Here is a 57671-nt window from a genome sequence, read left to right as displayed (position 1 = left end):
CCCAAGAAAAAAAGGTTATTATTACTTACACTGTCCTCAGTATGTCAGATGGAATGTTTTTTTCAGTGGGTAATCATTTGACATTAAAGTATCCGTTCACCGGTAAAGACAGCGGGTATAATAACGGAATGATTAAAACACGGGCAACTAAGGGCTTCGTTCTGTCACCCTACGGGATTACAAGCGAGAAGTTTAATACCATAAATTATGCCGGGGGTGTGACTTTAGAGAATGATAAGTATCTTGATATGGTTATCGGCGGGTATAATAGCGTTGATGATTTATGGGTCGACTTTATTGATAGTAATGCGTTTACATTAAGAGTGGAACAAAGAGAAGTTGTCCCTTCCGGGGGTATGCCAAAGATGAGTTTGGAACATTTCTATTATGTTTTCTGGGGCCAGCGTGAGAATAATCTTTATTGTGTTGAACCCTGGTATGGCGCGCCAAATTCGTTGAATACACGAAAGGGTGTAGTCATGCTTAACAAAAACGAATCCTGTACCTGGCAGATGGAACTTAAGATCATAGGTTAGTTCACGTGATCTAGCATTCAGGCATAATCTTTTATATTATAGTGACCATAACATTATTTCAAAGTTGGATGGGAATGGAGTGACTAAACGTGAAAAATAATATCGATGACATTCTACACAAAAAGCACTTACGGGAGAACTCTAATATGCGCGAATCGGAAATAAAAACAATCGTTAGTAAAGGGGAAGGCCTGCGCGTTGAATTCAAGGAATGTAAAACTAAACTCAGTAAAGAGGTATATGAAACAGTCAGCGCGTTTTTAAATCGTTTTGGCGGTGAGCTTTTGATGGGAGTAAAAGACAACGGAGATATTGTTGGTGTTGACGAAAACTGTGTAGAAAAGATAAAAAAGGAATTTATCACAGCTGTAAACAACCCGCAGAAAATCTCTCCCTCGTTTTATCTGTCAGCAGAAGAAGTAAAAGTCAAAAGCAAAACCGTTATTTATGTTTACGTTCCTGAAAGTTCGCAGGTACATAGATGCAATGGGAGAATATTCGATCGTAATGAAGACGGCGATTTTGATATTACGGATAACACGGATCTTGTTACCAATTTGTATATAAGAAAACAAGCAACTTATTCAGAAAATAGAATTTACCCGTTTATTAAAATCAAAGACTTAAAGGCAAGTTTAATCCAGCGGGTAAGAAAACTGGCAATAGCCCAGAAACCGGGGCATCTGTGGTCTGAACTGGACGATTTTGAGATGCTTAAGAGCGCACAGCTTTATTTAAAGGACTATCAAAGCGGGAAGAAAGGGTTTACTCTTGCGGCGGTACTGTTGTTTGGTAAAGACGAGGTTATATCGTCCATATTGCCGCATTTTAGGACGGATGCTATAGTACGGAAAGAAAACCTGGACCGTTATGACGACCGGGATGATATACGGACGAATCTTATTGAAAGTTATGATAGGCTCATGGCTTTTACAGAGAAACATCTCCCGGACAAATTTTATATTGAAAATAAACAACGGATAAATCTTAGGGATCATATTTTTAGAGAAGTCATAACGAATATTCTTATCCATAGAGAATATACTAACGCGTTCCCCGCGAAATTTGTAATTGAAAAAGATAAAGTCTATACTGAAAATAGTAATAAACCCCATGGCCATGGTTTGATAGACCCGTCGCACTTTTCGCCTTTTCCCAAAAACCCGGTTATCGCAAAAATATTCAAGGAAATCGGCCGTGCGGATGAACTCGGGTCGGGAATCAGAACCCTTTTCAAGTATTCTAAAGTATATTCAGGGATGCTGCCTCAGTTGATAGAAGAGGATATATTCAAAATAGTTGTGCCATTGACCGCGCAAGTTACCGTGCAAGCTACCGTGCAAGCTACCATGCAAGCTACCATGCAAGCTGATCGCATAAAACAAATACTATATTTTTGTAAAGAGTCACGAACAAGAGAAGAAATCCAAAATCATATTGGAATTCAAAATAGGGATTATTTTAGAAAAGAAATATTAAATCCATTAATAATAAAGAAGTTTATTTTTTTAACAATTCCAGACAAACCCAATAGCCCAAAGCAGAAGTATTATTCTGCAAGATGAATAAAATTATTTGAACCTTTTTCTGGTTTTGACGTTTATATAGGTGTAAGGAAAGCTGGTTAACACAGTGGTTGATACACAGAATATTGTGTCATTTGACGAGTTGGCCGAAAAACATGGTAACCAAATACTAAACTTGGCGTACAGACTGACGGGTCACTATGCCGATGCTGAAGATATCGCGCAGGAAGTGTTGGTGAAAGCATTCAAAAATTATGCGCAGTTCAAGCAGGGAACGAATTTGTCAGCGTGGTTGTATAAGATAACGATTAACGTTTATAGAGATTATCGAAGATATAATACGCGGCGTAAAACCGCGGCACATGTTTCGTTAGACGAAGTTAACTCAAATGGACAGGTTCAGGTTCCGCTGGCAAATGACACGGGTAATAGCGAACAAATACTGGAAAATGAACAGCAAAACAAAATGTTAATGCAAACGTTAAATAAATTGGAAACTAAACATAAAGTTGTCGTGGTACTCCGTGTTATGGAACACAAATCGTACGAGGAAATATCTGAAATTCTCGGGTGTCCGGTTGGGACGGTGAAATCGCGGATGTTCTACGCGTGTGAAACACTGCGCAAAATGATGAAGAAGAGTGGAAATATATGAAATCCTTAAATTGTCAAAAAATGAAACCGTTAATATTGTGGTATATAGACCAATCGCTTGACCCTGTGCAAGCACAAGCGGTAGAACACCACCTGCGGGTTTGTAACGATTGTAAGCTATACGCAGACGAGTTTAGGACGATGTATGGAAAATTAGGAAGCATACCATCAGTAACCGTATCCCCCGTTTTCCATGCAAAAGCATTACAGAAATTGAAAAGTTTGCCAACTCAAAAGGTTTATGGGTATACGTCAAGCCCGATATGGAATTACGCTCGTTGGGCAGGGGCTGCAGCCGTGATGTTATTAGCGATAGTATTGTTTGTGCAAAACCGGGATAATGTGTCGCCTACAAAACAAACGGATAAAACAATGCCTGCGAAATCTAGCCCCGTTAATATCAATGTTCCGATAAAAGCAAAACAAAAATTGGTACAAAAACAGGAATCTATGACTCAGGCAGTAGTAGTTCCAACCTCTATCCCCAAAACAGAAGTAAAAATACAGGCGGAATCCAAGGGAAACGAGATTGATAATAAAGAATCCGTCAAAGAAGTAGTTGAACAAAAAACTGTTGTCACAGAAACAACAGTAAATAACACAAAAGAGACTGAAGAAAAAGCTGTGCAGAAGCTCATTGATAAAGGAATCCCGCAGGATACCGCGCAGCGTACGGTGGACAACGCTATTGTTAAAGGTTATAGCGTGAACAAACTTAACGAAATAGTGGCAAACCCACAAAAAACGACGGTACGGTTATCGCAGAAAAAGGGTGAGATGAACCAAGGCGATGTGTTTAAGTTCGAAGAAGCTGCACCGAATCCGTTTACTCCAAACGGGGACAACGTGAATGACAAAATATTTTTTAAATACCAAAACCCGCATGGAGTGAAGGTTGAGATAAGGATTTACGATTTTACGGATACGCTGGTGAAAACTATTGTACCTACCGACGATACTAAACCGTCCTGGGATGGAACGAACGATAACGATACTTTATCCGAAGGCGGGATTTATGTTTATGTCCTGAAGGTCGAGGAGACTGTAATAAAAGGTACCATAATATTAGCTAAGTAATTTATTACAATATTATTTGAACTATTTTATTTTTTTTACGTTTATTATTATGGAAAGTGACAAAAAGTACTTTCCATGGGGGGCTCAGTGTGAAAATCATTAAAATAAGCATTATTAGTATATTAGTTTCATTCTTTATTTCACAAAAAGTATTTACTATAGATCTTGCCTGGAAACAATGGACACAACAATTTGGAACTTCAACTGGTGATTATGGTTATGCAATAACAGTTGATAGTTCAAATAATGTCTTTGTAACTGGAACTACGTATGGCGAATTAGATGGAAACACTAATTTAGGACAATCAGATGCATATGTTATTAAATATAGTTCGTCAGGAAATAGAATTTGGACTCGCCAAGCCGGTTCAGTTTTAAATGACATCGTAACTGACATCGTTTCGGATAATATGGGAAATATTTATATTACTGGCTATACATATGGTGGGTTTGATGGAAATACTTATTTAGGAGGAGATACTGATGCGTTTTTGGCTAAATATGATTCTTCCGGTACTAAACAATGGACAAAACAGATTGGAACATCCGCACTTGACTATAGCAATGGAATAGTTTGTGATACTAATGGGAATATATATATTACAGGTTTTACCGCTGGAACAATAGATGGAAATGTCAATCCAGGGGGAAATGATATTTTTTTCGCTAAATTCGATACTTTTGGCAATAAGCAATGGATAAAACAATTTGGTACACTCAAAAATGATGTTGCTTATGATATTGCTATTGACACTATGGATAATGTGTATATAACAGGTTTTACAAATAGCGAATTGGATGGGAATGCTAATATTGGTAATAATGATATTTTTCTAGTTAAATATGATTCTTTAGGTAATAAACAATGGACAAAACAATTCGGAACAAGTACTGTTGATGAGGGCAAGAAAATCGTTATTGATAAGTATAATAATATTTATATTTCAGGATTTACTTACGGCGGTTTTGGCGGTAATAGTATAGGAAATAATGATAACTACTTAGTTAAATGTGATTTGCAAGGTAACATTCAATGGATCAGGCAATTTGGTACAATAGAATATGAAGGTGAAGAAACTGGTATATCCTTAGATAATCAAGGGAACATATATGTTACAGGTTCTACTCCAGGCGGATTAGATGGCAATGTCTGTATTGGTCTGAGTGATATCTATTTAATCTGTTATGATTCATCAGGTACCAAACAATGGACAAAACAATTCGGAACATCAAACGACGATTTTGGATATAATATTGCGACTGATAAGTTAGGAACGACAATCTATGTTACCGGAGCAACATCTGGGGGATTAGATGGTAAGACTAATATTGGTAGTAGAGATGCTTTTTTGATTCAATATAAAATTGAATCTAATATTTCCCCATCAGTGTCGTGGTCAGGTGAATCAAATTATATTTCTGACGGATTAAATCCTGAAATAAGTGAAACTTCAACTCATTTTACATATCAAGTGCAATATACGGACGCTGACAATGATGCGCCAAAAGCAGGTTATCCCAAAGTTCACATATTAAGAGACAATATAGAAATTATTAATAGTCCGTTTACAATGAATTTTGTTACAGGGACATACACTACTGGCGCAATTTATACATTTAACACAATACTTACTACGGGCACCTATTATACTTATTATTTTGAAGCTTATGATGTGTGGGACGCTTCTGCTACCGGAAGTCCAACAACAGTACAACAAGGACCGTATGTATATGATGTTGATCATTACGAAATACTTGTTCCTTCAACCCCAGCAGTTACAGGCGCAGTTTTTACAATAACAATAAACGCAAAAAATATTGGTAATCAGACGTTACCGGGTGTAAATACTACAGTCGCACTCCAGCCCGTTATAGCGTCAAACGAATCACAATCCGGTAGCGGTGTGTTGGGCGTTACCCAAGCAACACTGGTCAACGGTACGGTAACGATTGCTAACCAAACATACACAAAAGCTGAGAATATCAAACTCAAAGTTACCGACGTAGACGGGAAGACGGGTGTTAGCAACCAGTTGACAGTCACCGCGAGTAATTATGGCGCGTACATGACGCTAAGCGCGAACCCGCAGTCGGTGATCACCGGGCAAACGGTAACGCTTACAATCGATGCGCGGGACTATTATGGTAACGCTGTAGTAAATATACCATTAATGTTTGAAGTTGTAAAAGGTACGGGCGTGTACGTGTCAACCTTGACATATACCGACACTACCGGTCGCGGAACAACAACATTTGTTCCGTCGTTATCCGGTACCGGAGAATGTGTCCTGCGGGTAACGAGCCCAGGGTTAACTTCGGTAGAAGTGAGGTTGTACGTGTCAGTTCTAATCGTAGCCAAGGATGGCGGAGTGGTGATTGCTTCGGACGATCCTAAGACGCAGTTATACATCCCCCCGTGGTTGTTGAAAACCGACTCTGAGGTAAAAATTACCCGCGATACAACCACCGTTGCCTCGGGAGAAGGGCAGGAAGTGGAAGTTAAGGCAAAAGAGCGTAGTACGGGGAACGACATCACTGACCTTGACGGTACGGTCAAGCTTACACTTGGCTACCAGATCGATTCTAACGGTAAGGTTACGAATACCAACGTCGCGGAAGCCGACGCTGTGTCGGCACTAGCTTTGTATTACCATGACGGCGTGCAATGGCAAAAACTTGACGGTAGTACTGTAGATACTGCGAATAAGACGGTGACAGCGAAAACGTCGCACCTAAGCCGGTACGCGTTACGCGGCAACGCAACAGCGCGGTCTACGAGTTTCCGGTTCACCGGTATCGGCCCGAACCCGTTTTCTCCCAACCCCGACGGTATCAATGACCGCATATACTTTTATTTCGAAAACCCGGCGAACGAGAAAGTGGATATCAAAATCTATGATCTGGATAACAGTTTAGTACGGAGTATAGAACCCGATTCCGAGACTGTTCCTTATTGGAACGGTAGGAACAACAACGGTTCTCTCGTTGAAGGCGGGATGTACTTCTATTCTTTGCGGGTAGGCAGCCAGGTGGCTAACGGCACGATAGTGTTGGGGAAATGAGGGGTGTAATGAAAAAATTAATATTAATCTTAGCCTTAATAATCCCGCAACAACTATTCGCAGCGTTTCAGTACACGGAAGTCGGCGCGCGTCCGGTCGGGATGAACGGCGCATTTAGCGCTGTCGCAGATGATGCTAACAGCGTGGTGTACAATGTTGCCGGTATGGGCAAAATTACCCGTGCGGAGGTGTCGGCTATCTACACGTCGTTGAACCCCGGGTTAAACGATAACCTCGGCGCCGGCGGTGTTGTGTATGTCCATCCGATACCTGTGATAGGGACAATAGGGGTGAGCGATATAGAGTTTAGTTCGAGTTTGTACGGCGAACGCGTGTTCAGCCTTTCTTATGGCCGGGAAGTGCCGTATATGCGAAACATGTATTTGGGGATGAGCTTGAAATACCTCAGTAAAAGCTATGTGACTAATGCGTATACACGGTTTGACCCAACGTTTACGGAAAAAACGGCTGCGGGCGGGGTGGGTATAGACTTTGGCGTGTTGTACACGTTACCCGAACTGTTAAACCTGTCGTTCGCGCTTACCGGGAAGAATGTTAACCAGCCGGATATAGCGCTGAAGAAACACGATATCGTTCCTGCGGAATACAGGGTTGGGGTAGGATGCAAAATCCAGGAGTTGACGTTGGACGTAGACGGAGTGGTAAAAACAAATTCGAATAACGATTACCGGGTACTCGTTGGCGCGGAATATTTGTTGCTAAACCGCACAGCTGGATTACGCGCAGGATTAGGGGCAGGGAATAACGAGTATTATAATATCGCCTTAGGTATCGGGTGGCGGCTCGTAATAATGAAGATGGTAGAAAGCAGTATTGACTACAGTTTCAACTACAACCCAGTCAGTTTAATTGGTGGAGGGAAACACCAGGTTTCGTTGGCGTTTAAGTTTTAAGACATAAACATTCACTATAATTTGTTATAATTATTCCGGTATTTCAATTATTTGTTGGGAGTAATAATGAAAAATATTGAGTTACTCATTTTTGACCTTGACGGTACATTAGCGGATACGAAACCGGATGTTACCGACGGAGTTAATTATGCTCTTAAATACTTCGGATGTCCGTCACGCACGCAGGATGAAGTTGCAGCTAGTATTGGGCCGGGCCAGGATGTTATGTTAAAAAAATCATTCGGAACGTTTACAAAATATGATCTTAATGTGGCTATAAAGAAGTTTAATGAATACTATTCTGTTCATTACGCGGATAAAACGTATCTATTCCCCGGGATGATGGATATGCTGAAGCATTACAATAATAAACGTAAAGCTGTTGTCACAAACAAGTTAAGGAAGTATTCTGAACCACTACTCGCGAAACTCGGTGCGCTTGACCAGTTCGACATTGTGGTAGGTATGGAAGACGTAGAAAAATGTAAGCCCGACCCATATCCGTTACTTCTGGTAGCAAAAAAGTATGGTATTGCTCCTGAAAAAAGTGTTATGGTAGGTGACAGCCCGTCGGATATACAGGCAGGTAAAGCTGCGGGGATGTTTACCGTGGGGTTAACCTTTGGGATGAATCCCGCTGAAATTGTTAAGTCCGCAAATCCTGACTATTTACTGGACGATATACTGCAGATGCTGAATATATTTGAGTAGTAGGGTTATTCAACATAAAAGTGATAAATATGTGAGCTTTAAAGTATTGAATCTAGGATTAACAAACTACCACAAAACCTATCTTCTACAAAAACGGTTGGTCACCGGAAAAGTTGAGGGCGATAAAACTGACTATCTCATACTTACCGAACATCCAAGGGTGATAACTCTTGGGCGATGGGGGAAAAAAGAAAATGTGGTAATCCCTGCGAACTGCGAAATTATTGAGATTGAACGCGGGGGTGATGTAACCATCCACTTCCCGGGACAGCTTGTGGGGTATCCCATAATAGATCTCCGTAATTACGGGAAGGATTTAACGGGATACCTGCGTAAACTGGAAGATATGCTTATTATGTCGCTAAGCAAACTCGGGGTTCGTAATGCGGTACGCGTAGAGAACCGTACCGGTGTGTGGGTCAATACCAAAAAAGTTGCTTCCATAGGTATTGCCGCACGGCGTTGGATTACCTATCACGGGTTTGCGTTAAACATTACGGGTAATCTCAAGGAGTTCAGGTATGTCAATCCCTGTGGGTTCAAAAGTAATTGTATGACGTCAGTATCTGAGATTTTGGGGTGTAAGGTTAGCCTTAAGGCTGCGGGTAGTGTTGTCGCGGATATGTTTAAAGAAGTATTTATTAACAACAATATTTTTGGTAATATTACATCAGGGAATTAAGTATGGTAAACAAAATTAAAGTATTAATCAGCGGTGTTAACCGCAAGATAACAAAAACTTTTTATCTTGAAAATAAGTTGGGGAATATTGACGGTATTATTTCTGAACTTAACAGTTACGCAAATCTTTTTGGGCAAAATATGCCCGTGGTGGTTGAGGGTAACCCCAAAACCGTGGATAGTCTTAACCACAGAATACGAACTTCGCCGTATGTTTCGCGTTTACTTTCCCGGCCGTTAATAAAACTGATCCCCGTGAGTAAAACTAAGTCAGGGGGAGTTAGTCTTAACCGCAGAAAAAAAGTTGGTGTTAAGCATACCTCCCGGGGGGGTAAAGTTTATTCTGTTGGGATTGACGTCGGGGGTACTTTTATTAAATGTTTGGTGCTAAGAAACAGTATACCTGTGAGTTCGTCGTTCACAAAAATTGTTACTCCCAAAAAACGCGGTGATATTGTTCTGAACCTCGCGAAACTTGTGGATACCGCAATGCTGGGATTGGACAAACAAAGATTGAGGGGTATAGGTATTGGGATCCCGGGCTTCGCGGAGAACGGGCGGATAGAAAAGTTGTCGAACCTTACCGCATGGAACGGGTTGGAGCTCGAGAGGAGTCTCTCGAAAATACTTGCACAGGATTATGGATATCCTCTAGTAAACGTATGGATCGATAATGATGCTAACCTCGCGGGGTTACGTAATGCAGTGAGATTGAAAAAGCCGGGTAGTATAACATTTACCGTAGGGACCGGTGTTGGTGGCGGGATTGTTAGTAACTACAAAATCTTTCATGGCATCACAGGCGCAGCAGGTGAGATGCATCTTAGAATTACCGGGTTTGAAGGAGTGAAGGATGCTTGTACATGCGGGATTAAAGACGGGTGTATTGAGTCAGTGTGTTCTAGCCGCGGGATTGTACTGTCTTTTACTGATGAATGGTTTGAATTTGTTCAGGCAAATTCTGGAAGTAAAAGTAAGTCCTCGGATGATGTGTTATCCAAAATTGCGGTACGTGTAAGGAATACCGGGGTTATTACAAATAAGGACTGTCGTGAGATTGACGTTGCAGCGCAAAAAGGGTGTGTTCCTGCAAAAAAGGTTATGTACGCAACTGCTAAGAATTTTGTTATTGCCATTGAGTATTTGTATAAACTTACCGGGATTAAGGATTATATATTCTCCGGCGGTGTTGTTCAGGGGTTGTTAGGTGAATATATGAGGAAAGAACTTTCTTTCCGTAAACTAACGCAGTGCGGTATTAAAACATTTATAGTTTCCGATGCGGATACTGCCGGTGCGGAAGGCGCGGCGTTATTTGCGTGGACCGTGAATTCGTAAGTACAAAGCTTATCACGTTGTTGTTGAATCATTAAACACTTTTTTTGTATACTCAAAAACGTGTTAATGCATCTGGTATGTACATCCATGTTAAGGAGGAGTAAACGGATGAAAAAGGCAGGGTTGGTGGAACGTGTCGCACAGCAGGCGAAGATACGTAAAGCAGCAGCACAACGCGCGATTGAAGCGCTGGTTGATGCCGTTAATGACGCGTTGAGAACCGATGGGAAAGTTATTATCGCAGGGCTCGGGGTGTTGAAGCTTAAAACTACTAAGGAGCGTAAAGCGCGGAATCCTAAGACCGGTGAACAAGTGATTGTTCCTCCCAGGAAAAAGGTGGTGTTTAAACCGAATTCCGCGTTAAAGGCGATGATAAAGTCGTTATAGATTCGTTTTGTTAAGGATGTAAAAGAAATGAAGAAATATAAACTTCGCGGGCTGGTTAGTATTGCAGGATGGATTATCTTGGTATTTGGCTTGATGGTAATCACCGATGGGGTGTATGATATGTTCTGGGGTGAGCCTGAAAGTAATATGTTTTCGTTTTATAAATGGCAGTTTGTTAGTTTACAGCAATGGGCTAACTACGCGAGGTTTGAGTTAATCTACGGTCTTTGTTGTGTATTAATAACCGCATATCTTTGGGGCCTATCAAAAAAAGTGCCGGAGTATGGTGTTACAAAAGAAGGAAGTTTGTAATGAAACATTATTCAGAAAATCTTAAACGTTTACCGCCGTATCTGTTTAACGCGATAAATTTGTTGAAACAACAGGCGTACAAAAAAAAGTTGGATGTCATTGATCTTGCGATGGGGAATCCTGACTTACCAACACCAAAAGCGGTTGTTGACCGTTTATGCGAAACTGTTAGGGAGCATCCTAATACGCATAGGTACCCCCAGGCGAAGGGTATGCCGAAGTTCAGGAAAGCTATTACTGATTTTTATCAACGGCGTTTTGGTGTTAAGCTTGATTATAACCACGAAGCACTTGCGCTTATCGGGTCGAAGGAAGGCGTTGCGCATTTATTGATGGCGCATCTTAATCCAGGGGATTATGTTTTACTGACCAACCCATGTTATCCTGTGTATTTTAACAGTACAATACTCGCGGGAGGGCTTATACACGACCTGCCGTTATTGCCGGAGAATAAGTTTTTGCCGGACCTCACGAAGATACCTAATGATATCCTTAAACGCGCAAAGGTTTTGGCACTGAATTATCCTAATAACCCGACTTCAGCTGTGATTGAAGACAAAAAGTTTTTGGAGGAAGTTGTTAAGTTTGCAAAAAAGTATGACCTCATTGTGTGTTATGACAACGCGTATTCGGAGATAACGTTTGATGATTATGTTGCTCCGTCATTCCTTGAGATCGACGGGGGGATGGATGTCGGGGTGGAATTTAATTCGTGTTCAAAAACTTATAATATGGCTGGTTGGCGTGTGGGGTATATGGTAGGCAATAAGGATATTATCGCACCGGTGGAAAAGTTTAAGTCATTTGTTGATTACGGCGTGTTTACTGCAATACAGCTTACCGCTGCGTTCGCAATGTCAATGCCTCAGGATTGTGTGAAGCAACAGGTGCAGGTGTACCGTAAACGCAGGGATATGTTGGTTGACGGGTTGAATAAGATTAAGTGGTTGGAGAACGAAAAGATAGAAAAACCTAAAGGAACAATGTATCTTTGGTTGCCGTTACCCGACGGGTTTAAGCATATGGGTTCATTGGAGTTTGCTGAATTATTGATTCAGGAAACCGGGATTGCGATAGCACCCGGGGTGGGGTTTGGTACGTACGGTGAAGGGTATCTTAGGTTGGCATTGGTGACGCGTGATAACAGGTTCCATGACGTGTTGTTGAGGTTAAAAAAGTTTTTTGCGCAGCAGCGTAGTAAAAAGGGTAAGTAAACAGAATTTATAGAAGGGGTTTAGGATAAATTATGTCGCAGCAACGGCTTGGGCGCGGATTAGCGTCGTTAATACCTGGTGCAGTAACGGCTTCTACCGCGGGGAGTAAGGAGTTGTCGGAAGCTGCAAATAGTATTCCTATTGAAAGTATAAAACCTAACCGGTTCCAGCCAAGGAAAAAGTTTGCAAAGGAAGCGTTGGAAGACCTTGTTTCATCAATAAAAGAGTCAGGGGTAATACAGCCGGTATTAGTGATCCCCGGGGATACACCCGGGGAGTATGAACTCGTAGCGGGTGAACGCCGTCTCCGTGCGGCAGTACTTGCCGGGTTGAAGTCTATCCCCGCTATCATACGTAACAAAATGTCGCAGGAGGAACAATCTATCCTGGCATTAATCGAAAACCTGCAGCGTGAAGACCTTAATCCTTTAGAGGAAGCGCAGGGGTATAAAAATGCAATGGATACGTTTGGTTTAACACAGGATGTATTAGCGAAAAAAGTTGGGAAAAGCAGGCCGTATGTCGCGAATATCGTGAGGTTGCTTGAATTACCTGAAGAAGTTAAGGTAATGGTTGCGGAGAATACGCTTTATCCCGGGCAGGCACGCGCATTACTCGCGTTAGAGGATATCACCGAGATTGTGGCGGTTGCAAAACGTGTTACCCAGGAAAAACTGACTACCCGTGAGGTTGAGGAGATTGTTAATCAAAAGAAAAAGGGGCAAAAGGGTGCAGGAAAGGCGCAAAAACGTTTACTTGAAGCAGAACTTGTTGCTGCGAGTGAAGAATTACAGCGTACACTGGGGACAAAAGTTAAAATTGTTGGTACAAGTAAAAAAGGTAGGATTGTGGTGCATTACTACAACCTCGACGATCTTGAACGGTTAATAAAAATATTTAGTGTAAAGGTTAAGCGTTAGGGGAAGAAGTGTATTATGAAAAACAATTTGTTTAAAGGTTTGAAATTATTTGGTTTAGCGGCCTGCATGGTTTTTGGTGTATCCGCCGTAGCATTTACGCAACAGGATTATCCGTTTATCACGGGTGAAACACAGAACCCTAATGAGTTCACGTTATTCGCTACTTCCGGGTGGGACGGTAACTGGTATGTCGGGTATAATAGTTGTTGGATATCAAAATTGCCGGTGTTACCGCAGAGAAAGTTTGCAAAAGCGTTTATCGGAGTAAAACTTGGGCGTATGAAAACACTGGGGGTTATAGGTACACCGACATGGGTGCGGAAATCTATCCCCGGCGAAATATGGGTGGCAGTTAGTTCAACACACGCATGGGACCGGTCAAACTCGTATTTATTGACTACCACCGAAGATATACCTTGGGAGGGTGATCCGCAGAATGCGTTGGAAGGTGTAGGTGAAGCGCAATGGTTCTGGGTGGAAGTGCCTATAGAAAAAATAAGTTTTCCTGAGCATAACTATATTGCGGTATGGTCACCGACTAAGGAGTTAGAGGATATTACAAAAGCGCCGGTGATTGCTGCGGGATGGGGCAGCCGCGTGGTTAATACGTGGTTGAATACCGGGATAAAAGGTGTCCCTCCGGCTGAGCCCGGGACTGCGCTTGAGAAACCTGTGACAGTGTTTGAACCCGCAATTGCTATAAAACTAATCCCTGAAAATGTGTATTCTCTGGAAGTGAGTATTGTTGGTACTGAACGCCATACAACATTACCTGCAGCGCAGGTCGTGACTCTGTCAGTACGGGGAAGTAATGTTGTTAGTGCATGGCTTGAGGTGTCAAATAATAACGGGAGTAGTTGGAATCGCTGTACTACGGTATGTTATAAACCGCCGTACATTTTTACGTTACCGGTAAACGATTTACCGATGGGTACACTGAAACTCCGGGGAGGCGCAAGGGATATATTTGAGAATTACGGGTACTCGCCGGTATTAGAACTTTCCGCAACTAAGGAGATATTTGTTACTCTGAAAGATCTTTCAGGGAATGAGTTAACCGAGATAAATGACCCTGAGAAAGATGTGTTGTTCATAGTTAGCGGCGGGAAAACCGAGAAAATGTTTTATCAGGTTAGTACTGATAAAAAGAAATGGGAAACTTTTGATGAAACAGTGGAGTTCAGCCAGCCATGGGTGTTTAAGTTTAAGCAGTTAAAAAAGGTTGCTGGACAAAAGAAGGAGTGTTACGTAAAATTCGGGGTTATAGATAAATGGGGTGATAAGGGTAGCAGTAAAGAGATTGTCTATAATCCGCAGAAACTATCTTCCGGGACTGAGAAAAAAGTGCCGGTTGCGGGTGAAGAAATTAAGTAGTCCTAAAAAGTTATTTCCAGTTTACTTGAGTTACAGACTTTTTCGTTACTTTTTTAGTACGGAATGTTGGTTCCATAAGTTCTTCAGGTTTAAACCATAACTTAATCTCGTGTTCGGCTTCGGGTTCATTTGCGGAACAGTGGATGACATTTTCGAATACGCCGGTAGTGGTTATCCGTCCGTATTGGCCCCGGATTGAGACAGGGTCTGCTTCTTCCGGGTTTGTTGCTCCGGCAAGTTTGCGTACTTTTGAGATTGCATCCTGTCCTCTATACACCAGCGCGAGTACCCGCCGGTATTCATCGTGATAAAGTTTTCCCTGTAGATAATCAATGACTGAGTCAAAGAATGGTTTGCCTTTTAGGTGTTTATAATGTTCTTCCGCGAGTTCGCGGGTTACTCCCACGACTTTAGCGCCAACAATCACGAGTTTTGTTTCAGATAAACGCGTTAATATATTGCCGGTAAGGGATTTTTTTAGGCCGTCTGGTTTGATTAGGACTAAGGTTAGTTGTTCTTTCATTAAATAAAGCCTTTCTATGACTTTGTAATTATTAAAAACTTATTATAACACAACACGTTATACGTAGTCAATGCTTGACATTATGTCCTTTTTGGTGATAGAATTGTTATACTATTGCCGATGAAACTTCGGTATTAGCTTTGTTATATTTTAAGGAGTACGCTTTTGTTGTTTAGTATTAGCGTCACAGTATTATTAGTAATAACCCTGGCAGCAGGAATAAGTATGTATTTGTTATATAACAAAGAAAAAAAGTTGAGACAGTACTACGAAAACCAGTTGAAGTCATCACTTGAAACATCAAAAGAAAATATTAATAATCATATACGCTCACTCGATAATCTTGTCAGTATGCTGGTTAATATGCATCAGTATAGCGTTAATCTTGGAAAACAGGATAATTCGACAGAGTTGTATCAAACCATAGTATTTAATGCGTGCCAGTTGATGAATACGGATTCCGGGTCGTTGATGTTATTGAAAGATCAGAAGGATTTATCAGATGAGGGTATGGATAAAGAGAATAAAGAGGATAAAAATAAGCCTGTATTGACCATTGTCGCTGCGATAGGGTTACCTCCGGAAGTTGTGAAGAGTACTGTATTAAACCTTGGAGAAGGTATTGCCGGCCAGGTTGCACAAACAGGGAGGCCTTTATTTGTAGATGATATTGAGAAAGATATACGTTTTCACCTCCGTCCGGTTGATAGTAAGTATCACTCAAAATCGTTTTTATCGGTACCGTTGAAGACAAAGGAACGGATACTCGGGGTGTTAAACGTTACTTCCAGATCGGTAGATAAAGAGTTTCAACAGCGGGAACAGCGGTTGATAACATTATTGGCAGACCAGGCGGCAATCACACTGGAAAATATTCAGCTTTATGTGAATATACAAAAGTTTTATTGGGACATGGTTCAAACCCTTGCCCGGGCTATCGATGCGAAGGATTCGTATACACGTGAACACGCAGACCGGTCTGTGAAGTATACTAAAGCTATAGCAGCTGAGATGAGCCTCCCGCGTGATATGACGAATGACCTTGAGTATGCTGCGTTGATGCATGATATCGGTAAGATCGGGATTGAGGAACATATACTTCATAAACCCGGCACGTTGTCTAATCAGGAACGTGATATTATTAAACAACACCCGCAGATCGGTAACCGTATACTGTCACCGGTACCGTTTCTTTCAAACGTAGCGGCGATGATACTGTATCATCATGAATGGTATAACGGGCAGGGATATCTCGAGGGATTATCAGGTGAAGAAATCCCGATTGGCGCGAGGATTATCGCGCTGATTGATTCATATGACGCAATGACTTCGGACCGTCCTTACAGAAAAGCGTTGGATAAAAAATTTGCTATTGAAGAGATACGCAGAGGAGCCGGAGTGCAGTTTGACCCGAATGTTGTAGAAGCGTTTATCCGTGTATTGGAAAGAGAAGATAATGGTAATGGTATTAACCACAACAATAGTGTGAAGACAAGTGTCAATACAAAAGCAGCGGTTGAGTAGTTGAGAAATTAACTAAACTGTTAGAGTTCTGGGAATTACAAAATTGAATAGTACTGCAAAATCAAATATATTATACGTTATCGCAACACCTATCGGTAATCTCGGGGATATGACTTACCGTGGGGTGGAAATTCTTAATTCAGTGGATATCATTGCGTGTGAAGATACGCGTATCACCGTGAGGTTGCTTGTACACTACAATATCACAGGGAAAAAGCTTGTGAGTTATTATCAGGAGAATAGTTTGCGCCGTGCTCCTGAGATTGTTGAGTACCTGAAATCCGGGAAGAGTGTGGCATTAGTTTCCGACGGAGGGACACCGGGGATATCCGATCCCGGGGGTGTACTCATCAAAATGGCAGTGGAGAATGGTATCAAAGTTGTCCCGCTACCCGGCGCATCAGCAGGGGTTACCTTGTTGAGTGTTACCGGGATTGAACTTGATGGTTATGTATTTCTCGGATTTTTGAGTAAGAAGCCCGGAAAATTAAGGAAAGAGTTGCGTACTGCCGCGGAGTTAGGTAAGGTTATTGTATTTTATGAATCACCGTACCGTATTATCCGCGCAATTGAGTCTATAGTAACCGTGCTTGGGCCGCAGGCTAAGGTAATCGTTGGGCGTGAGCTAACAAAAATGTTTGAAGAAATTATTAGGGGAACAGCGGAAGATGTAGTAAAGTATTTGCAATCACATATTATTAAAGGCGAATTTGTGGTGGTTGTTGAGTTAAACAAGAAAATGGAAGTGAGTACATAAAAAAAATGAAAGTTAGAGTCGGGATCGTGGGTGTATCGGGTTATACCGGCGAGGAATTATTAAGGGTATTATCTAAACATCCCGGGGTAGTGATTACGTATCTTGGAACACGGAATGAAAGTTTGAAAAGTAACTTACACGCAGTGTATCCGGATATTGATTTGCCTTCTGATGTTACCGTCGAAACATTTGATGCGGCCACCGCTGCAAAAAAGGTGGATGTAATATTTCTTGCATTACCTCATGCGGTAGCGTTTGAGGTAGTGCCCGGGCTTATTAAGAATAATGTAAAAGTTATTGATCTTAGTGCGGATTACCGGCTTGATGATCCTGTAATCTACGAAAAATGGTATGGGCATAAACATACGGCATTGGAATTATTGAAACAAAAAGTTTATGGTTTACCGGAACTATACCGCGAAAAAATCAGGGTGGCAAAACTTATTGCTAACCCGGGATGTTATCCCACAAGTGTTTTACTTGGCGCAGCGGCGGTACTAAAAAATAAGGTTGTTAGGACAGACGGTATTGTCGTAGATTCAAAAAGCGGGATCTCCGGCGGTGGGCGTAAGTTTGTTGCTGAATATAATGCTATGAATACAGCTGTTACCCGGGCGTATCAGGTTGGGGGTGTGCACCGGCATTTACCTGAGATTGAACAGGAACTTTGTCACTTATCAAACCTTGCTGCGGGGAAGGTTAAGGTAACGTTTACACCGCATATCGTTCCGCAATTACGCGGGATGGTGTCCGTGCTGTATTTTGACCTTGCAAAAGAGTTAACTACCGAGAATGTTTTGGGTGTACTCGCGGAATTTTATGAGAATGAACCATTTATCAAAATCGCTACACCTCCTATCGTACCTGATACCAAAGATGTGGTTAATACCAACAATTGCGCGATTACCGCGCGGGTGGATAACCATACAGGTAAACTCGTTGTTGTATCGGTTATAGATAACCTTGGTAAAGGTGCGTGTACTCAGGCAGTACAGAATATGAATATTATGTTTAACCTCGAAGAAACAACAGGATTATCGTCCTGTACAGTCAGGAAGTGAGCATGAAAAATAGTTTACCAAAAAACTTTTATGCTTCTGCAATGCATGCGGGGTTATACAAAAAGAAAAGTAAGCCGGATGTTGTCCTGTTTTATTCTTCTAAACCGTGTAGTACCGCTGCGGTGTTTACATCAAATCGTGTCAAAGCTGCACCTGTGGTTTTGAGTAATAAACATGTGATAGGTTCCGGGGATAGTATCCGTGCGGTTATCATGAACTCAGGTTGCGCAAATGCGTGTACTGGTTCTGAGGGTTACCGCAACGCTATGAATGAATGCGTTACCGTATCTAAGGTGTTGGGGATAAATCCATACCACGTGGTAGTGGCATCCACGGGTGTTATTGGTGTGCAATTACCCATAAAAAAGTTGGTGAACGGGATCGTTGAACTTGGTAAACGTGTGAAGTTAAGCTTCGGGAATAAAAAACTTATCCCGAGTGATACCACATACCTTGCCCGGGCGATTATGACCACTGATACTTTTCCTAAGATCGTTAGTAAAAAGTTTGTTATCGACGGGAAGGTGTGTACGTTATGGTCCTGCGCAAAGGGCGCGGGGATGATACATCCCGAACTTGTACCCTCAGGGAAGTTGCATGCAACATTTTTATGTACGATACTTACAGACACAGCGGTTGCACGTAAGGTTTTGGATACTGCCTTGCGGGAGGTAACTCAAAAAACGTTTAATTGTGTTACCGTAGACGGGGATACAAGTACTAATGATACAGTATTTTTACTGGCAAACGGTGCGGCGGGGAATAAATGTATTTCTTCTACCAAAACTGCGGGGTACAAAAAGTTGTATTCAGCGTTGATGGAGACTACCAGGGAGTTAGCTGAAATGCTTGCACGTGACGGGGAAGGAGCTACGAAGTTCGTGAAGATTATTGTGCAGAACGCGCCGAGTTATGCACTTGCACGTGAGGCCGGGCGCGTGGTTGCTACTTCGCCGTTAGTAAAGACCGCGGTGTACGGTGCGGATCCTAACTGGGGACGGATAATGGCGGCGCTTGGACGCGCAAAAGTCGAGGTAGTTCCCGAAAAAATTGATATATACTTCGACGGGATTTCGATTGTTCATAACGGCCGCGGGGTTGAGAAAAATGCAGGAAAACTGCATAAGGTTATGTTAAGGAAAGAGTTTGAGGTACGGATTAACCTTAAACTTGGAAAAGAATCCGCGACTGTCTACACCTGCGACTTTTCGTATGATTATGTCAAGATCAATGCGGATTATACTACCTAATAAACTTATGCATAAAAAAAATGGTGCGATTGTATACAAAACCATTAACGGCAGGTTATCACAAAAAGTTGTTGGCCATATAAACAGCGTTATAACAGCCGGCGGAATCATGGTTTTTCCTACAGATACAGTATACGGTATCGGGTGTTCGCCATTTTCGTATTCTTCAGTAAAACGTATTTACGCGATCAAAAAACGCAGTTTCCGGAAACAATTGATTTTATTGGGTGGTACCTTTTCGCAGGTACGGCCGTTCATCGAATTTTCTCATGAAGAACTGGGGATACAAAGGTTATTATCACGCTTCTGCCCAGGCCCTCTGACTCTTGTATTCAAAACTTCGGAGTTAGGCAAGATGATTACCGGGGGTAAGGATACGGTTGGGGTGAGGATCCCGGGGAAATGCGTATTTACGTCATTACTCGCGCAGATGGGTATACCGATGCTTACTACCAGCGCTAACCTGTCAAACCAGGTGAATACGGTTGATGGTAGTACAGCAAAAAAAATTTTTTGCAATAAAGTTGATATAATTATTGATAATGGTCGCATAAAAAAAGGTATTGCATCAACTGTTATTGATGTAACGGCATATCCCTATACGGTAATCCGTGAAGGGTGTATCCCGAAAGGTATGGTTTATGAAGTATCCAAAAATAGTTAAGCAGGTAATGTTTGTCTGTACCGGTAACGCTGCACGCAGTGTTATGGGTGAATATTTTATGCGTAAATTTTTGGATGACAATAAAGCTAACGGTATAAAAGTTATTTCCCGGGGGATTGCTGCGAATCCGGCATACAAAGTACCGGGCCATGTTATGGATATCCTGAAAAAAGAAGGGATTGATGCTGGGATGCATAGGTCAACTATGATTACTCCGGATTCAATAGAAGAGTCGGATGTCCTGCTTGTAATGGAAGACCAGCATAAACGCGTGATTGCCAAGTATTTCCCGGAAGCGAAAGGTAAGGTTTTTTTTCTTACCGAATACTCTGGCGTAGAGAATCCTAAATACTGGGAGATAGATGATCCAGTTGGAGGGGATTTTGATTATTACAGCCGTTGTGCTGAACAAATACGAGGTTGTGTCACAAAAATTGTGCAGCAACTGACAGCGGTTTAGTGTAACAAACCAGTTGAATTAATTATAGAATATATCATTATAGTTATTTAAGGAAAGGTTGAGTAATAAATTTTATGAAACGTCTTGAACGTACCGACCCTGCGGTATGGAAATGTATTGAGAAAGAAATGTTACGGCAGCAAACTAATCTTGAACTTATTGCATCTGAAAACTTTGTATCCAGTTCTGTGATGGAAGCACAGGGTTCTGTTCTGACAAATAAATACGCGGAAGGATATCCCGGGAAACGGCATTACGGCGGGTGCGAGAACTGCGATAATATTGAAACCCTTGCAATTGAACGTGTGAAAGCGTTATTCAAGGCGGAACACGCGAATGTACAGCCGCATTCCGGGACACAAGCTAATATGGCGGTATACTTTGCTGTTCTTAACCTTGGGGATACAATTATGGGTATGCATCTGAGCCATGGGGGGCATTTATCACACGGGCATCCCGCTAATTTTTCGGGTAAGTATTTTAAAGTAGTCCCTGTTTCAGTTAGCAGGACAACAGAGTTTATTGATTACGATGAAGCGCAGAAGCTTGCTTTAAAGTTTAAGCCAAAACTTATTGTTGCGGGTTCATCTGCGTACTCACGCGTGATTGACTGGAAAAAGTTTAGGCAGATAGCCGACGACGTTGGTGCGTACCTTATGGCAGATGTTGCGCATTATGCAGGCTTAATCGTTGCAGGGGTGTACCCTTCACCGGTACCGTACTCGGATTTTGTTACCTGTACAACGCACAAAACTTTACGCGGGCCACGGGGTGGAGTAATTTTGTGTAAGAAAAAGTATGCGAAGTTAATTGACCATACAATATTCCCGGGTACCCAGGGCGGGCCGTTAATGCATACGATCGCAGCGAAGGCTGTAGCGTTTGGTGAAGCAATGAAGCCTGAGTTTAGGGAGTACCAAAAACAGATACTTAATAACGCACGGGCATTAGCGACCGCGATGTCAAAACGCGGGTACCGTATAGTATCCGGCGGGACGGACTGCCATATGTTTCTCGTGGATTTAACTTCGAGAAACATACCTGGGTTGGAAGCTCAGCAGGTACTCGAACTTGCGGGGATTACGGTTAATAAAAACACAATACCGCATGACCAGCAGAAACCGTTGGTTACTTCAGGTATCCGTCTTGGCACCCCGGCAGTTACTACCCGCGGGATGAAGGAAAAAGAGATGGAACAAATAGCCGAATGGATCGATATAGGGTTAGCACATAGGAAAGATGCAAAGTACCTCGCGGAACTAAAAAAACAGGTTGCGCGGTTCTGCAGCAGGTTTCCGTTGTACAAAGGGTTACGTAGAACGAAATAATGTATAAGCTATACCTTCTTGCGTTGATAGTGTCCGGTGTTGCGACATACTTTCTGACGTTTGGTGTGAAGAAGTTAGCGGTAAAGTATGGAGTAATGGACATTCCCGACGCACGGAGGGTGCATACAGTGCCGATACCCAGATGGGGCGGGCTTGCGATGTTCGGCGGGTTTGTCATTAGTATGCTTACACTTCTTATCGTGAGTAAGCGGTTCCACCTGCTTCTCGCGTACCGGAATCCATTGAAGGATAACAACGGTGATGTTATCGGGATGTTATCGATTGGGCAGCAGTTTATCGGGATAATCGTTGCGTTGGTTATCATAATTATTCTCGGGATGATTGACGATAAAAAAAGTGTGCCGCCCGTACCTAAATTGTTGACACAGATCATTGCTGCGTATGTCGCTATGGATTTCGGGGTTAGGATCTTTGGGCTTGAACTTCCCTGGGGTATTGATTTTGTTGCGTTCCCGATTATTGTAACACAAATCCTTACAGTGTTCTGGTTGATCGGGTTTATGAATACAATCAATCTTATCGACGGGCTTGACGGCCTCGCAGCCGGGGTGGTGGCAATCGCAGCGTTTACGTTTCTTATCGTTGCAATTCTTCAGGGGCAGACACAGGATATTTTTCAGGCTAAACAGTTGAAACTCGCGGCAATCCTTGCCGCTGGCCTATGCGGTGCGTGTGTCGGGTTTTTGTTCCACAACTTTTATCCCGCAAAGATATTTATGGGTGATACCGGCGCGTTATTCCTGGGTTTTATGCTTGGGACAATCGCGGTTATCGGTACACTAAAAACCGCAGCGGTGATATCATTAATCATTCCGGTACTAGTAATAGCCTTACCGGTGTTAGACGTAGCAATGGCGATTATCCGCAGGTTGATGCGGAGGCAGTCTATTATGGCAGCGGATAAGGAACATTTTCATCACCGGTTGCTTAGTTTAGGGTGGTCACAACGCGAAGCTGTACTTTTTATTTATGTATTATCCATAGTCCTTAGTGAAACCGCGATTATTATAACGATATTCCGTGCGATGCCGCTGAAGTAAAAAAAATTGCTGCGGTTATATTTAAGAGGTTGATATGAAAAAAATATTCGTGATATTCGGTACACGGCCGGAAGCTGTTAAGCTCATACCGTTAGTGAAAGAGTTGAACAAGTACCGTGGACGGTATAAAACAGTTGTGTGTATCACAGGGCAGCATCGTGAAATGCTTGACCAGGTAATGAAATTGTTTAACCAACGTGCTGACTATGACCTTGATATCATGCAAATAAATCAAACGCTGTACGATATTACTACTCATGCGTTGACAAAGATCGGTGATGTGATTAAGAAAGTTAAGCCTGACATGGTAGTTGTTCAGGGGGATACTACCACAGCGTTTGCCGGAGCGTTATCCGGGTTCTACGAAAAAGTGCCTGTCGCGCATGTAGAGGCTGGTTTACGGACCGGGGATATATATAATCCTTTCCCGGAAGAAGTGAACCGGTTGATGATTGACCGTATCGCATCGTTATATCTTGTCCCCACAGGGAATGCTAAGGCCGCGCTTTTACGTGAAGGCGTGGGGAAAGAAAAAATATTTGTTACCGGTAACACAGTGGTTGATGCATTGATGTGGGTAGCGAAAAAGAGTGAGACAAAACTTTTATTTCCTAAGGAGGATAAACTTATACTTCTTACCTCGCATAGGAGAGAAAACCTGGGTAAACCGCTTGAAAATATTTGCCGTGCAGTAAAGATGGTTGTGAAGAAGTATAAGGATGTTAAAGTTGTGTACCCTGTCCACCTTAATCCGGCAGTACAAAAAACTGTGTATTCCATCCTTGGCTCTAACTCGCGGGTGGTATTAACCAAACCTGTAGGTTATAGCGAGCTTGTGAACTTAATCAAAATGTCATACCTCATCCTCACCGATTCCGGGGGTATACAGGAGGAAGCGCCGGCGTTAGGGAAGCCTGTGCTTGTCCTGCGGAAGACAACTGAACGTCCTGAAGGTGTCACCGCGGGGACTGCAAAACTTGTGGGGACGGATACTGCAGATATTGTACGTGAAACCAGTAGGTTGATTGACGATAAAAAGGTATATAATCGTATGGCACAAGCGGTTAATCCTTATGGTGACGGCCATGCGTGTGAACGTACTGTCGCGGTATTCAACAACTTTTTTGGGTATACCTCAAAACGTCCAAGTGAATTTTGAGCATCCACTGATGCTCACTTCAGAAAGGTAGTAGGTTGAAATGAAAAACTTGTGGGCTCCATGGAGAATGACTTTTATTGAAACACATAAACACGTAAAAGGGTGTGTGTTCTGCAGATACCTGCGTGAACGTATGAACGATGTTAAGAACCATGTATTGTACCGCGGGAGAACGTGTTTTGTTGTTATGAACCTTTACCCCTATAACAACGGGCATCTTATGGTAATGCCTAAACGGCATATTGGAGATATAACAAAACTTACTAAAAGTGAATACGCAGAACTCATGGCTTTATCAATCAAAGCTGTGAAAGTGATTAAAAGAGTCTTAAAACCGGAAGGGTATAATATTGGGATGAACATTGGCGCTGTTTCAGGTGCAGGGATTGCGGATCATCTTCATATGCACATTGTCCCGCGATGGTATGCTGATACCAACTTTATGCCGGTAGTGGCTGGGATTAAAGTCATGCCGCAGGCGGTTGACGATACTTACGCGTTGCTTGTAAAAGAGTTTCGCAGGAAGTAAGGCCGTGACATTTTTCAGTATACCCAAATATTATCTTACCAGCGTATTTCTATTGACAACAGTTCATCTTTCATACTAATATTTGTCTTGTAAATCCCGAGGGAGGTTGTTTAAATTTAACAGCCTGAGAGTCCCGGAAGTAATAGGGAGACCTCGGTGGTAATTTAGATAAAAGGTTACCACGTAACCTGACCTGGATAATACCAGCGTAGGGATGTGATTAAAATATACACAGTTATATTATCTATCTCTACGTAAATACGTGTTTACGCAGGGATTTTTTTATTTTTAGAGGGAGGGAATAGTATTTATGGAACAATTTGTGTGGGAAACCTTGGTAAAAGTACGGGCAGAGAAACCGTTAGTTCATCATCTAACAAACTGGGTTACGATATACGACTGTGCTAATATAGTAAAAGTTTTTGGCGCATCGCCAGTGATGGCGCATGCGAAGGAAGAAGTATCAGAGATGGCGGGTATCGCTTCGGCGGTAGTGTTGAATATCGGAACATTAACCCCGGAATTTGTAGATGCGATGGTACTCACAGCAAAAACTGCGAACAGTAGGGCAATACCTGTTGTCCTTGACGCTGTGGGCGCTGGTGCAACTAAGTTCAGGGATAAAAAAATAGCGTATATCCTTAACCATGCGTATATTAATATTATCAAAGGTAACGCATCAGAAATCGCGCGGGTTGCCGGTGAAAATGTTAGGACTAAAGGAGTAGACTCAACAGATATTGGGGACGGGATAACAGGGATTGCGCAAAGATTAGCAAAACTACGTAACTGCACAGTAGTGGTTACCGGGGAAACAGATATTGTTACTGATAACATTAGCACAATGAAAGTACACAACGGACATCCTTTGATGGGTAGTATTGTTGGGACAGGATGTATGGCAGCATCAGTAATTGGCGCGTTTGCTGCAGTAGAACCAAACTATGTCCATGCATGCGTTGCAGGATTGTGTTGCTACGAAATCGCAGCGGAACTCGCATCAAAAACTGTTTCCGGGCCGGGAAGTTTTAAAGAACGGTTATTTGACACGGTATACAACCTTGCAAAACAAGATGTTGAACAATACCAGAAAATTGAGGGATAATATAGAAATAATGAAAATTAGTGCTTTAGTTTCATTATTGATAGTATTCCTGAGTTCCATACCGGCGACGGTTAGCGCTGCTGATGTTGTGATACACTCCGCGGTAACCGGTACAAAAACGCCGGTAATGTTCAGCCATCTTACGCGTAACGTTAGTGTGATTACCGCGAAAGAAATTATGGTATTACCCGTACAATCAGTTGCGGAATTGTTAGGTTACATAACCTCAGCGGATATACAGTCCCGGGGGCTTCCCGGTGTGCAGGCCGACCTATCATTCCGCGGGTCAAACTACGCGCAAACATTGGTCTTGCTTGATGGTGTACGGATGAACGACCCGCAGACTGCGCATCATAATATGGACCTTCCGATCGCGGTGAATGATATTGACCGTATTGAAATTTTGCATGGACAGGGAACTGTCACGCATGGCGCTGATGCGTTTGGCGGGGTGGTCAATATTATTACGAAAACCAAGGTAAACCATGAAAATGATAGGGAAACAGGTATTACCGCAAAAGTAGAATCCGCACAGTATAATACGTATTCTGTTCAGGCAAATGTTAATACAAAATTACAGAGTGTCAGCCAAACAGTATCGTTATCATCCTCAAAATCTGATGGTACGCGGTACGATACGGATTATAATAACTCAACATTTTATTCAAATACAGCGGTGGTAACGGGTAATAATGAGTCAACGTTATCACTGGGTGCTATGGATAAAGCGTTTGGGGCGTACGATTTTTATACGCCCGGGCTTAACTACCCGTCAAAAGAATGGACACAAACGTACTACGCCGGGTTGCGGAGTAAGCAACGGATTAATAACTCAGTGGCGCTAAACTCTGTTATATACTACCGCCGGCATAATGATAAGTTTATGCTTGACCTCCGTACACCAACGAAATATGTTAACGATCATGTAACACACGTTACCGGTGTGGAACTTGGTGCGGTGGTATCCCTGCCATCCGTTGGCAACGTATCGCTTACCCTAGATACAGTCAATGATATGATCACAAGTACGCGGCTGGGTGAACGCTCGAAACAACGGTATGCGTTTGCAACAGAACTTATTTCATCGTTATCCATAAATAGCGACCTTCACGCGGGGATGCGGTACGAAATGTCTGCCTGGGGCGGGATGTTCGCGCCAACAGTAGGGTATGGGTACTGGATAAATTCTGATATCAAACTCATAGGGTCGGTAGGGAGGTCGTACCGCGTAGCTTCATTTACTGAACTGTACTACACTGATCCGGTGAATTTTGGAAACCCAAACCTTGTTCCTGAAGAAAGTGTTAATACTGAACTCACCGCGAAGTATTGGACTGGGAAAACAGCAAGTGCGGTATCAACAATTTTTTATCGTTCTCAAACCAATATAATAGACTGGGTTGGAGATACGGATAAAGGCCCTTGGCGTGCGACTAATATCGGGGAATCGTATGTTTATGGTGTGGAAACTGAACTAAAAACCGTTTCTGCAAATAATGTGTTGTCATTATCCTATACTTACGCAAGAACAGTTACCATGCAAAGTTATTACTCAAAGTATGCACAAAATTATCCGGTACATAACATTGTGTTCAGTATAACGTCGAACATTATACCCCGTGTTTTTACTCCTACGATTGCTGTGCTGTATAAACAACGGGTGAATGATGCCGGGTATATTGTAGTTAACGCAAAACTTTCACGTGTAGTATTTAAAAACGCGTTATCGCTGTTTTTGTTGTGTACCAATATTACAGACGTACAGTACGAAGATGTTAAAGGTATACCCGCACCGGGCCGCCTGGTTTCCGGTGGGCTGGAATGGAGTTTTTAAGAATAAGATTGTTCCTTAAAACCAGAATGTATACATATAGTTACTAACAGTGTGCATAAGTGTGTATAGTGTATACACAAAAAATGCACTGTTTGTCTGTAAACAATGTTTATAAAACATAATAAATATATTGAAAAATAATGAAAATATGAGAATAATAGTCTCAAGAACCCTTTCTGGCAGTATTATTGCAAAACATTCTTGTTAAGAAGAATAAATTGTTATAAAGGAGAAACAAGGAAATGTTGAAGAAAATGATAGTCGTGGCAGTAGGGATTGCATTATTATCAAGCGTAGCATCCGCAGCGTTTTACTGGCCCTGTAATGGTAAAGTTACTAGTATAGTTGGTTATCGGTATGATCCGATTTCGCATGCACGGAAGTTTCATAATGGTACAGATATTGCGAATTCATATGGTACCCGTATTGGTTCAATGACCAGCGGGAAAGTGTCTTTTGCAGGGTGGGACCGTACTGGTGGGGGTAACTCCGTGTGTGTACAGCATGCATATGGATACAAAACATTTTACGCTCATATGAAATCAATCTCGGTACGCCGGTATCAGACAATTACAGCGAAGCAAAGAGTTGGGTATATGGGTTCTACAGGATATAGCACCGGGCCTCATACACACTTTATCATATGGAGATACTCAACTGTAAAAGCGCCAAGAGCGTATGCCGGACAGAGAGTTTATAGCGGAGCAAGGTTATATCTTAGGTAATAACAAGTAAAGTTAATATAAAAGTAAGACATCCTCGGGTATAAATCCGGGGATGTTTTATTTTGTATAATATCACTTTCGAATAAAAAAGAAAGGGATTGGGAAATATGAAAATTGAACTTGATAAATGGTACAGAATCCTTGCTCCGCGGCCGGTGGTTATTCTCACAACAGTTAATAAAGACGGGGTCGTAAATGCCGCACCGTTTTCGTTTGTTATGCCGGTATCGTCAAGCCCTGCAATGATAGCTGTTGCAATGGCAGAAAAAAGGCATACGTTTGATAATTTAATCAAAACCGGTGAGTTTGTGGTTAATATTCCGGGAAAGACTGTTATTAACGGTTTATGGATTACGGGGAAACCATTCTCCGCGGGGGTTAATGAGTTAGTTGAAGCTAAACTCGAGAGTGTGCCGTCAAATAGTGTTAAACCTCCACGGATAAAAGATTGTTTTGGCTGGCTTGAATGTAAGTTTGTAGAACAATTCCCTGCGGGGGATCATATTGTTGTGCTAGGTGAAATCGTATCCGCAGAAGTTGTTGAGGGAGTATATAACAATGATGAGCTGAACCTCGAAAAAACTAATCCCTTGGGGCATATTGGGGGTAAGGTTTTTACTATACCCGGTAAAAAGTTGGTAGTTAAAGAATGAAGGTTGGGATTCTCGGGCCCGGTGCGATGGGAACGTTGTACACAGCGTTTCTTTCACGAAGGGGATGTACCGGAGAAATATACTTGTTCGATTATAAACCTGAACGCGCAAAAATTCTTGTACGTAATGGATTGGTTATAACCGGGCGGAGCAAGATCCGTGTGTTACCGTCTAACCTTAACGTCATAATTCCTGAACATAAAAATATTATGGGTAAGCTTGATCTTCTGATCGTGCTCGTGAAAACGTATGATACTGTTTCTGCAGTAAGAAATCTACAAAGATTTGTTGATAATTCAACTGTTGTTCTTACATTACAGAACGGCCTAGGGAATTATGAGCTTTTAAAGAAATGTTTTGGGAGTAATGCATTGATTCTGGCGGGAGTAACTACAATAGGTGCAACGTTGTTGTCGCCTGGTAAGGTCCGTCATGCGGGTGAGGGTGTTACGGTTATCGGGTACAATAACAAACACGAACACAAAGCAGGTGTGATGGTTGCCAGATTATTCCGTAAAGCAGGGTTAAAAGTTGATTTAACTGATAATATACAGTCGGTGCAATGGGGTAAGCTCGTGATTAATGCCGGAATTAATCCGGTAGCTGCTATAATGAACCTTTCCAATGGACGGGTGATGGAAAATGATACCGCCTGGGTATTGGCTACATCAACTGCTCAGGAAGCTGCAATGGTAGCGAATAAGTTGGGTATCCGCCTGCCGTATCCTGACATAACCCGCCAACTTATTAAAGTTTGCCGGATGACTTACGAAAACCGTAACTCTATGCTGGTTGATTACCATGATCATAGAGGTAAGGGTGGGAGTAAGCATAAACCAAGAACGGAAATTGATATGATAAACGGTATGGTTGTTAAGTACGGAAAAAAAGCGGGGATACAAACGCCGGTAAACGGATTATGGGTGGATATCTTTAAACGGTTTATTTCCGGAATGATAGTTTACGGTCTTGTTTTATACACGCCCTGTGTTAACGGGAAAAGTATAAAGAACAATGCATTAAGCGGGGTAAGCCTCGTTGGAGAAGGTGATCCTGAGAATAGTATGCTGTACAATCCCGCACGCGCAGTTGATGCCGGGAAAATTAATCTTAAACTCGGGAATTTTGGGTATGAGAATAAAGAGTCTTCAAGTCAAACTCAAATTACAGGGGATGATATCGACCAAAAAACTGTTAGTACAATACTGAATACCAGGACAAACCTTGGCCTTGGTATTTATGGTACTTGCCTTCCGTGGATAGGGTATGGTATTTGGGTGGATGAACTTAATGTTCAATCATATGAAACAAGTTATGATAAACGTTATGAAGTTAGTGTTGATACTGCAAATGTTCTGGTTAATAATTCAGCGAAAAAGTATGAACAGCGGACAATGACTGATATTGTTTTGGGGATGGGATGGAAAAACTTATCCGCTGGTGTGCGGATAAGCGTAGCTGTACCGTCGGATATACAAGAAAATTATGTTAATTCCGGGAGCAGTGAGTTTAATAGTGTTATGCAGAGCAGCAGTAATGTTGTGCAGGTGTATGATACGCAGATTATGGATTATGACATCATCACGGGGATGTTATGGAGAATTGGAAGTCAGAAGCCCAGCGATGATCATAGTGATGCTGAGGTTGATCTCCTCCTGGGTTATGGTGCGTATGAGAGCATTCGCGAACAAAAGAGTGAACAAGTGTGGGGTAAGGATAATGTTGATATTCATAACCGCGATGTTTTCCCGTTAAACTTATACACTTATACTTATTCGTCAGTAGAGGTTAAACTAAGAATGTATGCTGGTGAAAGGTTTACATATGCATTCACTGGGGCTTATGCGGGTTCAAGGCAGGAACAAAAGAGTGTATATTCCATCAAGGGTGCACATAAGATTATTGAAAATATAGCGGATACCGGGATGCTGGGGTTCGGCATGGCGTATATTCCGGCGGGGACATTAAAATTGTATTTTGACCTTATTGGAAAAGTGATTAATAGCAGAGGTAAGGGTTGGACAGAAAACGATGTCCAGTATTATACTGCAGGGAGTGAAACTTATACCGGTGAGATACGTTTGGGAAGTGAAGTTAATATCCGTAAGAATCTTGTGTTATGGCTGGGGCTGTCTTCCTTAGGGAATACGGATTATCGTAATACAGCTACTAATACTTACCGTAATTTATATATTTCGACGGTACGTACTGATTTCAGTGTTGGTACTGTAATAACCGCAGGGATCGGATGGGAGATTACCAATAATGTTGGGCTTGCGTATAGTTTAAACAACGGTACTGCTCATAAGTTTGCGGTAACGTATAAGTTTTAACACTCGTTGAGTTGAATTATACTCCTATAATTGTGTAAAATACTTGTTTGTGTATAGTGACTGAAAAACATGGATAATGTTGAGGGGTAAGATAGATGTCAAAAAATGTTGTGCCGTCAGATATTAAGATAGCGCAGAGTATTAAATTAAAACCTATTACTGAAATTGCAGCGGGGTTGGGAATCAAACGTGAAGAAATTGAACTTTACGGTGATGATAAAGCAAAGGTTAAACTTGATATCCTTAACCGGTGTAAGTCAAACCCGCAGGGGAAGTATATCGACGTGACGGCGATCACACCGACACCGTTGGGGGAAGGGAAAACTGTTACTACCATAGGATTATCCCTTGGGTTAGCGAAGATCGGGAAAAAAGTGTGTACCTGTATCCGTCAACCTTCTTTAGGGCCGGTGTTTGGGATTAAAGGCGGCGCTGCGGGCGGTGGGTATTCACAGGTATTGCCGATGGAAGATTTTAATCTTCATCTAACCGGCGATGTTCATGCTGTAAGTTTAGCGCATAATTTATGCGCTGCGTTTCTTGATAATTCGTTGTATAAAGGTAATAAACTTGATATTGATATGTACAACATCCTCTGGCGCAGGGTGGTGGATGTAAGTGATCGCGCGTTAAGGAATATTACAATCGGGCTTGGGGGTAAGATGGATGGTACTCCCAGAGAAACCGGGTTTGATATCTCTGTTGCCAGTGAAATTATGGCAATCCTCGCGTTGACCACCGGGTTGAAGGATTTAAGGGATCGTCTTGGGCGGATGGTTGTGGCGTTTACAAAAAGCGGGAAGCCGGTTACCGCTGAAGATTTAAAAGTTGCAGGGTCAATGGCGGTACTTATGAAAGACGCAATTAAACCTACCTTGTTGCAGACAACAGAACATACTCCGTGTTTTGTGCATGCGGGGCCGTTTGCTAATATTGCGCATGGTAACAATTCAATCCTTGCGGATCAAATTGCATTGAAACTGTCAGACTATGTTGTTACGGAGTCAGGATTTGGTGCGGATCTTGGTATGGAAAAGTTTATGGATATTAAATGCCGGTATTCAGGGTTGACCCCGAGCTGTGTAGTACTTGTCTGCACGGTACGCGCGTTAAAGATGCATTCCGGGAAATTTAGTGTTGTTGCAGGTAAGCCGTTGCCCGCAGAACTTGTGAAAGAAAATATTGATGCTATCAGAGAAGGGATCGCGAATCTTGAGAAACAAATCCAGAACGTGCGGTTGTTCGGTGTACCCGTGGTAGTTGCGGTTAACCGTTTCTATACGGATACGGATAAAGAGGTTGAGTATATCCGTAAACGCGCAATTGATGCCGGGGCGGAAGATGCTGTGATGTCGGAAGTATGGGAAAAAGGCGGGGATGGCGGGTGTGCATTAGCAGAAGCTGTTGTAAAAGCAGCGGAGAAAAAAAGTAAGTTTGAATTCCTCTACCCGCTCGATATGCCGATAAAGGATAAGATTAATACTATTGCTACAAAAGTTTATGGCGCGAAAGGTGTGGATTATCTCCCCGCAGCGCAGGAAAAGATTAAGTTTTACACATCGCTGGGTTGGGATAAACTTCCTATCTGCATGGCAAAGACGCATCTGTCTCTCTCGCATGATCCTAATCTCAAAGGTTGCCCAAAAGGGTATATGCTGCCGGTACGGGATATCCGCGCATCAATCGGTGCGGGATTCCTATACCCGTTATGTGGCGAGATGCGTACGATGCCGGGATTACCGTCAGAACCTGCAGGGAATAAGGTTGATATCGATAGTGACGGTAAAGTAGTAGGGTTATTTTAACTGAATATTTAATATTTTACTGAAAGGAGTAGTTGGTTTAAGGAATATGGCTACAATACTGATTGCAGATGATGACAGGAATTTAGCGGAGTTATTGAAAACAGCATTAGAGGTGGATGGGCATAAGGTGTACGTCGCGAATGACGGGACGACTGGATTGGATAAGATTGAAAAGTACCACCCTGACCTATGTATTCTTGATGTTATGATGCCCGGGATGGAGGGTTATGATGTTGCGTATCTATCCAAAATTGACCGTGCGTATAAACCTAAGGTAATAATTATCTCCGCGAAGTCTAAGGATTTTGATAAACAAATGGGCCGTGCAATGGGTGCGGATGCGTATCTGTCAAAACCGTTTGAGATGGATGTTTTGAAGTTAAAAGTACGCGAGCTTTTAGCTCCAAAAAAAGTTAAATAATAAAAAAAGGGTAACTGTGTTTATGTTAAAAAAAATTGTTTTCTCAATAATTTTGATAGTCTCCGCATGTGGTTACGGTATAACGGGAGACAATCCTAAAGACTGGGCATTAGGGGTTGTTATCGGTGAACCCACGGGGATCAGCCTGAAGTACTGGCATAGCGAGAACGTTGGGTTCGCATTATCTACTGCATGGACGGTAAGCGAACCAATGACAAAGTTGTATCTGCATTTTGATTATCTTAAACATAACTACAAAATATTTGATGTTAAAGAGTTTACCGGTAAATTGCCGTTATACTACGGTGTAGGGTTTATCGCAAATACGGAATCTACCGCGGTAAGACAAACGTCAAAGTTCGGGTTACGCATACCTATCGGCGTAGAGTATATATTTAAAGAAATTCCGTTTGATTTTTTTGCGGAAATCTGCCCGGGATTTATTTTATCACCAAGTACTGAAATTACTTTGGGGACAGGGTTGGGGATACGGTTCTTCTTTTAAATGTCGGAAGATAAACAGTTTCAACGTAAGTACCAACGGTGTGACTTAAGTTCACCGTTGATTGTTAAACGTACCCGCGATAAGACTGATATTGCGTATGGCGTGATCAATAATCTTAGTGCCGGCGGGTTGAGTATACAAACAGACCGGTTTCTCGTAGTTAAGAATGAATACTTTTTTGAGTTTAGCTTACCAAACAACAAACATTTCAGTATTCTCGGGAAAGTTATGTGGCAACAGAAAGATCTTGTTTTTGGAACAATATTCCATGGGATTAAGTTTGAAAATATAGGGTTTGTTAACCGGTGGAGAATAAATGCGTTTGTAAAAAAACATAATATTATTGAAGAGAAAGGGGTGAACGCATTGAATTACGTCAATAGCGAAGTTAAACAATTCCTTTTGGACTTAGCGGCAAAGAAATCTGCACCCGGAGGGGGTAGTGCTGCGGCGCTTGTCGGTGCGACTGGAATTGCATTGCTGAGTATGTCCGCTAACTTTACACTCGGGAAAAAGGGGTATGAGGATGTACAAAAAGAAATCGCTGAGTTAAACTCAAAACTTGTGAAATTACGTGCTGAACTTGAACGCATGATTGATTTTGATGTTATGGTTTACGGGAAAGTAAGGGAGGCTTATGCATTACCTAAGACAAATGCTGATGAAACAAAGAAACGTGAACATGAAATACAAAAGGCGTTGAGTGAGTCTATGAAAGTACCGAAGATAGTGCATGATTGTTGTTTTAAAGGGATACAGATTGCAGCGAGGTTGGTGTTGATAAGTAACAAAAACTTAATTACTGATGTTGGATGCGGTGTGTTATTCCTTAATTCCGCAATGGTGGCTGCAAGGTACAATGTTGAGGTTAATCTAAAAGGGTTGGTGGATAATAAGGTTGTGAGTGAGATGTTCATAGAGCTTGAAGAAACTGCAAAGGATGCTGAACAGTTGTCTAGACAAACAACTGCGCAGGTGGAGAGAGTGCTTGCGTGAACCCCGCTAAAATTGTGTTCTTTCATATGAACCAGATAGGCGATTTTTTGTTTTCACTACCCGCAATGAAAACTGTAAAAGACAGGTTTCCTGGCATAAAGATTATAAGTGTCCTCCGTCCTGAACTCCAGGTACTTGCGGGGTGTACTGATATTATTGATGACGTGTTCATACGTTCCCGCGGGATTGAAGGTAAGGTTGGGTTGGTGAATAAACTATTATCCTCCCGCACAGAGTGTGTTGTAACATTCTCAGAATCGCCGGAGTGTGTAATATTATCAGCATTAACGGGAACGCGCATACGTGCAGGTTTTGCTTCAGCATCTTTGGCATGGGTGTTGAACCACAAAATTACGCGGGTTGGTCCGCCAAGTACAGAGAATAATTTGAGGTTAGTTGAGAGTTTACTGGGTTGTGCAGCGCAAAAACGGGATTATACTGGAATGATAAAACATCAAGGGTCTGCAAAACCGTGGCTTACGGATTTTATAAGTAAACTAGTGAATAAACACGTAGTTATCCTTGCGCCTGAGGTGTCACTCCGGAGAAAACATAAGAAGTGGCTGGTGGAACGCTGGGCTTCCACTGCGAAGAAGTTAGTGGAAGAATATAACTGTGCTGTGGTGGTGGTTGGTACAAAAAATGCGGTAATTGAAACCCAACTAATAGTATCATCTTCTGGTGTGAAAGATAATGTATATAATCTCGCAGGTAAAACATCGCTTATTGACCTTGTATATTTACTTTCCAACGCCGGGGTGTATATAGGCCCTGATTCCGGGGTAATGCATATGTCCGCTGCGATGGGCTTAAAATGTATTGCATTATTCGGCGATACATTGCCTGAACATATAGGGCCCCAGGGGGTAGGGCATATCATAATAAAAAAAAGTGGGATGAACGAGATTGAAGTTAACGACGTAGTTACCGCGTTTTGTTCAATTTTCCGAGTTTAAGATATTTCTTGTAAGTATAATACGACGCTAAAGAACAGATCAGCAAGCCATAATACCCGTCAAGAAAGCCAAGTTTGAGGATGTAATTTTTTAGGAATAATATCTTTGCGTGCAGCAGTGCTTTTATGAACCCGCCGGTTTTTTTACCCGTATTTTCTTCTGCCCATAATAATGCGTACACATCCTGGCGTTTAATATAATCATTTATTGATGCGTATGTGTAGTGTAATAAATTAGAACGCAGTTTAGCAGTTTTACCGTTAACTTTTACATGTTCATGCACAAGTTGGGTAGTGTCCAGGCTGCCTTTTGTTTTATCAAATAAACGAAGAACATATCCTGGATACCATCCGCTGTGATAAATCGGATGCCCTGAAAAATAGGATAATCTTGGGATTTCGTATCCCGCGATATCTTCGGATTCGGGGGGTAGGTTCAGGATCTCATTACGTAGTTCCGGGGTGATAACTTCGTCAGCGTCAATCCAGAGGATCCATTGGTTAATACATTGGGATATACCCCAATTTTTTTGTTGCGCATATCCTTCCCATTCGTGGAGAAAGGTTCGTGCACCGTTTTCTTTAGCAAATATTAAGGTATCATCAGTGGAGTATGAGTCTACAACTACCACTTCATCAGCCCAGGCTGCGCTTTTCACACAGGCGGCGATACTGTCCTGTTCATTTTTGGTTATTATAAGTACCGAAATTTTGTGCATCTATAATCCTTATGTATTATTGTAAAATATATGTCTAAGTTAAGTCTATAATAAACCTTAAAAGGGAGTGATACCGGATTTGTATGGCAACAAAAGCGTTTGATACGTTAGAATTTATTTTTGTGTGTGTCCTCGGCGCAACAATACCGTTGTCTGTAAGCGCGCCGTTGATCGCAATGGCGTTTCTTCTGATCCTTATGATTTTGCGTGCAATATTTTTGAGAGACGTTGATTTTGAGGTGCTGCCATTTTTATGGCCGTTACTCGCGTTTATAGGGGTATCGGTGATCTCATACTTTTTTTCTCAGAATGAAAGTTCATGGCAGACAATTATTCCAAGGGAATTTCTGGTGTACCTTTTGTTGTTTGCAGCGTTGAAGACGTATAAACAAGCACGGTGGGTGGTAGTGTTGACGATAACATCTGCTGTTGTCGCAAGTATTGTCGGGGTATTTCAGTACTTTGGAGCATTTGGGTTCTCAAATGTCAGCGCGGATGGCAGGATACAGGGATTGGTGGATACTAATACTTTGGCAGGTATACTGGCAATGTTACTGCCTATGGTAATATCTTTTGCGATATCAGCACATAGCACACGGGATAGGGTTATAGTAATAATCGCAGCGTGTTTTATGTCCACAGCGTTAGTGTTTACCTACACACGTGGCGCGTGGTTTGGTGCAGTTGCTGGTATATTGTTGGTTGTAGCGTTGAGTAACTGGAAATTTATACCTGCAATACTGGCGGTAGTATTTTTGGTACTTGCGGTTCAACCGAAAGTGTATAACCGTTTTGTTTCAGGGTTCGGGATACTAGGGAACGAGGAACGCGTTGAACTTTATAAAAACTCGGTTGATCTTTTACGGCAGTATCCAGTTTTCGGAATTGGGCCAGGTGCGTTCCGGAAAGTGTTTTATGAAAAGTATTTCTCGCCAAATAAGCATAGGCATGCGCATAATATTTTTCTTAATATTGCAGTGGAACGCGGTGTTGTGGCAGCTGGGATTTTTGTGTGGTTGTTAGTCTCAATAGCACTGTATTTGTTTAGGACGTATGAATTCGCTGCGGGTGAAGAAAAAACTGTACTGCTGGGAATCCTAAGCGGGTTGGCTGATTTTGTGGTTCACGGGATGGTGGATAATACGTTCGCGGATGAAACCGGGTATATCCTATTTCTTTTGCTGGCCGTAGCGGTATTGATTAATAAAAAAATGGTAGAACGCGAGGAAAATAGTTAGGTGTATATTGATGATAACTAACCGTATTACGGTATTGTATTATCACCATGTTGGTTTACCTCCCTGGGGTGTGAAGTTTAAAGGTGGATTTGTTCATCCTTGGATGTTCGCACGGCAGATGGAGTGGTTGAAGAAAAAGTATTTTCGCGTGGTACCATTAACCGACCTCGTGAGTTATTTGCGGGGGGATGTTGTGTTACCTGAACGCACTGCGGTGCTTACCTTCGACGATGGGTACCATGATTTTTATTTATACGCGTATCCTGTATTAAAAAAGTATAACTATCCCGCTGCTGTTTTTATCTCACCAGGCCTTATTGGAGGATATAACGAGTGGGATCACGAAAAAATTCATGCTAAACTTCCCTTAATGACTATGGAACAGGTTAATGATACGATAGCGTCCGGGTTAATTGATTATGGAGCGCATACGTTGACACATCCTTTTCTTTCAAAACTTGATGATGAGAAAGTAATCGCGGAAGTCGTGGGGTCAAAAAAGTTGTTGGAAACAAAAACCGGGCGGCCGGTATTATCGTTTTGTTATCCTTACGGTGACTATGACAGGCGTGTATGCGAAATTGTGAAAAAAGAGTTTTCAGTTGCTTTCACCACCCACCGCGGGTTTGTGTATAAAGATTCCAGCCCATGGGAACTTAAACGCGTAGAGGTTAAGAGGAATACATGGATGCTGCCGTTCCGTATTAAGCTATTGACTGACCATGAAGAAAAGAAGGGTGAAAATAGGTGAGGATACTTTATATTTATTCTTCTTACACCAGCGGGGGAGGTGAACGCGCAACACTTGACCTTGCGGAGAATGTGCAGAAACGGGGGGGGTATGTCGTAACCGGTTTCCCGAAGAAAAGTTTTTTGTATGAATCCGCAAAACAGCGCGGGTTACCTGTCGAACATCTTAAGTTATACGGATCGCTTGACTTCCGTGCAGTGTACTGGCTCATGAAAATTATTAGAAAACATAAGGTTGATATTTTACATGTACAGCAGGGGAAAGCGTTTTGGCCGGCGGTATTCGTAAAAATAATGTTGGGGAATAAACTAAAACTCATTTTTCACCGCAGGACAATGTTGCCTGTAAATAAGGATTTCCGCGGGGTGTACAGTCCTGCGGATAGAGTTATTGTGATATCTAATGCTGTGAAAGATGTGGTGGTTGGGACTGATAAAGTAAACCCCGCAAAAGTTGTGGTTATCTACGATGGGATTAAGGTTCAGAAGTTTGTGGATAACATTAACCGTGATACCCGCAGAAAAGAGTTGGGGTATGGCCATACCGATTTTGTGGTGACTACCGTCAGTGCGTTGAACCCGCCCCGGGGTAAAGGACAGGATGTGCTTCTGCGTGTAACAGCGAAGTTAAGAAGAAAATATCCGGTATTACGTATACTTATCGTAGGGGATGGCGCATACCGCGCGAAGTTGGAATCTTATGCCACAAAGTTGGGAGTGGCGGACATAACAAAGTTTACCGGGAGAAGAGAAGATATCGCGGACATTTTTGCGGCAAGTGATTTATCATGCATGCTTTCATGGGATACGGAAGCACTGGGCCTCGCTGCAATTGAAGCGCAGGCGGCTGGGAGGCCGGTTATCGTTACAAATACCGGTGGGTTAGTGGAGACTGTTCTCCCGGGGAAAACCGGGTGGGTGATTGATAAAGATGATGATGCCGGGCTGGAACGGTTATTATCTAATATCCTGGACGATCGCGGGAAAGTTGCTGGGATGGAGCATGACTGTAAAACATGGGTAACCGAAAAATTTGATGCTGAGGACAGTATCACCCGTGTATGTGAAGTATATAAGCAATTATTAGCAAGTATTAAGTAACAAGGATAATCATTTGTGTTGATCAGCGGTGCAACGTTTGTACGTAATGCCATAAAGTATAAGTATCCGATTGTTGAGTCCATAAAATCTGTACTCCCGATCTGTGACGAGTTCATTGTGAACATCGGCGATTCTGAAGACGGGACTTTGGAATTAATAAAATCTATCCGTGATCCGAAAATACGGATTATACATTCAGTATGGGATGAAGCGTTGAGAGAAAAAGGGTTGATACTTTCGCAACAAGGTAATATCGCATTGAAGGACTGCCAGGGGAAGTGGATATTTTATATCCAGGCAGATGAAGCTGTGCATGAAGACGACTTACCAAAGATTAAGGCTAAAATTGATGATGTTAAGGATAATACAAGGATTGAGTCGTTGGTGTTCAAGTATTACCATTTTTACGGGAGTTATTATACTTACCAAACAGGGCGTAACTGGTACCAACGCGAAGTACGGGTTATACGTAACAGTATCGGTGCGGAACTATACGGTGATGCCCAGGGATTCCGTGTGAACAATAGAAAACCCCGGGCGGTATCGGTTGATGCATACGTTTATCATTACGGCTGGGCACGGATGCCGGAGGATATGGTTGCAAAAACCAGGGAGTTTGATAAACTCTACCATGATGACGAGTGGGTGTCTAAGATGCATAAGGATAAGCACATAGAACAATACTTCCATGATTTTGATAACCTCAGGTATTTTGAGAAAACACATCCGGCAGTAATGAATAATACAGTGAATAAGGATAATCTTGAGTTTATAACAAAGCTTTGGAAACAGCATATGAAAACACGGGGGTTTAACGGTATACTTCGCGGGTTGGCACGCAAAGTGCCTGTGGGGGAACACAAAAATTTTGTTTTAGTTAAAAAATGACTGAAGGACGGTAACTAAGATGGTCAAATTTGAGAAAGTTTGTATTGATAACGGTGCGTATGAAGCTGCATCATTTGTGGATGTAAACAACGACGGCAAACTTGATATCGTATGCGGTGCGTACTGGTACGAAGCGCCTTCCTGGAAAAAACATAAAATCTGTGATGTCCGTGCGGAAGGCGAGTATTTCGATGATTTTTCTGCGATTCCAATGGATGTTAACGGTGATGGGTGGATAGATATCATCACAGGCGGGTGGTGGGGTAAAACGTTACGCTGGCGTGAAAACCCAAAAGGTCAGCCTGTCGAATGGAAAGAATACGAGATCGATGCCTGCGGGTCAATTGAAACTACCCGCGCGTATGATATTGACGGTGATGGGATTCCCGAAATATTCCCGAATACACCAGGGAATCCTGTGGTGTACTACAAACTTGTTACTGACACTAACGGGAAAGGTACGGGGAAGTTTAAGAAGGTTGTTTTATTTGATGGTAAAAGCGGTCATGGGCAGGGGTTTGGTGATATCGACGGGGATGGTAAACCTGAAATTATTCTGCGGAACGGGTGGTTGAAACAGTCATCTATAACCGGAGGAATGTGGGAATTAAGGAAAGAGTTTGAGCTTGGGAATTCAAGTGTTGAAATTATTGTTCATGATATAAACGGTGATGGGCTTAATGATCTTATTGTTGGGCACGCGCATGGGTATGGTTTGAACTGGTGGGAACAAAAAGTTGTGGATGGTGTGCGTCAATGGGTAAAACATGAAATTGATCCCACTACCTCACAATATCATGACCTCAGGATGGCAGATATTGATAATGACGGTAAACTTGAACTTGTTACGGGACGGCGTTACCGCGCGCATTGCGGGAAAGATCCCGGAGATAATGATCCTGTCTGCGTGTGTTACTTCAAAATTAATGATGGTAAGTTTGAGAAAAACGTTGTTGACTATGGGCCGGTTCCCGGGCATAGCGGGGTAGGTATTTATTTTGATATCGCAGACATTAATGGTGATGGTTGGCTTGATATAATAGCACCGGGGAAAGAAGGGTTGTACTTGTTTATTAATAAAGGAATACAGGGGTAAATATTTTTATGGACAAAAAACTTAAGCTCGCGTTTATTGGGTGCGGTTACATGGGCCAGACTGCGCATATTGCGAACTACGTTAATTTACCGAACGTTGAGATTGTAGGGTTAAGCGATCTAAGGGTTGCCACTGCAGAAGAGGTTTCCAGGAAGTATAGTATTCCTAAAGTTTATCCAAGCCATAAAGAGATGCTGGAGTCAAGCGGGGCGGAAGCTATTGTCGCAATTATGGGGTTTGCATTACACCACGGGCTCGTTCCGGACGTACTCTCCGCAGGGAAGCATTGTTTAACAGAAAAACCTATTGCTATCACTAAGGAAAGCGGAGAAAAACTTGTAAACCTCGCTACTACAAAAAATGTTGTGTACCAGATAGCGTACATGAAACGCAGTGATCCCGGGAGTGTGTTCACAAAAAAGAAAATTGGTGATTGGAAAACATCGGGGGAGGCAGGAAAGTTTAATTATCTTCGTGTATCAATGCCTCCGGGTGACTGGACTATGGGCGCCAGGGTGTTGGTTAACCAAAAGGATAAACCCGTAGGGAAGAATGTTTTTAATCCTGAAACATATCCAAGCTGGATGGATGAAACCATGGGGAAACGCTATGTTGCGTTTGTGAATTATTATATCCACCAGGTTAATATGATCCGTTACCTCTTGGGTGAAGATTATACTGTAAAGTATGTTGATCCGAAAGGAATGGTTATGCTCGGGGAGAGTGTTTCCGGTATTACTATAGTCCTCGAGATGGCAACTTATAATACAGGTACCGGGGTATGGAACGAATTTTATTCCGCACAGTTTGATAACGGTAAGATTGATCTTTCACTACCCGCACCAATGGCAAAATTGCCTGCGGGTAATGTCAGGGTGTTTATCAATAACCCAACCGGTAATGGCGCTGTTACTCTACCTGTTGTTTCTCAAAAATGGAGTATGGCGGAACAAGCACGGTATTTTGTGGATTCTGTATTAAACGGTACTCCATGTATATCACCTGCTGTTGATGCTGTGAAAGATCTTGATGTCGCGGAACAAGTTGTGAAACTAATATATAAATAAAATAACATCTCCGCAGGTTTGCATTACGCGAATGCATCCTGCGGAGATGTTATTAAAACCTTACTTTACTTTTACTTCTTACCCTTTTTCTTCGCTGTCTTCTTCGCTTTCTTAACAACCTTCTTCACCTTTTTCACTTTTTTTGCCACAATCTTCACCTTCTTTCCCGAATGATTCACAAGCTTATATGCTTTTACTGCGATATGTTCTGCAGTGAGGCCGAATTCTTTCATCAGCATCCACGGATCCCCCGACTCGCCAAACCGGTCCATAATGCCGAGTTGGTCAATCACCAACGGTGATTTGTAATCCTTAACCTTAGCGGCAATCCCGGCAACGATGTTACCGAACCCTCCTACCTGATGTTCTTCTGCAGTAAGTATTACACCGATTTCAGAGACCGCTTTCTTTATCGCGTTAATATCAATAGGTTTTATGGTATGGATATTTACTATACGCGTTTCAATACCGTACTCTTTTTTCAGGATGTACGCCGCGCGCATTGCTTCCGACACCATTGGCCCGCAGGCAATGATAGCTATATGTTCATTCTCGTTCTTATAATTACTCGCGAGTTTGGTCTCAAACGCGTCAACAAAATTTGCGGTTTCGCCTCTAAACCGTATAACGTTTGCCATGCCGTGTTTAAATGGTGTGTCAGTTTTTGAGATCACAGGGGTAGCTTCCCGCGCGAACCGTATATACACCGGCCCGTCAACGTCAAGGAAACACGTTTTTGTTGATTTCTCGGTCTCCACAGAATCCGCAGGGACAGCGAGGGTCATATTAGGTAGTATTGAGAGTATGGATATTTCTTCCAATGCCTGGTGTGTCGCGCCATCTGCACCGACGGAGATACCGCCATGCGCACCGGCTATCTTAACATTAAATTTTGGGTAACATATTGACGTACGGATTTGGTCCCAGCAACGGCCTGAAGCGAAGACGCCGTAGGTGCCGGTCACCGGGATTTTGCCTTCCTTTGCTAATCCAACTGCTACCTGCATCATATTTTGTTCTGCAATACCCGCGCTAAACACGCGGTTCTTGCGGTCCGGATGGTTTTTCTCAAAGTCGGTGATCTTTATGGAATCAGAGATATCCGCGTGGATCGTGACTAACCGTTTATCATCACCCATTTTTTCAAGCGCACGGCCAAACCCGAATCTCGTAGGGTCCATTTCGGCTTTCATATTATCCGCGCTATTCCACCAATAGTTATTCTTAAACTTCGGCATCTTAGCGTCGGTATCCTTAACTTTCTTTGCCTGATAATCTTTTGCGATCTGGAGGTACCGCGCAACTTCGTCTTTTGACATTTGCCCGTGAGTGATATCATTCAATGCGGTGTTGAGCTCATCATCTTTCTTCGTAGCAACGCCGTGCCAGCCACAAACGTTCTGCATAAACGATACGCCCTGGCCTTTGCAGGTGTCCGCTATGATCGCGACAGGTTTATCTTTTACCGTCCGCGCTTTAGCGTATGCATCAACTATCTGCTGCATATCATGCCCGTCAATACGGATAACTTCCCAGCCAAAAGATTTATACTTTTCGTCTATTGGGTCAATATTCATAACTTCCGCAACTTTGCCGTCTATCTGCAATTTATTTTTATCGACTATAGCAACCAGGTTGTCAAGTTTGTGATGGCTTGCGAACATCGCGGCTTCCCACACACTGCCTTCCTGTTGTTCACCGTCACCCATCAGAACGTAACAACGGTAGTTTTTGCCGTCTATCTTCGCAGCTAATGCATTACCCGCAGCGATGCCTAATCCCTGGCCAAGTGAACCTGTAGAAACTTCAACGCCGTTCATCTTACGGCAGTCAGGATGGCCTTGGAACTTACTGCCAAGTTTCCGGAGTGTCATTATATCTTCTACCTTATAATACCCGCAGTATGCAAGTAAGCTGTACAACGCAGGGGCTTTATGTCCTGCGGACCAAAATACGCGGTCACGTCCTGGCCAGTTAGGGTCAGCAGGGTCATGTTTGAGTTCGGTAAGGTATAACGCTGTTGCAAGATCTATTGTTGATAACGTTCCGCCTGGATGGCCGGATCCTGCAGCGTGGATTGAAACCACATCGTACGCACGGACTTTTTTTGTTGCTTCTATTAGTTCTTGGACGGAAAGATTTTTTTCCTCTCCGGTTTTACTGTTTACAATACCCATTTCGTTCCTCCTACAAAAAAACTTAAAAAATTAACTTCTTTTCGTATTTTATATTTTTGTTGTGTTAAATTCAAGTATTTATTGAGATTCATTCGAGTTTCAAGATCTTTTTTAACTCCGGTTCAAACGCGTCTGCCATCCGCATGAACCCCAGGTCGGTGGGGTGTAATCCGTCCACCGTACATTCATCCCAGTTAGGGCCAAGGATATCGCGCCCGTCAACAAAGTATATGTTTGTATCCCCGGCGGTGCGGAGGTCAGTCACAGTTTTTTCTGCAAAATCACGGATATTGTGTACCCATTTGGGGTCAGGGTCAGCAATATAATCCTTCGCTACTTTAATACAACTGAACACTATGATCGGTACCGAAGGATGTTTCTCGCGTAAGGTTTTTATTACATTTGGTAATGTGTTGTAATAAATATTGTTACCGGTTGCGTTACGTTCATAATCAAGGACAAAGCATAACAGGTTGGTGATACTTGCAATTGTTTGCGCAACTACAGGCTCGCCTTTTCCGCTACCCGAAAATCCGAGGTTGATAAATTCGTAGTTCATACGACGGCTGAGGATATTTGTATAACTCATCCCGGGCCGTGATGCGCAACCGCCTTGGGTGATTGACGTGCCATAAAAAATAAGGCATTTATTATTCTTATACGGCTGAGGGGGTAAGATTTCAGCGTCTTTATCAAAACCAATAAGGATTTCTTTTACTCCCTGGTATAACGGCAGGTTGAGTGTTACGTCACGCATAACTTTATTTTTTTGGTTGTACAACAACAACTCGTATACCGGTTTATCATACTGTACCATTGCGGTGTTTATGAACTGCATTTTTTGTCCCGGTATGCCCCAGTATACATCAACTCCGTTTTGGCCGGTACTTGCCATATGCGCCATTTTATTCGTTGCGGGAAGTGTTACGCGTATCGCAAGTTCTTTACTATTTGTGCGGAAACGTATCTGTGTACCCGAGGTATGGTTCGCGAGATTGTTCACCGCATTAGGTAATGGTTCGGGTGTATTTACCGGCATCCGGCGGTAGGTTTTATCAGTCCCGTACCACGCAAGCCCGCATACACGCAGGGTATCACTGGTTTTTGGGTTTAGCCAGTTGAGGTGGTCAAGTTTACTTTCAGGAAATGCCATGTTCGGGTCAAACTTTGCGATGTCGGGTTGAGTCATTAGTGCTCCTTTAAAATTATCCGTACTACCTTTTACTTCCGCAGTATAAACTTTTGATGCTTGTATTGTTATAAACAGTAACAATAATATTGATAAAACATGTATAACCATTTTTTGTTTATTCATCTAAATATACCCCGTTTCATATTTAATAAACCTGTGTTTATGTGCTATTATTATACATACAAATTTCGTGATTATTACATAGTGAGGGAGGGAATAATTATATGAATGTTTCCGGGAAAGAAACGGTTTTACGTGTGTTAAACCGCGAAAACGTGACGGTACCGGTATTATCCACCCCGTGGTGTATGAAGTATGAGTTGTACAAACATTGTACGGGGAAAGATAATATTTTTAGTGATGCACCAAAGACTGTGGTGGATACCATGCTTGCGCTTGGTGTAAACTTTTGCCCGCAGTTTATCATGCCCTCACCGCAAAGTGAACACCGTGCGATTGATCCGTTCCAGGCGGAAGAAGTGTTTGATACTCATACCATTGCGCCGGTACCTAAACCCAGGAAAGTGTTTACTTCTCCTGAAGATGTGAGAGATTATATAGATTCATTACCCGCACCGGAGGTTTTAGCACAGAAATTTGATATTACCGCTGTGGCAAAGAGGTATGCTGAGAAAATACAGAAGCTGGACATCCTTGCCGGCGGGAAAATATTGTTTATTGATAGTTTTGGGCAGGCTGGCTTTATGGGCCCGTTAACCGCATGGGGGTATGATAACTACCTTTCTGCGATGCTGATGTATACGGAACATATAAAAAAATACTATGAGTATACCGCTGAGTCCGGGCGGTTGAAGAATCTGGCAATTGTGGAAGCTGTGAAAACGTATAACCTCGCACCGTATGTTTACGGCGGGCAGGATATTTGCTATAACTCCGGCCCGTTATGTTCAACGGAACTGTTGGATGAGATATACTTCCCGGCATTAGCGAAGGCTGTGGAACCGTTACACTCTGCGGGGATAAAGATTATATGGCATTGCGACGGTGATATCCGCAAGATTGTTCCTCAGTTGGTTAATAAAATTAGAGTATCAGGATTCCAGGGGTTTCAGGAAGAAACCGGGTGTACTCTTGAAATTATTGCATCACAAAAAATGATGGATGGTAAACCACCAATAATTATGGGTTCAATATCAGTTACTGATACTTTACCTTATGGTACTGTGGATACCGTGAAAAAGTCGGTGGAACGGTGTTTTGAGGTTACAAAACGTAATGGTAACCCGTTTATCTTGGCTCCCACGAGTTCAATCTTACCTGAGACACCATTAGAGAATATTTTAGTGATGTATGAAACAGGAAAAGTGTATGCAAAAAATCCCGTTTAGCGTAACAAAAAAGTTTGCAAAAGAATTGTCGGTTGTTCATCACAAAGAAAAACTGTCCCCCATACCCCCTGGGAAAAATGAAGTTTGTATTAGTCCCGGGTGGGTACTCTGTTATTACGGGCAGCCGGATATAATTACCAGGACTGCGGTTGCAGATTTCCATGATTATTTTAAAACCACCTGGGGGGTTGAGGTAAGAAAAAGTAGTATTACAGCAACAGGAGATACCGGGAATATATTTGCCGTGACGCTTTCCCGTGAACGTTTATCGGATATAGAGAAAATAGTTAATACTGTCTCTTTACCTCCTGAGATCCAGGGTGAAGCGTTTATTGTTGATATAACCGCCGGGTGTGTTAGGATAACCGCTGCGCATTCCCGCGGGCTTGCACAGGGGATGTATTACCTTGAGAAGCTTATGAGCTTCCGCGGTGGGCCGGTGTTAAAAATCGGACATGAGAAACGCTTACCAAGGTTTGAGACAAAAATTTCGTGGACCGTGTTTAACGACGTATGGGATGATCCTGAGGATAAACTCGCGTATTCTGACGGGTATATCGCTAAGATGGCGCATTACGGGATTAACGGGATTTTTATGTATATCAATATCTACAATTATTCCAGCTCAAATATATTGCCTGATCTCGTAAATACTGATGCTGAGAAAAACATTATTGCCCTGAAGAAGTTTGTGGATCGGTGTAAGAAGTACGGGATTGACCTGTATCTAAACCTCAACACACCGCCGTTGCCGGAGTATCATCCAGTATTTAAGAACAACCCTGGAGTTCGCGGGGCGGAAAGTGTATTAATAAAATTTGCGTATAAAACATACACTCTGTGTTCCAGCCATCCGGCAGTACATGATTACTATGCTGAGGTTATTAACGGTATTATAGACGGTTGTCCCGGTCTTGGCGGGTTAGTCGCTATCATCGGAGGAGAAGGGTTTCTGCATTGCTATACCCGCAGTTCGCCTAGGATTGAGAAGGTTATCACCAACTGCCAGCGGTGTGCGGGGAAGTTTCAGGAGGATACTGACGCTGCGGTTGTTGATTTTATTAATAATGTAACCGGCAAACTTCACTTACAGCAAAGTAATGGGAGTACTGTTAAGTTCATGGTATGGCCCTATTCCGCAAAGATGTGGTCACAGGATTTGTATCAAACAAAAACGTTTAACCGAATGAATAAAGATATTATCCTCCTAACCGAATTTGAGAAAGATGAGAAAATACAAAAGCATGGGTATAAGAAGCATATATGGGATTATAGTATTGACTTTCTTGGGCCGTCACAACGTTTTATTGCGCAGGAACGGTTAGCTAAAGAAATTGGGCGGAAATTATACGTAAAAACTGAAACTACTGTAGCGCTTGAAGTGTTTTATGTTCCATACAACCCCGTGATGTACCGCTGGTATGAACGTATAAAACGTATCCGGGAATATAACATTACCGGCGTGTTCTACTGCTGGAAATTTTACGGGTTTCTCGGATCTATTCCGGAAGAAATTGCGTACTGGTACGGCTGGAATCCGGAACCCGGGAGTATTGACGTGTTGCTCAACAAAATAGCTGTGCGCGAGTATGGTGAGAAAGCTGCACAGTATTGTGTGAAAGCATGGAAGTTGTTAAGTAAAAGTTTTGGGCATCACCCGGTGATCGGGCCGTACTTCCGCGGGCCGCTATACATGAACGCTGCGCATCCGTTTGTACTAGGAATTAACGACAAAATCCCTGATATCCTGTACTCAGAGTTTAAGTTCTGGAATGAATGTATTGCGGATCATAAAAAACAACCTCCCGCAGCGGTAAAGACTGCGATTCATTACACGCTATACGGGCAATTGGGAAACGGTATTCTGGCAGATGATCCAAACTGCACGGTTAAAGGTAAAGTTGAATTGTTCGGGTACCAGCTTAAACAGTGGGGGGATGGATGGAAAAAAGGTGTTGACCTCCTGAAACAGGCGGTTAGAGTTACGCCTAACAAGGATAAACGAGAAGCGTTGCTTAAAGAGTATGGGATAGCAAAGATTATTTATCATAGTATACTTACTACACAGAACCTGAAAGAGTTTTTTGAAGCACGGGATAGTGTTATTACTGACCTAAAGAACCCGAATTTATCAAAAATATCGGGTACGAAGCAAAAACAAGTGGTTAAGAAAATGGTTGCGATCCTTACCCGCGAATGTAAGCATTCACAGGAAGCTATGGAGCTTGTGAAACATGATTATCGCTTAGGTTATGGGTATACGTATGACACTGCGTTTACTGCTGATATGATTAAAGCTAAAATAACGTATACTCGGGAGTTGATTGACAAACTGAAACCGTTCACGAGATTTCAAACATCTTACTTTAATTTGTAATATGTCGCTTTGCCTTTGCCATAACGAATGATATACCCTAATTTAATCATTTTATTAAAATCAAGTACACGAGTAGGACGAGCGCGATTGGTCAGTTTAACGTATTCCCTGTCAGTAATAAACCCCTTTTTTTCGATATATGTTAGCATTGTTTTGTGGTATTCTTTTAACTCAGTGGATGGTTCCACCACCGCAGTATCCAGTTCTTTTGCAACCCGGTAAAGTTCATCCAGTATTCCTTCAGCAAAGTACTCTAGCCACATAGTGAAATCCAAAGAACCCATAACATCGTAGTAGTTGCCTTGTACACCTACGTTTTGGAAATACCGGGAAACATTTTTGTTATAATAATTTTCGAAACTAAACAAATCAAACGTATTAAGCCCCATCCTTGCTAAAAGCAGTTTTGCTGTAAGACGGACTGTACGCCCGTTACCATCCATAAACGGATGTATCACCACAAACTGTTTATGAAAAATACCTGCGAGTATTACCGGATCAGTTTTTTCTATGTTTTGTTGCGCATAACTGACAAGTTGTTTCATTAATATCGGAACATCCTGGTGGTCCGGAGGCCAGTATACTGTTTTACGTAACCGCAGATCATTGACGAATACAGGTTCTTTTCTTAATGTACCGCATTTACTGCGTATTAACAAACCGTTCATAACAATTTTGTGTATATCCAGTATTAGCGGCAGGTCTAGTAAGAGAGTTGGTTGTGTGGTTAGTTTACTATTAAGCATTATGAGCGCATTATTGTAATTAACAATTTCTTTCTGACTATCCGTGATGTTCTGCGGGAGGTGTTTAAGTATTTGTTTCACTTCAGTAAGCGGTAACGGATTTCCTTCAATACTTGTTGAAGAAAACGACGATATTTCCCTGGCATAGCGTTCATATTCCGCAAGAACAACTTTAGGGTATCGCCGGGTGTTGAGTACTGCTATTTGAACCGATATCTTCTTGATTGAATCAAGAAGTTTTTGGGTTATTGTATATTTTGGAGTAAACGGGCTTATAGTATTTTTCATTAGTCATATTATAGACGATTGTTAGACAATTGTCAATATGAATAGTCTTTTTTTGGAGAAAACTTGGAGTTCATTAGATGCCATCAGAACCTGGTTCATAGGACAGGGTATTTAATACCCTATACAACCTCATTCTGTAAACTTACTATCCTAATAACACAAAATTATTTTGATTCTTTGAACGCATCATCCAGTTTTATACCACAATTCAAACATTTTGAAGCAAAAGGATTATGATACCCTATACGATTTTGATAAAAATATTTGCCGCATTTAGGACACCGGCTGAGTCCGGTTATTATTCCTGTATATGCAAATAATACTGCCCAAAATATTGCTGCAATTTCCGTGATTTTGTTACCAGAACCTACTATAAAGTTTCTTTCTATCCACATGACACACAGCATAAAAGGCAAGGAACCTAACAAAACAACAATAACCATGAATTGACGTTTTAGGATTTTCTTTAAAACTAATTGTATTTCCTCTGAATTATTACAAATATATTTATTTGAAGTATAATATTCTTCCTTACAGTCTTCTGCTTTATCATTCCGTGGCTGATTTTTTAGGTCTTCATAGTATTGATCAATAACTTTTTGTGCTTTTAATCTATTCTTTTCTTCTACCATAATGTTTATTGGTGACTGCATATCACTGAAAGTGAAGAAAGAAGTATTACCACCCAGAACAACACATTCAATATCGTTTGATTTTAATAGGGATTCTACAAAAACTGCTTCGTGAAAGATTGTGGTGGTAAATATTTTTACTGAGTCTGTTTTATCTACAACTGACTCATAATCGAATATTTTTACAAGGGAACAGCCACAATCACTACATATTCCTATGCTTTCTTTGAATTGCTTCCTACATTTTGGACAGAACATTGTTTTATTAAGCCCTTTTTGATTTTGATAAATTATACCAAATATTGGAAGGGATTAGACGCCATCAGAACCTGGTTTATGGGATAAAGCTGGTCATGGCTGTCAATTCTCTTGGGACTAGCTTTATTAATGTAATTGATGCATAGCATTTTCAATCTCAGACGAATCAATGATAATAATAGTCTGTAACCAATCTGTGTCATAACAACAGTCTCCGTATAGAACAATAAAAAAATAAAATGTTTCATTATTATAACACGTTTCAATTCTTGCTTGTGAATAATCTAATTTTTCTACATCCATATAGTTTTGCAGCTGTTTAGGTGTTAACAAGATTACTTTTTTCGTTTTTCCCTGTAAAAACATTCCATCCTTATTAATCATAACTTGATTAGGATTTAAAAGTGATGAATCTGGAAATGCATAACATACATTGTTTTTTAGCAAATACTCTTCGGTATTTATAGGATTTTGTATTTCTTCTTGGTGTTGCCATGTACGAGTGTTCTTCTTTTCGTCATATAACTCCTTATATATAATTCTTCTTACCAATATTTTTTCTTCTACCTTTCTACTATTAATCGGATACTTACATAGATAAGTAATGTCTGTGTATGTGTAATATAAACCAGGCTGGTCTCTTGCTATTAAATATGAAAAGTAGTGTGTTTCATTATATCCTATAAATATTTCTCTTTTCCATGTAGCTTTATCGGGTGTTGCATTTAGAATTGAACAGCAACCAAAAGATAAGTACAACATAGAAATAAGTACATGCTTATAATAGGTCATGTGGAATCTCCTTTTTATCAAATACTCAATATTCTAAATATTTGCATAATATATTAAACTATTTTTAACGACATGTTTACAACAAGAACAGTACGACCGAACAGGGATATTCTACCAAATGTTTGCCGTGAGTCAAAACATCGAATTGTTCACGTCGGAGCAAAAAGTGGAGGTGAGGGGAATCGAACCTCAAACAGGTAATTTTTTCTTTGATTTAGGTTTAATAGTTATAGAAACAAGTGCATATAATCCCTTTGAACCTTGACAAACCGAGTAAATATGTTTAAAGTTATGTATGGTAATAACAAACTACTGACAAAATTAAACGGGTAAACGAATGAAAACCAATAAAAATATCGCGCACAAAATCCTTCTCTCCCACGGCAGCGGGGGACGGTTGATGCACGAGCTTATCAATAAACTTGTGATTGCCCGGGTGAGAAGCCGTGTATTACGAAAAGGTGATGACGCTGCGGTATATGCGCTTAATAACCTTGGGATTACTAAAGCCGGGCCTGATGAACGGGTGGTAATGTCAACTGATTCATTTGTGGTCAACCCGCTGTTTTTCCCGGGTGGGGATATTGGTAAACTTGCGGTATGCGGTACAGTAAACGATGTTGCAATGATGGGCGGTGTACCGCGGTTATTAGCGGTTGCGGGGATTATTGAAGAAGGGTTGGATCTCGCGGTAGTGGATAAAGTCTTAGCTTCAGTTATCCGTACCGCGGAAAGTGCTGGGGTTGAGATTGTTACCGGAGATACTAAAGTTGTGGAACGCGGGATGGCGGATAAGATGTTTATCACTACTACCGGCATAGGGTTCTGCAATGGTGAGATAAACCTTTCCGGTGCTAATGCCCGGGTGGGTGATGTTGTTATAGTATCCGGTAATATTGGGGAACATGAACTTGCGGTGATGAATGCAAGAAAAAAGTTGGGGTTTATATCAAGTAATATTAAAAGTGACTGCGCGTGCCTGCATAACGTTATCCGGTCGTTACTCCATGCGGTACCGGGAGTACGTGTCCTCCGTGATCCTACCCGCGGGGGATTAGCGACAACATTGAACGAAATTACAGGGCAATCTCGCGTGGATATAGTAGTATATGAAAATAAAATACCGGTAAGCAGGCACGTGAAGAAAGCTGCTGAAATTCTTGGCCTGGACCCGTTATACATGGCATGCGAAGGACGGTTTGTTGCTATAGTACCGCCTCAATCTGCGGGGAAAGCGTTGAAGTCTATCCGCCGCCATACTGTTGGTCATGATGCCGGGATTGTTGGTACCGTAAGAAAACGTGAATCCCGGGTTCCTAAGGTTGTGGTTAACACCCAAAATGGAGGGGAACGTATTGCGTTGATGCTTGAAGGTGAACAACTACCGCGAATTTGTTAAACTTTACTTTATATTTTGTATGCGTTCTTTACGTTTAATCCTGTCCCAGTTGGTAATAAGTTCTTTGATTGAATTAATCTTTGTTTTCCCGTAAACATGCGGGTGCCGGCGGTGTAGCTTGCGGGTGAGGTTGTCAATAACATCGGTTATATCGTACTTACCGTTATCACTGGCTATCTGCGCATGAAATATTACCTGCAACAATACGTCACCGAGTTCGTCTTTGATATCTTCATCAATCCCGCTGAGGATTGCTTTACGCAGTTCGCCGGTTTCTTCTTTTAGATAAGGAAGCAGTGTGCGGTGTGTTTGTTTTGCATCCCATGGGCATCCTCCCGGGGAACGCAGCCGTGACATTGTTTTCAGTAAACCGTTCCAGGTGTGTTTATGTTTTTTTGTGCGTTTATTCATTTTTACAGCCTTTCATTTTCCAACTGGTTGTTTACAACAGTTGAATGTAATATATTTCACAACCGGGTTTATTGTAGCATTACAAAAATAAATGTCAAATAAAATCAAGTTTTGTCGACGGGTACGCGTAAACGCAAAAAAAATTGTTAAAATTATTCTTGACAACATTTTGTACGGTTAGTAATATGGTTTTCACCACAATATCTGGGCTACTATATATTGTGGTGGTGCGTGTTTAAATAACACTATGAAGAAAGTGGCCGGAAAGTAACTAAGTAACGTTTTTAGAATATATTAAACCATCAAGAATTTGTGGTTAAACCCTTGGGGGAGTTGTTTCCAAAAAAAGGAAGTTTATGCGTTGCCCTTTTTGTCATGTAGATAGCGATATCGTGATTGATTCAAGGCCGCTGGATAATAGTTCGGTAGTCCGCCGGCGCCGTACATGTAAGTCCTGTAACCGCAGGTTTACCACGTATGAACGCGTAGAGACACCGCCGTTGATTGTGATAAAATCCAACAACCGCCGTGAGATGTTCAATATTGACAAGTTACGCGGGGGTATACTCCGCGCATGTGAAAAACGCCCGATCCCTGCGGCAGTTATTGAACGGTTAATCAGTGAGATCGAGTATGAAATCGGGAAGACGTACTTAATGGAAGTTAAGAGTAATATTATAGGAAGAAAAGTTTTGGATAAACTCCGCGCAGTTGATGAAGTTGCTTATATACGGTTCGCATCGGTTTACCGTAATTATGATACCATTGACGAATTCTTGGATGAAATCACTAAGATAAAACAGGCGTTGAAGCTCGAAAAGGTTAAGGATAAGGAAAAAGAGAAAGAAAAAGAAACTACCGCAGCGGGTAAGTAATTAAAGTAATTTATTGTATTGAAAAGATATTAGGAGAAAAAAATGGCAACTGAAACGAAGCATCTGTTAACCCCCAACGCGTTGAAAGTATTGGAAAAACGGTATTTACAACGCGACGAAAACGGTAAAGTAAAAGAAACACCGGAAGAACTTTTCCGGCGTGTAGCGCACAACATTGCGGCTGCGGATGAACTTTATGGCGAGTCCGCAAAACAAACTGAGGAAGAGTTTTATCAGAGCATTGCAGCACTTGAATTCCTGCCGAACTCACCGACATTAATGAACGCCGGAGCGAAACTTCAGCAGTTATCCGCATGTTTTGTGTTGCCTATAGAAGATTCAATGGAGTCAATATTTGAAACAGTAAAAAATACGGCGTTAATCCATAAATCCGGCGGCGGGACAGGGTTTTCGTTCTCGCGGTTACGCCCGTCAGGAGATAATGTTTCCTCTACCCATGGTGTTTCCTCAGGGCCGATTTCGTTTATGAAAGTATTTAACGCAGCGACGGAAGCTGTGAAACAGGGCGGTACGCGGCGCGGGGCGAATATGGGTATTCTGAGAGTTGATCATCCTGATGTAATGAACTTTATAGATTGTAAAAAAGAAGAATTGGCAATTAATAATTTTAATATTTCCATAGCTATCACCGAAGATTTTATGCGGCAGGTGGAGAGCGACGGTGAGTATATGCTGGTCAACCCGAACTCCGGTAAAATTGTTAAAAAACTTAAAGCGCGGGAAGTGTTCGATAAAATTGTGCAGAATGCATGGGAAAACGGTGAACCCGGGGTTATCTTTCTTGACCGTATAAACCGTTCAAACCCCACACCGTTCCTCGGTGAGATTGAATCTACTAATCCATGCGGGGAACAGCCGTTATTACCCTATGAATCATGTAATCTGGGTTCAATTAACCTGCAGCGTATAATCACTCATACCCGCGGAGGTAAGGCGGATATTAACTGGGAAAAACTTGGGAAACTTACCCGTATAGCAGTACATTTCCTTGATAATGTCATTGATGTCAACCACTATCCGCTTGAACGTATCGGGCAGATGACCCGCACAAACCGTAAGATAGGGCTTGGGGTGATGGGTTTTGCTGATTTATTATTCCAGCTGGAAATCCCGTATGATTCTGATGAAGCGCTGGAAACCGCGGAACGTGTGATGTCATATGTGCGGACGGAAGCGGAGAAAGAATCGCAGGAACTTGCAAAACGGCGCGGGCCGTTCCCCAATTTTTCGCGTAGTGTTTACTCTTCCGGGCCGGTACGGCGTAACGCTACGCTTACCACCATCGCACCGACAGGGACAATCGGTATAATTGCCGGAGCATCAAGCGGGATTGAACCAATATTTGCGCTGATCTATACCCGTGCGAATGTATTGGATAATGACGAGTTGTTTGAAATAAACCCGTACTTTGCGAAAGCGTTGAAGGACGCGGGGATATATTCGAAGGAGTTAATCGAAAAAATTGCTAAGACCGGTTCTATCCAGAACATGGACGAGATCCCAATGAATATCAGAAAAGTTTATAAGACTGCTATGGATATAACACCGGATGCGCATGTGCGTATGCAGGCTGCATTCCAGAAGTTTACGGATAACGCGGTATCTAAAACAGTTAATTTTGCGAACTCTGCGAAAAAGGATGATATCGAAAAAGTTTATAGGTTAGCCTATAAGCTCGGATGTAAAGGCGTGACGGTCTACCGTGACGGCAGCCGTGATGTACAGGTTCTTAACGTTGGGCAAAAACAAGCGGACATAAAAAAAGGTGCAGGTAAAACTGAAGACGGTAAAACTGTACGGAAACCGCGGTTACGTCCGAAGATGACTCACGGGTACACCATGAAAATGCGTACGGGTTGCGGGAATATGTACGTAACAATTAATGAAGATGAACACGGCCCATGCGAGATATTCACACAGTTAGGTAAGTCCGGCGGATGT

At 42.1% G+C, this 57671-nt stretch carries 53 protein-coding genes and 1 riboswitch (1 of these 54 running past the window's edge); of the genes, 45 read left to right on the top strand and 8 right to left on the bottom strand.

The window, feature by feature from the left end; translation table 11 throughout:
• The 14 genes from WC955_01385 to WC955_01320 form a co-directional block, all read left to right on the top strand.
• Positions 1-536, top strand: the 3' portion of a protein-coding gene (locus WC955_01385) for a hypothetical protein (GenBank protein ID MFA5857700.1). 493 nt of this gene lie to the left of the window's left edge; 536 of the gene's 1029 nt are visible here — the last part of the coding sequence; its start codon lies off the left edge, out of view; the stop codon is at positions 534-536.
• A 146-nt stretch (positions 537-682) separates the two neighbouring features.
• Positions 683-2101: an RNA-binding domain-containing protein gene (locus WC955_01380; GenBank protein MFA5857699.1), complete on the top strand. Its 1419-nt coding sequence runs from the start codon at positions 683-685 to the stop codon at positions 2099-2101.
• 67 nt (positions 2102-2168) lie between these two features.
• A complete protein-coding gene (locus WC955_01375; protein MFA5857698.1) occupies positions 2169-2717 on the top strand; it encodes a sigma-70 family RNA polymerase sigma factor in 549 nt (182 codons plus the stop codon).
• On the top strand, positions 2714-3793 hold the full coding sequence (locus WC955_01370; protein MFA5857697.1) for a gliding motility-associated C-terminal domain-containing protein: 1080 nt from the start codon (positions 2714-2716) through the stop codon (positions 3791-3793). Before WC955_01375 ends, WC955_01370 begins: the two co-directional genes overlap by 4 nt.
• Positions 3794-3882: 89 nt before the next feature.
• Positions 3883-6855, top strand: coding sequence for an SBBP repeat-containing protein (locus tag WC955_01365; protein MFA5857696.1), 2973 nt, complete (start codon positions 3883-3885; stop codon positions 6853-6855).
• 8 nt (positions 6856-6863) lie between these two features.
• Complete coding sequence (locus tag WC955_01360; GenBank protein MFA5857695.1) at positions 6864-7769, top strand: hypothetical protein; 906 nt, start codon at positions 6864-6866, stop codon at positions 7767-7769.
• A gap of 66 nt (positions 7770-7835) precedes the next feature.
• Positions 7836-8480 (top strand): HAD-IA family hydrolase, encoded by a 645-nt coding sequence (locus WC955_01355; GenBank protein ID MFA5857694.1) that lies wholly within the window; start codon positions 7836-7838, stop codon positions 8478-8480.
• Positions 8481-8511: 31 nt separating this feature from the next.
• Complete coding sequence (lipB, locus tag WC955_01350) at positions 8512-9162, top strand: lipoyl(octanoyl) transferase LipB (GenBank protein ID MFA5857693.1); 651 nt, start codon at positions 8512-8514, stop codon at positions 9160-9162.
• 2 nt (positions 9163-9164) lie between these two features.
• Entirely contained in the window at positions 9165-10499 is a 1335-nt protein-coding gene (locus tag WC955_01345) for an ROK family protein (GenBank protein ID MFA5857692.1), read from the top strand.
• Between the two features lie 66 nt (positions 10500-10565).
• On the top strand, positions 10566-10886 hold the full coding sequence (locus tag WC955_01340) for an HU family DNA-binding protein (GenBank protein ID MFA5857691.1): 321 nt from the start codon (positions 10566-10568) through the stop codon (positions 10884-10886).
• 27 nt (positions 10887-10913) lie between these two features.
• Positions 10914-11198: a hypothetical protein gene (locus WC955_01335; GenBank protein ID MFA5857690.1), complete on the top strand. Its 285-nt coding sequence runs from the start codon at positions 10914-10916 to the stop codon at positions 11196-11198.
• A complete protein-coding gene (locus tag WC955_01330; GenBank protein MFA5857689.1) occupies positions 11198-12412 on the top strand; it encodes an LL-diaminopimelate aminotransferase in 1215 nt (404 codons plus the stop codon). Before WC955_01335 ends, WC955_01330 begins: the two co-directional genes overlap by 1 nt.
• A 32-nt stretch (positions 12413-12444) precedes the next feature.
• Complete coding sequence (locus tag WC955_01325; GenBank protein MFA5857688.1) at positions 12445-13332, top strand: ParB/RepB/Spo0J family partition protein; 888 nt, start codon at positions 12445-12447, stop codon at positions 13330-13332.
• Between the two features lie 15 nt (positions 13333-13347).
• Positions 13348-14706, top strand: a complete 1359-nt coding sequence (locus tag WC955_01320; protein ID MFA5857687.1) for a hypothetical protein — start codon at positions 13348-13350, stop codon at positions 14704-14706.
• 10 nt (positions 14707-14716) lie between these two features.
• Here the strand turns inward: WC955_01320 and WC955_01315 are convergent, their stop codons facing one another.
• On the bottom strand, positions 14717-15229 hold the full coding sequence (locus tag WC955_01315; GenBank protein MFA5857686.1) for a nucleoside-diphosphate kinase: 513 nt from the start codon (positions 15227-15229) through the stop codon (positions 14717-14719).
• A gap of 168 nt (positions 15230-15397) precedes the next feature.
• Between WC955_01315 and WC955_01310 the strand changes: the two genes are divergently transcribed.
• The 20 genes from WC955_01310 (at position 15398) to WC955_01215 (ending at position 36355) form a co-directional block, all read left to right on the top strand.
• Positions 15398-16753 (top strand): HD domain-containing phosphohydrolase, encoded by a 1356-nt coding sequence (locus WC955_01310; protein ID MFA5857685.1) that lies wholly within the window; start codon positions 15398-15400, stop codon positions 16751-16753.
• A gap of 43 nt (positions 16754-16796) precedes the next feature.
• Positions 16797-17510 (top strand): 16S rRNA (cytidine(1402)-2'-O)-methyltransferase, encoded by a 714-nt coding sequence (gene rsmI, locus WC955_01305; protein MFA5857684.1) that lies wholly within the window; start codon positions 16797-16799, stop codon positions 17508-17510.
• A gap of 5 nt (positions 17511-17515) precedes the next feature.
• Positions 17516-18571 carry an N-acetyl-gamma-glutamyl-phosphate reductase gene (gene argC, locus WC955_01300; protein MFA5857683.1) on the top strand — a complete coding sequence of 352 codons (1056 nt, stop codon included), beginning with the start codon at positions 17516-17518 and terminating at the stop codon, positions 18569-18571.
• Positions 18572-18573: 2 nt separating this feature from the next.
• Positions 18574-19821: a bifunctional glutamate N-acetyltransferase/amino-acid acetyltransferase ArgJ gene (gene argJ / locus WC955_01295; GenBank protein MFA5857682.1), complete on the top strand. Its 1248-nt coding sequence runs from the start codon at positions 18574-18576 to the stop codon at positions 19819-19821.
• Positions 19802-20485 (top strand): L-threonylcarbamoyladenylate synthase, encoded by a 684-nt coding sequence (locus WC955_01290; GenBank protein ID MFA5857681.1) that lies wholly within the window; start codon positions 19802-19804, stop codon positions 20483-20485. Before argJ ends, WC955_01290 begins: the two co-directional genes overlap by 20 nt.
• Positions 20463-20945: a hypothetical protein gene (locus tag WC955_01285; GenBank protein MFA5857680.1), complete on the top strand. Its 483-nt coding sequence runs from the start codon at positions 20463-20465 to the stop codon at positions 20943-20945. The genes WC955_01290 and WC955_01285 overlap by 23 nt, the downstream gene beginning before the upstream one ends.
• Positions 20946-21019: 74 nt before the next feature.
• The gene (gene glyA / locus WC955_01280) at positions 21020-22273 is read left to right on the top strand and encodes a serine hydroxymethyltransferase (protein ID MFA5857679.1); all 1254 of its coding nucleotides are present in this window, start codon (positions 21020-21022) and stop codon (positions 22271-22273) included.
• Entirely contained in the window at positions 22273-23334 is a 1062-nt protein-coding gene (locus WC955_01275) for an MraY family glycosyltransferase (protein ID MFA5857678.1), read from the top strand. Before glyA ends, WC955_01275 begins: the two co-directional genes overlap by 1 nt.
• Positions 23335-23368: 34 nt before the next feature.
• On the top strand, positions 23369-24493 hold the full coding sequence (wecB, locus tag WC955_01270; protein MFA5857677.1) for a UDP-N-acetylglucosamine 2-epimerase (non-hydrolyzing): 1125 nt from the start codon (positions 23369-23371) through the stop codon (positions 24491-24493).
• Positions 24494-24533: 40 nt separating this feature from the next.
• Positions 24534-25022: an HIT domain-containing protein gene (locus WC955_01265; protein ID MFA5857676.1), complete on the top strand. Its 489-nt coding sequence runs from the start codon at positions 24534-24536 to the stop codon at positions 25020-25022.
• 88 nt (positions 25023-25110) lie between these two features.
• Positions 25111-25255: riboswitch (TPP riboswitch) on the top strand.
• A gap of 77 nt (positions 25256-25332) precedes the next feature.
• A complete protein-coding gene (gene thiM, locus WC955_01260; protein MFA5857675.1) occupies positions 25333-26127 on the top strand; it encodes a hydroxyethylthiazole kinase in 795 nt (264 codons plus the stop codon).
• A gap of 10 nt (positions 26128-26137) precedes the next feature.
• Complete coding sequence (locus tag WC955_01255; protein MFA5857674.1) at positions 26138-27961, top strand: TonB-dependent receptor; 1824 nt, start codon at positions 26138-26140, stop codon at positions 27959-27961.
• 242 nt (positions 27962-28203) lie between these two features.
• Positions 28204-28686 carry a M23 family metallopeptidase gene (locus tag WC955_01250; GenBank protein ID MFA5857673.1) on the top strand — a complete coding sequence of 161 codons (483 nt, stop codon included), beginning with the start codon at positions 28204-28206 and terminating at the stop codon, positions 28684-28686.
• A gap of 107 nt (positions 28687-28793) precedes the next feature.
• Entirely contained in the window at positions 28794-29339 is a 546-nt protein-coding gene (locus WC955_01245) for a flavin reductase family protein (protein MFA5857672.1), read from the top strand.
• The gene (locus WC955_01240) at positions 29336-31672 is read left to right on the top strand and encodes a 2-dehydropantoate 2-reductase (GenBank protein ID MFA5857671.1); all 2337 of its coding nucleotides are present in this window, start codon (positions 29336-29338) and stop codon (positions 31670-31672) included. Before WC955_01245 ends, WC955_01240 begins: the two co-directional genes overlap by 4 nt.
• A gap of 95 nt (positions 31673-31767) precedes the next feature.
• On the top strand, positions 31768-33477 hold the full coding sequence (locus WC955_01235) for a formate--tetrahydrofolate ligase (protein MFA5857670.1): 1710 nt from the start codon (positions 31768-31770) through the stop codon (positions 33475-33477).
• 46 nt (positions 33478-33523) lie between these two features.
• Positions 33524-33898, top strand: a complete 375-nt coding sequence (locus tag WC955_01230) for a response regulator (GenBank protein MFA5857669.1) — start codon at positions 33524-33526, stop codon at positions 33896-33898.
• Between the two features lie 22 nt (positions 33899-33920).
• Positions 33921-34403 (top strand): hypothetical protein, encoded by a 483-nt coding sequence (locus tag WC955_01225; protein ID MFA5857668.1) that lies wholly within the window; start codon positions 33921-33923, stop codon positions 34401-34403.
• On the top strand, positions 34404-35399 hold the full coding sequence (locus WC955_01220; protein MFA5857667.1) for a cyclodeaminase/cyclohydrolase family protein: 996 nt from the start codon (positions 34404-34406) through the stop codon (positions 35397-35399). It abuts the gene before it with no gap.
• On the top strand, positions 35396-36355 hold the full coding sequence (locus WC955_01215; GenBank protein MFA5857666.1) for a glycosyltransferase family 9 protein: 960 nt from the start codon (positions 35396-35398) through the stop codon (positions 36353-36355). Before WC955_01220 ends, WC955_01215 begins: the two co-directional genes overlap by 4 nt.
• On the opposite strand, the gene WC955_01210 is transcribed toward WC955_01215, so the two are convergent.
• Complete coding sequence (locus WC955_01210) at positions 36324-37073, bottom strand: glycosyltransferase family 2 protein (protein ID MFA5857665.1); 750 nt, start codon at positions 37071-37073, stop codon at positions 36324-36326. The two genes, WC955_01215 and WC955_01210, sit on opposite strands and share 32 nt — an antisense overlap.
• Positions 37074-37156: 83 nt before the next feature.
• Here WC955_01210 and WC955_01205 point away from each other — a divergent pair, with 83 nt between their 5' ends.
• From WC955_01205 to WC955_01180, 6 genes are read left to right on the top strand one after another with little or no spacing between them, the layout of a single operon-like run.
• Positions 37157-38311, top strand: a complete 1155-nt coding sequence (locus tag WC955_01205) for an O-antigen ligase family protein (GenBank protein MFA5857664.1) — start codon at positions 37157-37159, stop codon at positions 38309-38311.
• 10 nt (positions 38312-38321) lie between these two features.
• Positions 38322-39062: a polysaccharide deacetylase family protein gene (locus WC955_01200; GenBank protein ID MFA5857663.1), complete on the top strand. Its 741-nt coding sequence runs from the start codon at positions 38322-38324 to the stop codon at positions 39060-39062.
• A complete protein-coding gene (locus WC955_01195) occupies positions 39059-40162 on the top strand; it encodes a glycosyltransferase (GenBank protein MFA5857662.1) in 1104 nt (367 codons plus the stop codon). The genes WC955_01200 and WC955_01195 overlap by 4 nt, the downstream gene beginning before the upstream one ends.
• 15 nt (positions 40163-40177) lie before the next feature.
• Positions 40178-41050 carry a glycosyltransferase gene (locus WC955_01190; protein MFA5857661.1) on the top strand — a complete coding sequence of 291 codons (873 nt, stop codon included), beginning with the start codon at positions 40178-40180 and terminating at the stop codon, positions 41048-41050.
• Between the two features lie 19 nt (positions 41051-41069).
• Positions 41070-42146, top strand: coding sequence for a VCBS repeat-containing protein (locus WC955_01185; protein MFA5857660.1), 1077 nt, complete (start codon positions 41070-41072; stop codon positions 42144-42146).
• 8 nt (positions 42147-42154) lie between these two features.
• Entirely contained in the window at positions 42155-43213 is a 1059-nt protein-coding gene (locus WC955_01180) for a Gfo/Idh/MocA family oxidoreductase (protein MFA5857659.1), read from the top strand.
• A gap of 71 nt (positions 43214-43284) precedes the next feature.
• On the opposite strand, the gene WC955_01175 is transcribed toward WC955_01180, so the two are convergent.
• Both WC955_01175 and WC955_01170 read right to left on the bottom strand, forming a co-directional pair.
• Positions 43285-45390 (bottom strand): transketolase, encoded by a 2106-nt coding sequence (locus WC955_01175; protein MFA5857658.1) that lies wholly within the window; start codon positions 45388-45390, stop codon positions 43285-43287.
• An 88-nt stretch (positions 45391-45478) separates the two neighbouring features.
• Positions 45479-46705, bottom strand: coding sequence for an SGNH/GDSL hydrolase family protein (locus WC955_01170; protein ID MFA5857657.1), 1227 nt, complete (start codon positions 46703-46705; stop codon positions 45479-45481).
• 101 nt (positions 46706-46806) lie between these two features.
• Here WC955_01170 and WC955_01165 point away from each other — a divergent pair, with 101 nt between their 5' ends.
• Both WC955_01165 and WC955_01160 read left to right on the top strand, forming a co-directional pair.
• Positions 46807-47931: a uroporphyrinogen decarboxylase family protein gene (locus WC955_01165; GenBank protein ID MFA5857656.1), complete on the top strand. Its 1125-nt coding sequence runs from the start codon at positions 46807-46809 to the stop codon at positions 47929-47931.
• Positions 47912-50308, top strand: a complete 2397-nt coding sequence (locus WC955_01160; protein ID MFA5857655.1) for a hypothetical protein — start codon at positions 47912-47914, stop codon at positions 50306-50308. The genes WC955_01165 and WC955_01160 overlap by 20 nt, the downstream gene beginning before the upstream one ends.
• On the opposite strand, the gene WC955_01155 is transcribed toward WC955_01160, so the two are convergent.
• The 3 genes from WC955_01155 to WC955_01145 all read right to left on the bottom strand — a co-directional run bounded on the left by WC955_01155 (position 50293) and on the right by WC955_01145 (position 53024).
• Positions 50293-51342: a Fic family protein gene (locus tag WC955_01155; protein MFA5857654.1), complete on the bottom strand. Its 1050-nt coding sequence runs from the start codon at positions 51340-51342 to the stop codon at positions 50293-50295. The genes WC955_01160 and WC955_01155 overlap by 16 nt on opposite strands.
• A gap of 164 nt (positions 51343-51506) precedes the next feature.
• Positions 51507-52232 (bottom strand): DUF2007 domain-containing protein, encoded by a 726-nt coding sequence (locus tag WC955_01150; GenBank protein ID MFA5857653.1) that lies wholly within the window; start codon positions 52230-52232, stop codon positions 51507-51509.
• A 126-nt stretch (positions 52233-52358) separates the two neighbouring features.
• Positions 52359-53024, bottom strand: a complete 666-nt coding sequence (locus tag WC955_01145; GenBank protein ID MFA5857652.1) for a hypothetical protein — start codon at positions 53022-53024, stop codon at positions 52359-52361.
• A gap of 337 nt (positions 53025-53361) precedes the next feature.
• Here WC955_01145 and hypE point away from each other — a divergent pair, with 337 nt between their 5' ends.
• Complete coding sequence (gene hypE / locus WC955_01140; protein ID MFA5857651.1) at positions 53362-54423, top strand: hydrogenase expression/formation protein HypE; 1062 nt, start codon at positions 53362-53364, stop codon at positions 54421-54423.
• 3 nt (positions 54424-54426) lie between these two features.
• Here hypE and WC955_01135 read toward each other — a convergent pair whose 3' ends face one another.
• Positions 54427-54834 (bottom strand): MazG nucleotide pyrophosphohydrolase domain-containing protein, encoded by a 408-nt coding sequence (locus WC955_01135; GenBank protein ID MFA5857650.1) that lies wholly within the window; start codon positions 54832-54834, stop codon positions 54427-54429.
• Between the two features lie 356 nt (positions 54835-55190).
• Here WC955_01135 and nrdR point away from each other — a divergent pair, with 356 nt between their 5' ends.
• Both nrdR and WC955_01125 read left to right on the top strand, forming a co-directional pair.
• Positions 55191-55709 (top strand): transcriptional regulator NrdR, encoded by a 519-nt coding sequence (gene nrdR, locus WC955_01130; GenBank protein ID MFA5857649.1) that lies wholly within the window; start codon positions 55191-55193, stop codon positions 55707-55709.
• 42 nt (positions 55710-55751) lie between these two features.
• On the top strand, positions 55752-57671 hold a 1920-nt coding region (locus tag WC955_01125), incomplete at its 3' end, for a vitamin B12-dependent ribonucleotide reductase (GenBank protein ID MFA5857648.1).

This window comes from Elusimicrobiota bacterium, assembly GCA_041658405.1.
Lineage (GTDB): Bacteria > Elusimicrobiota > UBA5214 > JBBAAG01 > JBBAAG01 > JBBAAG01.
The sequence above is the reverse complement of the archived record's forward strand: the minus strand, read 5'-3'. Positions and strand labels throughout refer to the sequence as shown.

Coding starts and splice junctions, on each gene's coding strand:
- WC955_01255 (MFA5857674.1), top strand. CDS start 26,138: ATGAAAATTAGTGCTTTAGTTTCATTATTGATAGTATTCCTGAGTTCC.
- argJ (MFA5857682.1), top strand. CDS start 18,574: ATGAAAAATAGTTTACCAAAAAACTTTTATGCTTCTGCAATGCATGCG.
- WC955_01200 (MFA5857663.1), top strand. CDS start 38,322: ATGATAACTAACCGTATTACGGTATTGTATTATCACCATGTTGGTTTA.
- WC955_01315 (MFA5857686.1), bottom strand. CDS start 15,229: ATGAAAGAACAACTAACCTTAGTCCTAATCAAACCAGACGGCCTAAAA.
- WC955_01155 (MFA5857654.1), bottom strand. CDS start 51,342: ATGAAAAATACTATAAGCCCGTTTACTCCAAAATATACAATAACCCAA.
- thiM (MFA5857675.1), top strand. CDS start 25,333: ATGGAACAATTTGTGTGGGAAACCTTGGTAAAAGTACGGGCAGAGAAA.
- WC955_01145 (MFA5857652.1), bottom strand. CDS start 53,024: ATGACCTATTATAAGCATGTACTTATTTCTATGTTGTACTTATCTTTT.
- WC955_01205 (MFA5857664.1), top strand. CDS start 37,157: ATGGCAACAAAAGCGTTTGATACGTTAGAATTTATTTTTGTGTGTGTC.
- WC955_01335 (MFA5857690.1), top strand. CDS start 10,914: ATGAAGAAATATAAACTTCGCGGGCTGGTTAGTATTGCAGGATGGATT.
- glyA (MFA5857679.1), top strand. CDS start 21,020: ATGAAACGTCTTGAACGTACCGACCCTGCGGTATGGAAATGTATTGAG.
- WC955_01210 (MFA5857665.1), bottom strand. CDS start 37,073: ATGCACAAAATTTCGGTACTTATAATAACCAAAAATGAACAGGACAGT.
- WC955_01225 (MFA5857668.1), top strand. CDS start 33,921: ATGTTAAAAAAAATTGTTTTCTCAATAATTTTGATAGTCTCCGCATGT.
- WC955_01230 (MFA5857669.1), top strand. CDS start 33,524: ATGGCTACAATACTGATTGCAGATGATGACAGGAATTTAGCGGAGTTA.
- wecB (MFA5857677.1), top strand. CDS start 23,369: ATGAAAAAAATATTCGTGATATTCGGTACACGGCCGGAAGCTGTTAAG.
- argC (MFA5857683.1), top strand. CDS start 17,516: ATGAAAGTTAGAGTCGGGATCGTGGGTGTATCGGGTTATACCGGCGAG.
- WC955_01180 (MFA5857659.1), top strand. CDS start 42,155: ATGGACAAAAAACTTAAGCTCGCGTTTATTGGGTGCGGTTACATGGGC.
- WC955_01135 (MFA5857650.1), bottom strand. CDS start 54,834: ATGAATAAACGCACAAAAAAACATAAACACACCTGGAACGGTTTACTG.
- WC955_01185 (MFA5857660.1), top strand. CDS start 41,070: ATGGTCAAATTTGAGAAAGTTTGTATTGATAACGGTGCGTATGAAGCT.
- WC955_01355 (MFA5857694.1), top strand. CDS start 7,836: ATGAAAAATATTGAGTTACTCATTTTTGACCTTGACGGTACATTAGCG.
- WC955_01235 (MFA5857670.1), top strand. CDS start 31,768: ATGTCAAAAAATGTTGTGCCGTCAGATATTAAGATAGCGCAGAGTATT.
- WC955_01275 (MFA5857678.1), top strand. CDS start 22,273: ATGTATAAGCTATACCTTCTTGCGTTGATAGTGTCCGGTGTTGCGACA.
- WC955_01345 (MFA5857692.1), top strand. CDS start 9,165: ATGGTAAACAAAATTAAAGTATTAATCAGCGGTGTTAACCGCAAGATA.
- WC955_01360 (MFA5857695.1), top strand. CDS start 6,864: ATGAAAAAATTAATATTAATCTTAGCCTTAATAATCCCGCAACAACTA.
- WC955_01240 (MFA5857671.1), top strand. CDS start 29,336: ATGAAGGTTGGGATTCTCGGGCCCGGTGCGATGGGAACGTTGTACACA.
- WC955_01170 (MFA5857657.1), bottom strand. CDS start 46,705: ATGAATAAACAAAAAATGGTTATACATGTTTTATCAATATTATTGTTA.
- WC955_01150 (MFA5857653.1), bottom strand. CDS start 52,232: ATGTTCTGTCCAAAATGTAGGAAGCAATTCAAAGAAAGCATAGGAATA.
- WC955_01330 (MFA5857689.1), top strand. CDS start 11,198: ATGAAACATTATTCAGAAAATCTTAAACGTTTACCGCCGTATCTGTTT.
- WC955_01250 (MFA5857673.1), top strand. CDS start 28,204: ATGTTGAAGAAAATGATAGTCGTGGCAGTAGGGATTGCATTATTATCA.
- nrdR (MFA5857649.1), top strand. CDS start 55,191: ATGCGTTGCCCTTTTTGTCATGTAGATAGCGATATCGTGATTGATTCA.
- hypE (MFA5857651.1), top strand. CDS start 53,362: ATGAAAACCAATAAAAATATCGCGCACAAAATCCTTCTCTCCCACGGC.
- WC955_01380 (MFA5857699.1), top strand. CDS start 683: ATGCGCGAATCGGAAATAAAAACAATCGTTAGTAAAGGGGAAGGCCTG.
- WC955_01340 (MFA5857691.1), top strand. CDS start 10,566: ATGCATCTGGTATGTACATCCATGTTAAGGAGGAGTAAACGGATGAAA.
- WC955_01220 (MFA5857667.1), top strand. CDS start 34,404: ATGTCGGAAGATAAACAGTTTCAACGTAAGTACCAACGGTGTGACTTA.
- WC955_01370 (MFA5857697.1), top strand. CDS start 2,714: ATGAAATCCTTAAATTGTCAAAAAATGAAACCGTTAATATTGTGGTAT.
- WC955_01175 (MFA5857658.1), bottom strand. CDS start 45,390: ATGGGTATTGTAAACAGTAAAACCGGAGAGGAAAAAAATCTTTCCGTC.
- WC955_01290 (MFA5857681.1), top strand. CDS start 19,802: ATGCGGATTATACTACCTAATAAACTTATGCATAAAAAAAATGGTGCG.
- WC955_01285 (MFA5857680.1), top strand. CDS start 20,463: ATGAAGTATCCAAAAATAGTTAAGCAGGTAATGTTTGTCTGTACCGGT.
- WC955_01245 (MFA5857672.1), top strand. CDS start 28,794: ATGAAAATTGAACTTGATAAATGGTACAGAATCCTTGCTCCGCGGCCG.
- WC955_01265 (MFA5857676.1), top strand. CDS start 24,534: ATGAAAAACTTGTGGGCTCCATGGAGAATGACTTTTATTGAAACACAT.
- WC955_01325 (MFA5857688.1), top strand. CDS start 12,445: ATGTCGCAGCAACGGCTTGGGCGCGGATTAGCGTCGTTAATACCTGGT.
- WC955_01160 (MFA5857655.1), top strand. CDS start 47,912: ATGCAAAAAATCCCGTTTAGCGTAACAAAAAAGTTTGCAAAAGAATTG.
- WC955_01320 (MFA5857687.1), top strand. CDS start 13,348: ATGAAAAACAATTTGTTTAAAGGTTTGAAATTATTTGGTTTAGCGGCC.
- WC955_01165 (MFA5857656.1), top strand. CDS start 46,807: ATGAATGTTTCCGGGAAAGAAACGGTTTTACGTGTGTTAAACCGCGAA.